This window comes from uncultured Paraglaciecola sp. (assembly GCF_937123705.1).
Lineage (GTDB): Bacteria > Pseudomonadota > Gammaproteobacteria > Enterobacterales > Alteromonadaceae > Paraglaciecola.
In genome coordinates, this window is sequence record NZ_CAKZKO010000122.1 from 1 (window position 1) to 47,458 (window position 47,458).

General features: G+C 50.9%; 50 protein-coding genes. 33 read left to right on the forward strand and 17 right to left on the reverse strand.

What is annotated here, in order from left to right; all coding sequences use genetic code 11:
• The 3 genes from Q0688_RS15340 to Q0688_RS15350 all read right to left on the reverse strand — a co-directional run.
• The coding region (locus Q0688_RS15340) for a putative immunity protein (protein WP_299078627.1) at positions 1–354 on the reverse strand (354 nt) is incomplete at its 3' end.
• Positions 355–366: 12 nt separating this feature from the next.
• Positions 367–687, reverse strand: coding sequence for a hypothetical protein (locus tag Q0688_RS15345; RefSeq protein WP_299078630.1), 321 nt, complete (start codon positions 685–687; stop codon positions 367–369).
• A 3-nt stretch (positions 688–690) separates the two neighbouring features.
• A complete protein-coding gene (locus tag Q0688_RS15350) occupies positions 691–1,044 on the reverse strand; it encodes a hypothetical protein (RefSeq protein ID WP_299078633.1) in 354 nt (117 codons plus the stop codon).
• A 694-nt stretch (positions 1,045–1,738) separates the two neighbouring features.
• Here Q0688_RS15350 and Q0688_RS15355 point away from each other — a divergent pair.
• From Q0688_RS15355 to Q0688_RS15500, 30 genes are all read left to right on the forward strand, one after another.
• Positions 1,739–2,254 carry a hypothetical protein gene (locus tag Q0688_RS15355; protein ID WP_299078636.1) on the forward strand — a complete coding sequence of 172 codons (516 nt, stop codon included), beginning with the start codon at positions 1,739–1,741 and terminating at the stop codon, positions 2,252–2,254.
• A 1-nt stretch (position 2,255) separates the two neighbouring features.
• The gene (locus Q0688_RS15360) at positions 2,256–2,606 is read left to right on the forward strand and encodes a hypothetical protein (RefSeq protein WP_299078639.1); all 351 of its coding nucleotides are present in this window, start codon (positions 2,256–2,258) and stop codon (positions 2,604–2,606) included.
• Positions 2,599–2,985, forward strand: coding sequence for a hypothetical protein (locus Q0688_RS15365; RefSeq protein ID WP_299078642.1), 387 nt, complete (start codon positions 2,599–2,601; stop codon positions 2,983–2,985). The genes Q0688_RS15360 and Q0688_RS15365 overlap by 8 nt, the downstream gene beginning before the upstream one ends.
• Before the next feature lie 346 nt (positions 2,986–3,331).
• Entirely contained in the window at positions 3,332–3,679 is a 348-nt protein-coding gene (locus Q0688_RS15370) for a hypothetical protein (RefSeq protein ID WP_299078645.1), read from the forward strand.
• 21 nt (positions 3,680–3,700) lie between these two features.
• Positions 3,701–4,285, forward strand: coding sequence for a hypothetical protein (locus tag Q0688_RS15375; RefSeq protein ID WP_299078648.1), 585 nt, complete (start codon positions 3,701–3,703; stop codon positions 4,283–4,285).
• Between the two features lie 432 nt (positions 4,286–4,717).
• Positions 4,718–5,428, forward strand: coding sequence for a terminase small subunit (locus Q0688_RS15380; RefSeq protein ID WP_299078652.1), 711 nt, complete (start codon positions 4,718–4,720; stop codon positions 5,426–5,428).
• Complete coding sequence (locus Q0688_RS15385) at positions 5,409–5,714, forward strand: DUF3850 domain-containing protein (RefSeq protein WP_299078655.1); 306 nt, start codon at positions 5,409–5,411, stop codon at positions 5,712–5,714. Before Q0688_RS15380 ends, Q0688_RS15385 begins: the two co-directional genes overlap by 20 nt.
• Before the next feature lie 198 nt (positions 5,715–5,912).
• Positions 5,913–6,227, forward strand: coding sequence for a hypothetical protein (locus Q0688_RS15390; protein WP_299078660.1), 315 nt, complete (start codon positions 5,913–5,915; stop codon positions 6,225–6,227).
• An 821-nt stretch (positions 6,228–7,048) separates the two neighbouring features.
• Positions 7,049–7,765: a hypothetical protein gene (locus tag Q0688_RS15395; RefSeq protein ID WP_299078663.1), complete on the forward strand. Its 717-nt coding sequence runs from the start codon at positions 7,049–7,051 to the stop codon at positions 7,763–7,765.
• 18 nt (positions 7,766–7,783) lie between these two features.
• A complete protein-coding gene (locus Q0688_RS15400) occupies positions 7,784–7,990 on the forward strand; it encodes a hypothetical protein (protein ID WP_299078666.1) in 207 nt (68 codons plus the stop codon).
• Positions 7,991–7,993: 3 nt separating this feature from the next.
• Complete coding sequence (locus Q0688_RS15405; protein WP_299078669.1) at positions 7,994–9,742, forward strand: portal protein; 1,749 nt, start codon at positions 7,994–7,996, stop codon at positions 9,740–9,742.
• Between the two features lie 2 nt (positions 9,743–9,744).
• On the forward strand, positions 9,745–10,002 hold the full coding sequence (locus Q0688_RS15410) for a hypothetical protein (RefSeq protein ID WP_299078672.1): 258 nt from the start codon (positions 9,745–9,747) through the stop codon (positions 10,000–10,002).
• Positions 9,999–10,844 carry a hypothetical protein gene (locus Q0688_RS15415; protein ID WP_299078675.1) on the forward strand — a complete coding sequence of 282 codons (846 nt, stop codon included), beginning with the start codon at positions 9,999–10,001 and terminating at the stop codon, positions 10,842–10,844. The genes Q0688_RS15410 and Q0688_RS15415 overlap by 4 nt, the downstream gene beginning before the upstream one ends.
• Before the next feature lie 96 nt (positions 10,845–10,940).
• On the forward strand, positions 10,941–12,005 hold the full coding sequence (locus Q0688_RS15420; protein WP_299078678.1) for a major capsid protein: 1,065 nt from the start codon (positions 10,941–10,943) through the stop codon (positions 12,003–12,005).
• 43 nt (positions 12,006–12,048) lie between these two features.
• Positions 12,049–12,474: a Bbp16 family capsid cement protein gene (locus Q0688_RS15425; protein ID WP_299078681.1), complete on the forward strand. Its 426-nt coding sequence runs from the start codon at positions 12,049–12,051 to the stop codon at positions 12,472–12,474.
• A 37-nt stretch (positions 12,475–12,511) separates the two neighbouring features.
• The gene (locus Q0688_RS15430; RefSeq protein ID WP_299078684.1) at positions 12,512–13,003 is read left to right on the forward strand and encodes a hypothetical protein; all 492 of its coding nucleotides are present in this window, start codon (positions 12,512–12,514) and stop codon (positions 13,001–13,003) included.
• A 71-nt stretch (positions 13,004–13,074) separates the two neighbouring features.
• On the forward strand, positions 13,075–13,404 hold the full coding sequence (locus tag Q0688_RS15435) for a hypothetical protein (protein WP_299078687.1): 330 nt from the start codon (positions 13,075–13,077) through the stop codon (positions 13,402–13,404).
• 3 nt (positions 13,405–13,407) lie between these two features.
• The gene (locus Q0688_RS15440) at positions 13,408–14,007 is read left to right on the forward strand and encodes a hypothetical protein (RefSeq protein ID WP_299078690.1); all 600 of its coding nucleotides are present in this window, start codon (positions 13,408–13,410) and stop codon (positions 14,005–14,007) included.
• A complete protein-coding gene (locus tag Q0688_RS15445) occupies positions 14,007–16,412 on the forward strand; it encodes a hypothetical protein (RefSeq protein ID WP_299078693.1) in 2,406 nt (801 codons plus the stop codon). The genes Q0688_RS15440 and Q0688_RS15445 overlap by 1 nt, the downstream gene beginning before the upstream one ends.
• Positions 16,405–16,869 (forward strand): hypothetical protein, encoded by a 465-nt coding sequence (locus Q0688_RS15450; RefSeq protein WP_299078696.1) that lies wholly within the window; start codon positions 16,405–16,407, stop codon positions 16,867–16,869. Before Q0688_RS15445 ends, Q0688_RS15450 begins: the two co-directional genes overlap by 8 nt.
• Positions 16,870–16,873: 4 nt before the next feature.
• Positions 16,874–17,401 (forward strand): hypothetical protein, encoded by a 528-nt coding sequence (locus Q0688_RS15455; protein WP_299078699.1) that lies wholly within the window; start codon positions 16,874–16,876, stop codon positions 17,399–17,401.
• The gene (locus tag Q0688_RS15460; RefSeq protein WP_299078702.1) at positions 17,401–20,277 is read left to right on the forward strand and encodes a transglycosylase SLT domain-containing protein; all 2,877 of its coding nucleotides are present in this window, start codon (positions 17,401–17,403) and stop codon (positions 20,275–20,277) included. The genes Q0688_RS15455 and Q0688_RS15460 overlap by 1 nt, the downstream gene beginning before the upstream one ends.
• Positions 20,270–26,569: a hypothetical protein gene (locus tag Q0688_RS15465; protein ID WP_299078705.1), complete on the forward strand. Its 6,300-nt coding sequence runs from the start codon at positions 20,270–20,272 to the stop codon at positions 26,567–26,569. Before Q0688_RS15460 ends, Q0688_RS15465 begins: the two co-directional genes overlap by 8 nt.
• A gap of 120 nt (positions 26,570–26,689) precedes the next feature.
• Positions 26,690–31,036: a hypothetical protein gene (locus Q0688_RS15470; RefSeq protein WP_299078708.1), complete on the forward strand. Its 4,347-nt coding sequence runs from the start codon at positions 26,690–26,692 to the stop codon at positions 31,034–31,036.
• Positions 31,037–31,091: 55 nt separating this feature from the next.
• Positions 31,092–31,808, forward strand: coding sequence for a TIGR02594 family protein (locus Q0688_RS15475; RefSeq protein WP_299078711.1), 717 nt, complete (start codon positions 31,092–31,094; stop codon positions 31,806–31,808).
• A gap of 364 nt (positions 31,809–32,172) precedes the next feature.
• Positions 32,173–32,457: a hypothetical protein gene (locus Q0688_RS15480; RefSeq protein ID WP_299078714.1), complete on the forward strand. Its 285-nt coding sequence runs from the start codon at positions 32,173–32,175 to the stop codon at positions 32,455–32,457.
• Entirely contained in the window at positions 32,384–32,689 is a 306-nt protein-coding gene (locus Q0688_RS15485) for a hypothetical protein (RefSeq protein ID WP_299078717.1), read from the forward strand. The genes Q0688_RS15480 and Q0688_RS15485 overlap by 74 nt, the downstream gene beginning before the upstream one ends.
• A gap of 256 nt (positions 32,690–32,945) precedes the next feature.
• Positions 32,946–33,362: a hypothetical protein gene (locus Q0688_RS15490; protein WP_299078720.1), complete on the forward strand. Its 417-nt coding sequence runs from the start codon at positions 32,946–32,948 to the stop codon at positions 33,360–33,362.
• A gap of 12 nt (positions 33,363–33,374) precedes the next feature.
• Positions 33,375–33,680, forward strand: coding sequence for a hypothetical protein (locus Q0688_RS15495; RefSeq protein ID WP_299078722.1), 306 nt, complete (start codon positions 33,375–33,377; stop codon positions 33,678–33,680).
• Positions 33,681–33,805: 125 nt separating this feature from the next.
• Positions 33,806–34,240, forward strand: coding sequence for a hypothetical protein (locus Q0688_RS15500; protein ID WP_299078725.1), 435 nt, complete (start codon positions 33,806–33,808; stop codon positions 34,238–34,240).
• Between the two features lie 397 nt (positions 34,241–34,637).
• Here the strand turns inward: Q0688_RS15500 and Q0688_RS15505 are convergent, their stop codons facing one another.
• The 4 genes from Q0688_RS15505 to Q0688_RS15520 form a co-directional block, all read right to left on the reverse strand.
• Entirely contained in the window at positions 34,638–35,564 is a 927-nt protein-coding gene (locus Q0688_RS15505) for a hypothetical protein (protein ID WP_299078728.1), read from the reverse strand.
• Positions 35,565–35,626: 62 nt separating this feature from the next.
• On the reverse strand, positions 35,627–35,953 hold the full coding sequence (locus tag Q0688_RS15510; RefSeq protein WP_299078731.1) for a hypothetical protein: 327 nt from the start codon (positions 35,951–35,953) through the stop codon (positions 35,627–35,629).
• Positions 35,954–35,992: 39 nt separating this feature from the next.
• Positions 35,993–36,946: a recombinase RecT gene (locus tag Q0688_RS15515; protein WP_299078734.1), complete on the reverse strand. Its 954-nt coding sequence runs from the start codon at positions 36,944–36,946 to the stop codon at positions 35,993–35,995.
• Complete coding sequence (locus Q0688_RS15520; RefSeq protein ID WP_299078737.1) at positions 36,936–37,760, reverse strand: PD-(D/E)XK nuclease-like domain-containing protein; 825 nt, start codon at positions 37,758–37,760, stop codon at positions 36,936–36,938. The genes Q0688_RS15515 and Q0688_RS15520 overlap by 11 nt, the downstream gene beginning before the upstream one ends.
• A gap of 92 nt (positions 37,761–37,852) precedes the next feature.
• Between Q0688_RS15520 and Q0688_RS15525 the strand changes: the two genes are divergently transcribed.
• From Q0688_RS15525 to Q0688_RS15535, 3 genes are all read left to right on the forward strand, one after another.
• Complete coding sequence (locus Q0688_RS15525) at positions 37,853–38,134, forward strand: hypothetical protein (RefSeq protein ID WP_299078740.1); 282 nt, start codon at positions 37,853–37,855, stop codon at positions 38,132–38,134.
• Entirely contained in the window at positions 38,135–39,559 is a 1,425-nt protein-coding gene (locus Q0688_RS15530) for a DEAD/DEAH box helicase (RefSeq protein WP_299078743.1), read from the forward strand. It abuts the gene before it with no gap.
• A gap of 150 nt (positions 39,560–39,709) precedes the next feature.
• Positions 39,710–40,081, forward strand: coding sequence for a VRR-NUC domain-containing protein (locus tag Q0688_RS15535; RefSeq protein ID WP_299078746.1), 372 nt, complete (start codon positions 39,710–39,712; stop codon positions 40,079–40,081).
• A 79-nt stretch (positions 40,082–40,160) separates the two neighbouring features.
• On the opposite strand, the gene Q0688_RS15540 is transcribed toward Q0688_RS15535, so the two are convergent.
• The 10 genes from Q0688_RS15540 to Q0688_RS15580 all read right to left on the reverse strand — a co-directional run.
• Entirely contained in the window at positions 40,161–42,629 is a 2,469-nt protein-coding gene (locus Q0688_RS15540; protein WP_299078749.1) for a VapE domain-containing protein, read from the reverse strand.
• 37 nt (positions 42,630–42,666) lie between these two features.
• Positions 42,667–43,575 carry a hypothetical protein gene (locus Q0688_RS15545; protein ID WP_299078752.1) on the reverse strand — a complete coding sequence of 303 codons (909 nt, stop codon included), beginning with the start codon at positions 43,573–43,575 and terminating at the stop codon, positions 42,667–42,669.
• Positions 43,572–43,790 carry a hypothetical protein gene (locus Q0688_RS15550; RefSeq protein ID WP_299078755.1) on the reverse strand — a complete coding sequence of 73 codons (219 nt, stop codon included), beginning with the start codon at positions 43,788–43,790 and terminating at the stop codon, positions 43,572–43,574. The genes Q0688_RS15545 and Q0688_RS15550 overlap by 4 nt, the downstream gene beginning before the upstream one ends.
• Positions 43,787–44,980, reverse strand: coding sequence for a DNA polymerase III subunit beta (locus Q0688_RS15555; protein ID WP_299078758.1), 1,194 nt, complete (start codon positions 44,978–44,980; stop codon positions 43,787–43,789). Before Q0688_RS15555 ends, Q0688_RS15550 begins: the two co-directional genes overlap by 4 nt.
• Before the next feature lie 225 nt (positions 44,981–45,205).
• Positions 45,206–45,343, reverse strand: a complete 138-nt coding sequence (locus tag Q0688_RS15560) for a hypothetical protein (protein WP_299078761.1) — start codon at positions 45,341–45,343, stop codon at positions 45,206–45,208.
• A gap of 194 nt (positions 45,344–45,537) precedes the next feature.
• Positions 45,538–45,729, reverse strand: a complete 192-nt coding sequence (locus Q0688_RS15565) for a hypothetical protein (protein WP_299078764.1) — start codon at positions 45,727–45,729, stop codon at positions 45,538–45,540.
• Positions 45,726–46,307, reverse strand: coding sequence for a hypothetical protein (locus Q0688_RS15570; protein WP_299078767.1), 582 nt, complete (start codon positions 46,305–46,307; stop codon positions 45,726–45,728). The genes Q0688_RS15565 and Q0688_RS15570 overlap by 4 nt, the downstream gene beginning before the upstream one ends.
• Before the next feature lie 53 nt (positions 46,308–46,360).
• Positions 46,361–46,543 (reverse strand): Lar family restriction alleviation protein, encoded by a 183-nt coding sequence (locus Q0688_RS27660; protein WP_367179803.1) that lies wholly within the window; start codon positions 46,541–46,543, stop codon positions 46,361–46,363.
• The gene (locus tag Q0688_RS15575) at positions 46,540–46,806 is read right to left on the reverse strand and encodes a hypothetical protein (protein ID WP_299078770.1); all 267 of its coding nucleotides are present in this window, start codon (positions 46,804–46,806) and stop codon (positions 46,540–46,542) included. Before Q0688_RS15575 ends, Q0688_RS27660 begins: the two co-directional genes overlap by 4 nt.
• 308 nt (positions 46,807–47,114) lie before the next feature.
• On the reverse strand, positions 47,115–47,458 hold a 344-nt coding region (locus Q0688_RS15580), incomplete at its 5' end, for a hypothetical protein (protein WP_299078773.1).

Sequence of the window (47,458 nt, forward strand, 5' to 3'; positions counted from 1 at the left end):
AGCAGCATCCCAAGCAGCATCCCTAGCAGCATCCCAAGCAGCAGCCGACACTTCGCCACGCGAATACTGGCGAGCAACTACAATTGCGTTTCTAACCCTGCCGTCTCTTGGGTAGTCTTTCTCGTAAATGTGCAAAACTCGCGCTGCACAGTCGGCCATCCAAAGGCGCAACCGGCGTTCTATATCCTTGTCTGAATTGGCGAACGCAGAAGCCACCCAAATCAAGTCACTTAGTCCAACGCCATGTTCAACGGCTTGGGCGGCGGTTATCTTCCCGCGCTTTGGTAAGCCTTCAGGAATATCACAGGGATTTAGTTTGCGAATGGCAGCGAGTGTAAAAGCTGGTGCGGTCATTAGTGCGGTCTCCTATATTAACAGTTGGTATGACCGGGTGGCCTTCATCGACCACCCGGTCTTGCTTTCGATGTCCTCGTACTGCAACGGCCAGAACCTGATCAATGGCACACCATCAAACAGCCAGACCTCTGTACCATCTGAGTAATAGTGCTTGCCCACGCGGTGGATCACCTCAGCTATCTCTATCTCTGTCAGCTCTGTGTGAGCCTTCAGCGTGGACATAATCAGCTCGTCGGTCTTGTTGGTGATGGATCTGGCCATGTTGCCGACGCATGTGGTTTGCGCTGACTGCGCCTCCCGGACGATTGAAGGTGAGATTGCTAAGGTCATGATCTACTCCGTGTCTTTGTGAAAGTCTTCTACAGCTTCCACCCAACTTTGGTAAGATCCAATCCAAGCGTCTGGGGCTTTCGGTTTGGGCTCTGGTCCCCATTGCACATGCCACGCCTCGCCGCCTACGCCCTTGATTTTAATTGCCGGTCTCTCCCCCGCGCTCGATTGGCCATCAATCGCGTCGGCCAGCGTGCGAATATCATGTGCTACATAGTGGGGATATTGCCAGCTATCTCCGTCAGTATCGTGCGCAATCTTCTTGATGTGGTTCTCTACCGTCATCAATTGGTAGGCCAGCTCGCGCTCACCTTTGGCGATTAATCTCATAAATTCTGCGTCTGTCATGCTAGGCATTTGGCTTGCTCCATTGCGAGGTTGGATTTAACAACTAGTCAACTCATATAACACGATAATTAACATATTGTCAAATGGCAATACAAATATGGATTATACTTTAGTCTTATTCTCAATCTGAGTATAACTCCAAAACAATGGTTTAAGACGTGGTTTCCAAAATCAAAACCCTATGAGTTTATGTAGGCACATTAATGGCTATTTCATAATGACGATTATGTATCTTTAAATAGGTCTCAATTTGGCTCCGTCTTTTACATATTTATGCGCGTAATTATAATGACATACAACGTATCCCTTCATAATAAGACCTGCTAATCTCTCCAAATAAGGGGATTTTTAAAACCCCTAAGAAGTTTTTCACCGTTACCTGCCCTTAAACCACACTTTTGGACATATTTCGCTCTTTTCGATTAACCTAATCCCGGTTAATGCTCAGTTAGAGTATAACTCCATATATGGACCCCCAGTCCCACACACACGCGTACAGGTTGCAGCTCCGGTAAACTGGTTGCAATTAGGTTGTGGCGTAAATAGGCAATAAAACGTCGCATCTGGGCAGTTGTCAGTATGAGGCTGTGCATGGTAGGGCTGTTGCTGTCGAGTTCGCCGTAGTGTTGGACACGCTACAGTTTATGCGTCCTTGTTATTCTATAGTGGGCTCGACAGCTCAAGCAGGCCAAAGGACACAATCATGCCAGACACAATTCCATCCACCATTGATTTCCCTGAAGACGGACCAGTCAAAACAGACGTGGCAGACTTCCCTGAAATTGACCACGCAGAAGATCACACTCCGATTGATCCAGAGATGACAAATAGATTTATAGACGCAGCACTGGTGAAGAATTTGGAAACTACCGATGAAATGGAAAAAAATTTCATAGCTGCCGCTCGGGCTGTCGATGAAAAGGAAAAGACGGACGGCACCCAGCCTTCTGATGAGGAAACCAAGCCCGGCTCGATCCTCACCGCGATGGAGAACCTCCAGAGTTTCGAGAGCGCTGTTTCAACGCAGCGCTGGTATGACCACGTAAGCGAGGCGGAAAAAACCTATGAGATGCATCGTCAACGCTTGGTAGATCTTATGGCCATGGCTCAAGAGCAACTCGACGCTGTGACCGTCAATCTCAAAGCTTGTAAATCCGCGATGCAGATCTTAGAGCCACCGGATAAAGAGGAGAGGGAACCTCGGACAAAAAGGAAGTGATATGGCTGACAACCTCGAAGAACTGATTACTGAATTGTGTTCAACGCAGCAACTTCGCGGCAAGGTAATCCAAGCTGCATCTTTGCAAAAATCTTACGATGAATGGGTGCAGGGAGGTCGCGCTGCTGAAGGACCAGATCATGAGCAACTGCATTTGGTTTTCCAATATGGCATCATCTACGCGGTGGATATGCTTGCCAAGAAAATGAAGGCTGGCCAATACTATCACGGCGACGGCTCAGAGAGCCTTGACGGTGATCTCTCCATCACAATCGACAACGTGTTTCGTGCATCTGGGCTAGCACATGAAAACGGTGACGTAATGACGATAGAGGAAATCAAGAATGCCTAAAGGTAAGGCTCAGAAATATGATCACACAGCCATAGGCGCTGCGATGCATACCAACCTTCTGGCTGAACCCATGGAGTTCAATGAGCTACTCGGTCTAATGGAGGTTGCCTCTGCCGCAGCCGTAGAGGTATCGAAGCAAGAAGGCTGGAACTGTAATCTCATCTTGCAACCGGGCGGCGTGAAGGTATCTATCGGTGCGGTCGATGAGACGCAAAAGCTCTATGCTGTCTGGGCAGATCTTCCTTGGCTAAAAATCATTCCATACCACGGCAACCTGATCGTTCATGAGATTGGCATCATTCAAAAACAGTGCTCAGAGCAAATGGAGGCTGCACGCGTGGTGCGTGCCATGGGTCTGCCGACAGAGGGGAATGCGTGATGGCTAAGCGCCCATCAAAATACAAGCGTTGCAAGAAGTGCAAAGAGCTTGTCATAGATCCAGATAACTGCGCGAACTGTGAGAACACCAATCCGCTGTCGGCAAGTCGTGTACGTCGTTACAATGAAGGTAAGCGTGGCAATCCGACACTGGATATACAGGAGGGTAACAAGGATCTATGATCAAGAAACTCTGGGGCCGGTATCTCTGCTGGTGCGACATTCACGATTGGAAATTTGCACACCACTTCATAGATGGTGAGGTTACGGTCAATTATGTAGATCGAAAATGCGCACGCTGTGGTGAGCATCAAAAACCCAAGACATACCACACTCAGGAGAATTAAATGGACACTCAACCAAACCTATCAGGCATGTCAGATTACAATGCCATGGAATACTCACGCTCAATCGCCGTTGAGGCAATCCGTAGTGGGCAGGTCTCACTCATTCTCATGGCTGCTTACGCGACATTCAACGACATGTGGCTAGTCGTAATGTTCGCAGCATTGACACTGGGTGTTGCAAACATGGCTTGCAGTCTGTCGGCAACCATGTATCTTAATCAGGCGCTCAATCAATCTCACAATCAGTCGTTATACACGGACACCAAGATATGGGGCTGGGCTTCATTGACGATGTGGGCGCTGACCTGCGCAGTCTTCGTGTTGATGTATTTGGTCCACGGTAGCTAAGAACAACCCGCGAGAGAGGAGGTGCTGGGCATCACCCGAAAAAAGGCCCAAAGAACACCAGAGCAGATCATCGGACACGATGCGATGATGCAACTCATATTTGAGGGATACGAGATTGTATCCATAAGCCAACAGGAGACGGTGATGAAGCATTTCCCAGAATACAAGAGCCACAAGACAGTACAGGCGTTCAAGATTGCAGAGATCGAAGGTAACATACTGCTACCAGATATGTTTGAAGGGGGCTTGGCTGGTTGGACGGCGGACGATGAGTACATGACAAAACACAAGCCGGAGGTCGGTGGTTATTTTGTCATGTATGAGGATGGCTACACATCATTCTCACCGGCCAAAGCGTTTGAGGAAGGTTACACGAAAGTAGAAACCGTGGACAGCACCTCAGACGAACGGACTACCAATAACACCATGCGCCATAAATACCGCGTTCTGACGGATCAAGAAAAGGCGGATATGCAGGAGCTCAAAGATCTTGGTGAGGCGTTTGTGGAGAAGTGCAACAAGATTGGGTCAAGCCGCGAGATGTCTCTGGCCATCACGAACGCAGAGCAGGCCGTCATGTGGGCGGTCAAGCACGTCACGCGGTAGACGTGACAAAGAAAGAGACAGAGATCCGCGAGGCGTTGGAGAAACTCATCGACGCAGTTAGTATTGATGTGAATGGGGTCCATGGTATGCCATTGTCTGGCAACGGTGGGCTTACCTCTGATACAACAGTGCGGATTTGCGATGAAGCGCGTTTGATGCTGTCCAGACATGACAGCGAATTGGAAAGGGAATAATTATGTTAGAGGTATTGCAGTTTTACGTATCAGGCTTTTGGGTGTGGCTGGGGATCACCATAGGTATATCGATTATAGGTAGTTCCCTCGTTGGCATTTTTCGCATCAACAGATAGAGGAGCAAACAGATGGATGAATATGATTTTGCAGATGGTGAGGCCTATGGTGAATACGGTGGCACAGATCAATATCGCGCCAAGCCTCGACCGCAGCCTACAACATAGAGGGACCTATTTAAGTGACAAAAAAAGTACCATTCGATGAGGAGGAATATGAGCCCGGCACAGATCCGGTAAAACCTCCTGAGCCATATCCATGGCACGAGCACGAGTGGACTTCTGAGGAGGTGCAATTCGCGCAAGAGTACCTGCGTACTGGTTCAGCGCTTAGGGCTCACCGCAAAGCCTTCCCGGATCTGTACGCGCAGGACGGCAATCGCAAACCATTAGGTGTTGGCGATATCCGCGCGAGTTTCACAGCACACCATGTGCGCAGAGAGCCATGGATGATTGGGTATATTGACTTCGTTCGTGCTGAAATGGTTGAGCGTATGAAATTGACGAAGGACAATGTGTTGGAGGAGGTTGCAAAGTTGGCTTTTTCCAACATGACAGACTTCGTTGTGATGCAGGAGGATGGCACGCCACAGTTTGATCTGTCCGGCCTGAGCGCTGAGCAGTACGCGGCCATCCACGAGATGACCATCGATACGTATATGGATAAGGATGATCCCGACGATCATAAGGTGGTCAAGTCCGTAAAGATCAAGCTGGTTCCAAAGATTGGCGCGCTGGAGTTGCTGGGTAAGAACCAGAAGCTCTGGACAGATGTGATTGAGGAAACTACAACGGAGGACGTTGCGGAGACTATCCGCGAACGACGCGCCGCAAGTCGAGCGCGCAGACAGCAGGCCAAAGAGGATAATCAAGATGCCGGAAACGAAGAATAACGCAAGAACGCGATACCTTAAAGCGAATGAAGACACGTTTGAGGATATTAAAAACTGCCGAAAAAACTTTATGGTAGGCCCAGATATCGGCATTCAGTGCGGTGATTATGTTGATATCAAAGTAGACCTAAACTCGTCAGCAATGGAAACTGAGGAATTGTTATACGGCGGCTCCTCATTGCACGCGATAAGGCGGGTGCAATACGTTATGGCAGGAGGGAAAGAGGGCTTAGAGCAAGGCTATTGCATCATAGGGTTGGAGCGCTTCGATGCCGGTGAAGAATGACGCCACTCTGGAGCTCACAATAAATCAACGCGCCGTCCTAACCAATGCGTCTCTTGGCTATTCGTATGAGGAGATGGCACACCTCATGGATCTGTCGATCAACAGCGTCCACTGGCATTCTCGGGAGTGTCGCGTGAAGCTCGGCGCTCTGACAATTACTGAGGCCGTGGCCATAGCAATACGAGATGGATTGATTGAGTGACTGACCGCGTTCATTGCATCGTGCCCGGCTGCGGTCGTAGTTATCCACGTAGGGACGGAGACGCAGCGGATGGCGAGATCTTGTGCGCGACGCATTGGCGCAACTCACCATCGCACTATCGATACGCTATCAAGAAATGGCGCAGGCTCTACTCAGGGCAAATGCGCAGAAAGCCAGACAATCGCAGCGAACGCGCTATTAGGCTGTACGGCAAGCGGTTCTGGCAAAATTGGGACAGGCTGCGCGCGTTCTGGGTAAAGCCAGCACAATCCGATATGGATAGGCAATTGGATGATATGGGACTTAGGTGACTGCTGAATATGCTTCTATTGATCGAATGCTCTCAGAGGATGCAGCGGATCTCTCGGATGATCCGTTGGAATGGGTGCGCTATGCATTTCCGTGGGGACAAGGCGAACTCTCAGGGCACGACGGTCCAGACACTTGGCAACGGGATTGGCTTAGTGACCTTGGCAGAGCCATACGATCCAGAGACTTTGACGGGATTAATCCTGTCATGCCGTACATGGCGTCCACAACGTCCGGTCACGGAGTAGGTAAATCTGCGCTCACTGGCATGGTGGCTGGCTTTCTTCTGTCCACCAGACCACACTCCAAAGGTCGTGTATCGGCCAACTCAATCCCACAACTCCAAACAACAACGTGGCAAGAAATAGCCAAGTGGTGCGGTCTTATGATCACGGCGCGCTGGTTCCGTATCACGTCTGGTCGTGGCGCGCTTAAGATCGTCAACAAGGTACATGATGATTGGCGCATTGACGGCATGGCGTGGGACGCAAGTCGCCCGGCTGCGTTTGCAGGTCTTCACGCGGCCAATTCATCGCCATGGTATTTGTTTGATGAGGCCTCTGAGATACCTCAGAACATACTGGAGACGGCACAGGGCGCGTTGACGGATGGAGAGCCGTTCTTTTTCATGTTCTCCAACCCGACACAGCCAACCGGGTTTTTCTATGAGAGCCATCATGGGGAAATGCGCAAGCGGTTCAAGACGTTCCAAATAGACAGCCGGACCGCTAAGATGACAAACAAAGAGTTGATTAATCAGTGGATCGAAGACAGAGGACTTGAGAGCGATTTTGTCAAGGTCCGGGTGCTAGGAGAATTTCCAATGACTGGTGATAGACAATTTATAGATGGTCATTTGGTCGATAACGCAGCAAACCCATTATTGGAACCCAGCTTCGTTGCGACAGATCCTGTTATTCTTGGTGTTGACGTGGCCAGATTTGGTGATGACGAGAGCACGATTTACATCAGGCGGGGTCGAGATTGCCGCCATCACCCGTACAAGATATTCAACAAAGTAGATACATTTCAACTCTCACTGGAGATAAAACGAATAGCTGATGACATATTGCCAGACGCAATAAACATTGATGCAGGTCCGGTTGGCTCTGGTGTGATTGATAATCTAGTTAATTGGGGTGTTCCTAATGTTCACGAAATTAACTTCGGGGGCACATCACCTAATTCAGAATATGCTGACATGGCCACATACATGATGGGCGAGGCGCGGGAGTGGTTAAAGAAAGAAGGCGCAGCGATACCAAACGATCCTGTGCTTATTCGTCAGTTGAAAGTTCGAAAATACGGTATGGTACAGGGTAGAAGGTTCACGCAGTACAAAATCGAGAGTAAAGACGACATGAAAACGGAGGCAATCAAAAAAGGCATGACAGGCGCAGGTGAAGGAAGCCCAGACAGAGCGGATGGGTTCTGCCTCACATTCGCAACTCCTGTTGGCAGACGTAGGGTGGCAACCACGCGTGCAGAAATGACTGGAGAAAGTGAAGATGACGTGATAGGGCAGGATTACGACCGATAACAATTGGAGAGATTATCCATGTGCATCCAAGGCCTTTTAGGCGGAAGTAATCCAGAAATTCCTGCACCACAACAAATCCGAACACCTCCACGGATTGTGGACACAGAGGTTAAACAGGCGCGTGACGATACGAAGCGGAAGGCACGTGCCGCGACAGGATCGGCATCAACTGTTCGCACTTCGGACAAGCCCACATCTACTGGCAAAGTATTACTCGGCCAGTAAGTCATGATAGGCGATAAACCATCCAGCTCGGATCTCCCGGCTCCTGCCCTGCTTTTTTTCCACACAAAGCGAGCGCAGTTCAATGACAAGCGCGAACAGATGTCGCAGGAGCGTAACGAGTTCCTAGAGGACTGGAAGGGTATCGGTGATCATGTACGGACAAGGCGGGGAAAACGCCTTAGTAAATCCAATCGCAAGAACACACGAAACAAAGCAATCCTGAACGAAACAGGGATATTTAATAGCCGTGTACTTGGCGCTGGCATGATGGGCGGCGTAGCATCACCATCCAGACCGTGGGTTAAACTCACCACACCAAATTCGGATCTGAACGAGATCAAGGCTGTCAAGTTGTGGCTGGATAAAGCTCAAAGAGTGTTCTATCGCATACTGGCCGGGTCGAATTATTATGGAACCCGTCATAGATCCTTTCGCGATATGGGGGACTTTGGCCAAGGCCCAATGCTGATTGATGAGGATGCAGAGGACGTTATCAACTCCTACGTAAGTCCCGCTGGTGAGTACCTGTTGGGGGTTGACCATCGCGGTAGGAGGGACACTCTGTATCGTGAAATGTCGATGACCGTCTTGCAGATCGTCACGAAGTTCGGTCGCAACGCTCCGCGTGAGGTGTTGGAGAAATATGATCGTGGAGAGTATCAGGCTCCGTTTGAGGTAATCCACGTAATCGAACCAAACATAAGGCAGATCAAAGGCCAGCTTGGTCCGCTGGGTATGCCGTTTTTGAATTTGTATTATTGCGAAGGTGTCGAGGATGGTGATGCCAACTCCATCATGCAGACGCGAGGGTATCACGAGATGCCGTTTTCCTCGCCACCATGGGAAGTGGACGGACAGCTTGACGCATACGGAGATGGCTGTGGAGCGTTGATCTTACAGGCGTCCAAGTCGCTACAGGCGTTGGAGAAGCGTAAGGGACAGATCGTTGATAAGCTGGCCGTGCCACCAACGCAGGCTCCGGCGTCTATCAAAGGCAAGAGCAAGATTGATCACGCTCCGGGCAAGAACACATGGTATCCAGATCAGGCGCAAGGGCAAGGCGGGGCTGGCCACGGGCCAATCACTCCTCTGTACAAGATCGATCCAAACTCCTTGACGGTGCTTTCCGCTGAGGAGCAAGCCATCGTTAATCGTATGGATCGTGGTTATTTCGTTGATCTGTTTTTGATGGTGTCTCGTGACGACAGAAGAAACCAAACAGCAACGGAGGTTGTAGAGAAACATGAAGAAAAACTGATTGCACTTGGCCCGGTACTTGAGAACACACACTCAGAGGGTCTGGATTACGAAGTCCGCAGGATCTTTAATATTGCAGCGCGTGGTGGGGCAATTCCTCCTCCACCAAAGGAAATGGATGGGTCACCTCTGAAGGCAGAGTACACATCGATCCTCGCCGTAGCTCAGCGTGCCATTGGCGTTGGCCAGATCGAACGGTATTCCGGGTTCCTTGGCAATCTCGCTGCGGGTGATCCTCAAGTTATGGATAAATGGGATAGAGATCAGACAGTGGACGAATACACGGATGCGCTGGGTGTACCAGCGTCCATGGTTCGTAGTGATGATGAAGTGGAACAACTGCGTAAGCAAAGGGCGCAGAAAGAACAGCAAGACGAAAGCATGAGCCAAGCCATGGTAGCCGCAGAAGGCGCAAAAGTATTGAGTGAGGCAGACACGTCTCGCGATAGCAATTTGCTCGCGGATATATTGGGTGGTAGTGTCGGCAGGGTATAGCCGTGACCACAGACGCTGAGAAACTTGAACAAGACAAGATAGACACTCGCGAAGCGTTGGCCATTGACGGTATGCGCGAAGCTCTCTCCACATTGCAGGGCCGTGCATACATCTGGACCACTCTGGAGGGTGCTGGTTTTATGCAGCGAGTGCTGCCAGAGAACTCAGATAAATACAATCATGCGCACGCAGAATTTGAGCGCCTTCTGCTGTGCGATAGAGATAATGCGCTCCTCATGATCAAGGAGAATAACTCATGAATAATCTCATTAGAAACCTGTATTCAGGTACAGCCTTGTTTGGCCCAATGATTACCTACGAGGGGGAAGACGAAAGCGGCTCAGGCGAAACAGGAGCTGGGGAGGGTGTCGGTCTGGGCGGCGAAACGTTTTCAGAGGACGGAGAAGATAAAGACGGCGAAACCAAAGATGGGGATGACGGCGAAGCGTCTGAAGCCAAGTCGGGAGAGCAGGACGGCGACGATGATGGCGACGACAAATCCGGGGATGGCGATGATGATCTGGACGAAGATTACGTGGATGATCCCGACAAGACCGAGGAGGAAAACGCTGAGGCCAGAGCGGCCCACGAAAAAGAGCGAGAGGAAAAAAAGAAAACTGCTGAGGAGGATGAGGATGCTCTGAAGGCAGAAGACTACACCATCGAAACACCGGACGGGTTCCAGCTCGATACGGAAATTGAAACGGAGTTCCGAACGTTCGCTGAGGAGCGCAAGATGTCGCAGGAGGACGTTGATACACTCGTCACCATGCAGCGGAAGATGCAGGAAAAAGCCGCCGTTGCACATGCCACTCAGATCAAAGAGTGGGGGCAGGAGCTGAAGGCTGACAAAGTGGTTGGTGGTCCGAACTACAATAAAACCATCAACGCCGGTATCAAGGTTGTCGAAGACGTTTTCGTGCCCTTCGATAAGAATTTCAAGGCCATATTAAATCAAACTGGGTTTGGTGTTTATCCTCCGTTCGTTAAGGGAATGGCACGCCTTGGAGAGATGATGAGTGAGGCTGGTATCATCACAGGGAAAGAGACACAGGCGGAACAAACACACGAGGAAATCCTGTACGGAAATAGCGAGGAATAAGCAGGGGGTCCGTTTTTGGACGTTGTAACTAGTCGTTCGCTGTTATACGGGTGCTAACAGCGAACGACGCTACAAACGCAACAAGGGACTATTCAGATGGCCACAGTCGGCAACACCTATCTTAATCTCGTGGATACAATGAAATCCACGCAGGATGGCAAAACCCACGCGGCAATCATCGAATTGCTCATGCAAAACACAGGCATCCTTGACGATGCCGTAGCGGTGGCTTGTAACAATGGTAACAAGCACAAGCACACAATCCGCACAAAACTCCCGTCAAATGCTTGGGGCGCTCTTTATCAAGGTATCCCGCAATCCAAATCTGCCAAGCAACAGGTTGAAGACACAACCGGCTTCCTCGAAGCTGCGTCTGCCGTTGATACTCGCATGGGCGAGGTTACCTCTGGCGGATTGCTCAATTCGGTTCGGTTATCTGAGGCGGCGGCCCACGCAGAGAGTATGGCTCAAGAGGCGGCAACCGGCCTATTCTATCACGACACGGCGACCACGCCGGAGAAATTCAAAGGACTTGACGCCCGTTACGGCCAGCTAGCTACCTTCGGGGAAGGCAACCAGATCGTTGATGCTGGCGGTATTGGGTCCGACAACACATCAATCTATTTTGTGACATGGGGTGAAGACACTACCCATCTCATTTATCCTGCCGGAGCGACCGCTGGTCTGAAACGTGAGGACCACGGCAAACAGCGCGCGTTGGATGCGAATGGCAATCCTTATTACATTTTTGAGGAAACATTCCGCTGGCATCTTGGTCTGGCCATTGCCGACTACCGCTACAATTCCCGGATTGCGAATATTGATGTATCCAATCTGATCGCAGATCCTACAAGCATCGACGGTGCTGGTACGAGTATCTACGATGTGATGCGTAAGGCATTCTACAAATTGCAGAGCCGCCGCGCCAATCGCGCTGGCAACAACATGAAAAACCAAGCTGGCAAAATTCGCCAACTGGCTATCTACTGCAACTCGGATGTTCTGGAAGCGCTGGATGCAGTCGGAACCAACTCGGGAGCGAATGATAATTTTGTTCGCCTCCGTCCAATGGAGATCCAAGGTGAGGAAGTCCTTACCTATCGCGGCATTCCAATCCGCGAAACGGACGCCCTTCTAAACACTGAGGCTCGCGTCGTTTAATCGGCGCGGACTTCCGCCTTTCTTCTAACGGGAACCAAAAGAAATGATCTTCGATAAAACCCTACAGTTCAGCGATGCGCAGGCGATTACAGCTACCGCTGTCTCTACCAACGTCATCGACCTTGGAGCAAATGACGCGCCTCACGGTGAAACAGCCGGACCGGCTCGCGACATTGCTGTCGGTATGGAGATCCCTCTGGCGGTTCAAGTTGTTGAAACTTTTCTCACACTCACATCGTTGGCCATCGTTTTGCAGGCGTCTGCCGCTGAAAACATGTCATCGCCGACAGAGATCACCATCGCAGATATTGCGGTAGCGGATCTTGTTGCTGGCAAAACCCTGCCGTACCCAACCTTCCCGGAAGGCGTTAGTGGTCGGTATATGCGATTGAATTATGTCGTTACTGGCTCGGACGCAACGGCTGGTAAGATCACAGCAGGAGTTGTGGCCGCAGCCAACAGCCGATAAGGCTGGAAGTGTAAACACCTCCAACTGAGAGAGAACAATGGATAAGCAAACTATCGAAGCCGCATTAGCTGGTCTTGACCCTAATAAGGATGAGGACTGGAATGACAACGGCTCACCATCTGTCGCTGCGGTTCAACGTGTAGCGCAGAACTCAGAAATTCGCGCTGCTCATATCAAAGAACATGCTCCAGATTTTGAGCGTCCGGCTCACACATCTGGCGGATCATCTGACAAGAATACGCAGGCAGCGGCTAGGGACACTCAGCCACCACAACCTCCAGAGGTTGCAGAGACCGAAGGCATGTCAGTGTTTGACCGAAAGCAAAAGGCCAAACAGGCAGAGGTTGAAGATCACCCTAATTACGTCAAGAATGTTCGGATGATGACCATCGCAAAAGGCGTATATGGCGGGGGTGTCCGCAGCACTGGTGAGGTCTTCACGTTTACCGGCATCAAAGGTTCTTGGCATCGCCCGGCGACGAAAGATGAATGCAAGGGTTATGACAAGTGGCTGAGAGATCAGCAGTAAGCTCATTCAATATATCGAGTTCACAAGGGCGGTTGGCTTAGGGCCTGCCGCCTTTTTCTTTGGAGGATCTGATGGCTAAAATGATTAACATGGCTCGCACCAAGGCGGAGCGCAAAAAAGAGGCGGACCGTTGGAAAACGGATACACCAGAAAACACGCCAGATTATCCATATGGCCTATCCATCAGTTTGGAGGAGGTTGATGTCACCAAGCTAGGACTAGAGGACTGTGAGGCGGATGACGTTCTTGAGCTTGTCAGTGAGGCCACAGTGACCACTGCAACATCACATACCATCAACGGCAAGAAGCGGAGAAGCCTGACTATTCAACTCCGAAAACTATCGGTGGCCAAACCAGAGAAAAAACTGGACTTGAGCGCGACACTCTATCCAAAGGAATAAGCCATGCAAATTGATGTAGTCCGTATCTGCAACATGGCCCTCAGAAATGTTGGCGCGAAGAACATATCATCCCTCGAACAACCCGGCAAAGAGGCGGTGACCTGTAAGGACAATTACGACATAGCGCGCCTGACTACGCTGGAAGGAGCGCTGTGGAATTTTGCGTCTGGCTGGCGTCTGGGCGTCAAGCTGGAAGTCGACCCTAAACCTCCGTGGTGTTATGTCTATTCATACCCAAATGAAGCTCTGAAGGTATTCAGGATACTGCGATCCAGTGTCCACGATCCGCTCATCCCCATGGAGGTTACGGATAGGATGGACGGAACGCCCGGCAAGATAATCCAAACCAACCAGTTGACACCAGTGTTTGAGTTCACGGTCGATAAGGAGGACGTATCGACGTTCTCATGGGAATTTATCCGCGCACTGTCATGGCAGCTATCTTCGCTCATATGTATGCCGTTGACCAAAAATGTGAAGCTGTTGGAAAAGTGCGAGAAGAATGCAGTCATGTACACTAGCATCGCAGAGGCGAGCACTATGAACGAGCAAGAGCCGGAGCCGGACGGTTACGGTTTTTACCATGATGCACGGGATCAGTAATGGCCGGAGATCGTCTAACCCTAAACTCGCTGAATGGTGGCGAGATCTCCCCAAAGGTCTCCTACAAAGAGGATCTGGCAAAAGTTCAGAACGGCGCAGAGCTGTTGGAAAATGTGTTCTGCATGGTGTATGGCGGCGGGGAAAATCGCGCTGGCTTACAATTTGTCACTGAAGTTAAAGATAGTACGGAGAAAGTTCGTCTACAAAGGTTTGAGGTAGACGGAGAGGATGCCATGCTTATTGAGGCTGGCGAGCTGTACTTCAGATACATCTATCAAGGTGGATTAATCGACAACGGAGCTGACCCAGCCGTACCAATCGAAACGGTGACCGAATACACTGCGTCGGATCTTCCGAGCTTAAGGATAGATCAGTCGAATGATGTTGCCACGGTGGTGGATGGTACGCATGTAATCAAAGAGCTCGCGAGAACCGGGGCCATCACATTCACATTTGACACGGTGACATTCGCTCCAGTGGCGCAACCTCCTGCTGGGGCTGTAACGGTTGTCACAACGCTTATTTACAACCCAAACACGGATGGGAATAACGCGGCGGCATCAAGCATTTTTGATTATGCTATCGCAACAGTAGCAGAAAGTGGCGAGGAAAGTACCCTCAGCGCTATTGGCACTTCAACAGCCAACCATCTTGGGTATGAGGCGAACTACAATACAATAAGCTGGGCCGCTGTTGTTGGGGCAGAAGAATACGCCATTTATAAAAAGGATGAAAATTCTGAATATTGGGGATATATAGGGCGCTCAACGGACACGAGCTTTAGAGATGATGGTATAGCGCCATCAACAGCAGATGGGCCACAGGCTGGTGAGAACCCATTTAACGCTACGGGGTTATATCCGGGCATCGTTACCTTCGTTCAGCAACGGAGAGTGTTTTCAAAAATCGCGGATTACAAGCAAACTATTCGCATGTCTCAAACTGGTTCGTTTCCAAACTTTGGGGTGTCAATACCAACCAAAGACGATGACGCTGTAGAGTTCACGTTGTCTGCCAGAAAGAAGCAAGATATCAATCATATTGTTCCTCTTGAGAAGGGTATGATTGTTTTCACAAAGGCAGGTGAGTGGCGGGTTATTGGCAGAACGGACAGCGTGATAACTCCATCATCAATTCTCCCGGAGCCTCAATCGTTCTGGGGTTCTGATCCAGATGTGGAGCCGCTGATTGTTGGGGAGCAATTACTATTCCTAACGAGGACGGCCCGACAATTAAGAGATATGGAGTATTCCGTTTCAATCGATCGGTACAAGTCTCTGGATCTCACGCTCATGGCGGAGCATCTGTTTAGAGGTACAGGTAGACGCGTCATCGCAATGGATTATGCGCAAGAGCCAAGCGGCTGGATTTTCTGCGTTATGGAAGATGGCACGGCCTCGGTGCTTACTTATCTCAAAGAGCATGATGTGTGGGGGTGGTCACGCATGAACACGTCCGGCAAAATTCTTGATGTTAAAGTCATTGCAGAGGGCGGGAGAGATGTACCTTATTTCCTCATCGAAAGACGGATTGGTGGCGTTACCAAGAAGTTCATAGAGTTCATGAAGGATAGGGATTTTGGGGATATCCGTGATGGATTTTTTGTTGATAGCGGTTTGACTTACGATGTACCAATTTCCGTAACAGCGCTCACAGCAACAGACCCTCCAACGTTCACTGCGGCTGGCCACGGCCTCTCCGTAGGCGATACGGTGGAGCTGGATAAAATTGTCCTTGAGGGGCAGGATTACCTCGTCAAAGGCCTGTATGACGGGCGCGCCAAGGTGTCAGAGGTTAATGGTGATATTGTCACTGTAACAACGGAGTTTGATGACCCTTGGTATCCATACCTGAGATCGGAGGAAACCGGGGAGCGTGAGTATCTCGCGGTCAGTGCTGTGGCCGGTGCCGCTTATTATGGCGATGGGTTTATCCGAAAAGGTGTCACGACAGTTTCGGGTTATGACCATCTTGAGGGCCGAGACGTTTCAGCCTTGGCGGATGGGAATGTTGTTCAGGGGCTCACGGTAACTGGAGGGGATTTGGTTTTTGATGAGCCTGTATTCCGGGTTCACGCAGGGCTGCAATATATATCACGCATCAAAACGAGGGATTGTATCAACCCAACCGTTAATGATGCCGGAGTTCTCAAAGGGCAGTCAAAAATATACGCAGAGGTTTATGAGACACGAGGTGTTGAGTGGGGTCCGAATTTCGAAGACCTTGAACCACTGGAGGACAGATCATACGAGGCATATGATGAGCCAGCCAGAACAAAAACAGAGGAGCTGGAAATTACGTTTCTCGACAACTGGGAGAGAGAGAGCAAAGTTTGCGCTCAACAGAAGTTACCGCTACCAATGACCTTGCAGAAAATAACGCAGGAGATTGAGTACGGTGGATAGCGGTATAACCGTTGAGAGACTGACACACGAGGCACTTGAATACGTAGCGGCAAATTGCAGGGAGATCGACAGGAGGGAAATACGTCTGTCTGTCGGCGTAGGTCCGTTGTTGGCCCTTGAGGTTTCGGAAGTACGGAGTGTCGCCGCGTGGTCGGGGAGTTATAATGGAGTACCGATGGTTGTCTTTGGCGTCAATTATCGCGGGCCATTGGATAGAGATGTTGGGGTGCCTTGGTTGGTTGCTACTCCAGAGCTGGAGAAGCATCAAAAAGGGTTCCTTAGAAGGTGTAAGCCTTACGTGGATCGGATGGAGTTGGTGTTTCCTCGAATGGAAAATCATGTTCTGGCCGAAAATACAACTGCGATAGGCTGGCTTAGATGGCTTGGCTTTGATATAGGCGAGGCTGTACCATACGGGATTGGACGTGCGAAGTTCCATCCGTTCACGAAAGGATAACATCGTGTGTATTGATCCCGTCACAATGGCCGCTATTGGCTCGGTTACATCTCTACTTGGCACTGGAGTAGCTGCGGCTGGCGCGGATCGACAGGCGAAATCACGCGCTGCGGCACTTGAGTACCAGCAAAAACAATCCATAATCTTGGCCGAAGATAGCCGAAAACGCGCAGCTCAAAAAGAACAGGCGCAGAGGCGTGAAACTTCTCAACTTGAAGGCCGTCAACGCGCGTTGATGGGTGGCTCCAATCTTGACCTGACGACAGGATCTCCGTTGGATATTCTTGCCGACACGGCTCAGCTTGGAGAATTGGATGCGCGTGTTATTCGTGCTGATGGGGAGCGAGAAGCGGCTGGACATTTTGCCAACGCGGACCTTCAAGGTATGGCCGCAGATAGTGCTCGTTCCGCTGGCAAGCTTGAGGTGGCTGGCATTGTTCTTGGCGGGGTTTCATCAATCGCACAGAAATGGGGGAGCTTTGGCGGCACACCAAATTCTCATGACCCATGGAATGGATTGAGGACAGCTTAATGGCCGGAGAACTCCCAACATACAATGCTGGTGGAACGCAGCTCACCAAAGCGCACAATCCAGAGCGCGCGACACCAGAGGCGTTTGGATCTCTTGAGGGTGCCGCTCTAAAAAGCCTCGGGGGACAGCTCTCGAATGCAGGGAACCGCATGGCTGCTCAGGGTTTTCAAGATATTGAGAAGCGCGAGAGAGAACAACAGGCCAGTCGCGTCATGGATGCATACACACAGGGGACTGAACAGCTTAGATCGACGCTTTATGACCCGGAGCAAGGGTTATTCAATCGTACAGGCGCGAACGCAACAGAGGTGTATGATGAAGCGGCGCAGACGGCAGATGATATCAAAGAGCGGTTGTCTGGCACATTCAAAACAGAGGAGGAGAAAAATGCCTTTGAAAGAATGTGGACACGTAAGGCAGAGACAACAAAGGACCAAGCTGCGCGACATGAATTTGCGCAGGGCCGTGCGTATGCCACGGAACAAAAAGCCTCTAGCCTTGCATCATTGCAGGCGGATGCCGTGGCCAACTATCAAGATCCTGATGCGCTTAAGGGAACACTAGACGCGGTACGTGGCATTATCCGCTCCAACCCAGATGGCATGTCAGTAGAGGGTGTTGCCAGACTTGAGCGCGAGGCGATTTCAGCTCTGCATGTCTCCGTTGCGCAACGTCTAGCTCAGGACGATCCGGGCAAGGCGCTGGAGTATTATGGCGTCATCAAAAACCAAGTGTCTGGCGCAGATCACTCCACCATTAATACGTATGTGAAGGGCGTCCAGAAAGCGCGCACAGCTCGGTCTGCCGCTAAGGAGATCATGACCACTGGCGGCATGGCCAATCTTGCTGCTGCCGTACAAGGTACAGAGAGTTCAAATGACCCTACAGCAGTGTCGCCAAAAGGTGCTCTGGGATTGATGCAGGTGATGCCGGATACTGCTCGTGAGGTAGCTGTACAACTCGGAATGAGTGGTATCGCTGGAATGAATGATAAGGAGCTGCGTGCGCATTTCCGCTCACCGCGTGGCCAGATCGATAATAAACGGATTGGTAAGTCTTACCTCAACGATCAGATGAGAACTTTTGGCGGTGACGTTGAGGCTGCGCTGGTGGCCTACAACGCAGGGCCGGGGAACGCGCGTAAGTTTCTCGACGCAGGTAGGGATTACTCGGTTCTGCCAAAGCGTGAGGAAACAGAGCCTTATGTGCGCAAAGTTCTTGGCCGTTTAACTGGGGCCAATATGGATTTTGGAGCGGGTGAGGGCTCTGCTCGGTATCAGAGCGCCATACATTCCGGTAAGCCGCTGTATAGCAAAGGTGATGCGCGTGAATTCCTCTCCAGCCGCCTTCACGCTGGCCACGGGTCTGAACACATAAAAGGCCTTGAGCCGGTGATGGCTGATCGTTTGGCTGCTATGCTTGATGCGGCTCCAGCGGCAATACGCGATGCAGTTACCGTAATGTCTGGATACAGGTCTGAAGATCGACAGGCCAAGCTGTTTGAGCGTGCCGTCAAGAAATATGGATCAGTAGCCGCAGCTCGCAAGTGGGTCGCTCCTCCGGGAAACTCTCAGCACAATCATGGTGACGCGGTGGATCTTGGGTACAAAGGCGCAGCATTCTCCAGCGCTCCAAAGGAAGTGAAAGATTGGATACACGCGAACGCAGAGAAATATGGGTTAAAATTTCCATTGGGGCACGAGCCTTGGCATATAGAGGCCGCTGAGACGCGGGGCGGTTCTCAGAGTGCTCCACAGTCTAATAGAGGTGGGAACACAGTTGTATCTGTTGCCAGCCGGGTTGCCGACGCTTCTCAAGTCTACACAGATGCAGGAGCGCCATTTTCGATGGCGAATGAAGCTCCTAATCTCCCAGACATGATTGAACAGGCGCGCGAGACGTATGCTGATAATCCACCTCTGCTGGCCGAAGTCGAGCGCCAAATCGTGAATGACTTCAAAATCACGAAGGCTCGTAAAGACGCGGATATCGATCAAAAAACGAAGGAAGCGTTTCGAGAGATTATGGCCGGTGAGCAAGTCACCAATATGGACCCGCTGAAATTGCAAGAGCTTGGTCCAGAGAACGTGTCAAAACTACTGACACTGGAGAACAAGTTTCAAAGTGAAGACGATAAAACGGACGACGCGACCTATTACAAACTGTCAAACATGACGCAGGAGGAGTTTCAGAACGTCGATCTTATGCTGCACGCTGACAACTTGAGCGGGGCAGATCTTAGGAAACTTGCTGATCGGCAAGCCGCACTCCAGAGGGGTGATGGAAAATCACGCTCAACAGATCAGACGCGCACTCAGATTATGTCCAGCGCTGAGAATATATTGGGGCTAAAACCAAACAAGAGCACGGGCGACGCTGAAAAGATGGCGAAGCTACAGCGCGCAATGAATGATCAGATCCTAACTTACATGAACGGCAACGGTGGTAAGGAGCCGGATGGCGATGCTATGCAGGGAATGATGGACCGTTTGCTGCTGGAGGGCGAGGTTCCCGGTTTTTTCAATGATCAGGAAATGAGATTGTTTGAAGTCACTCCAGAGATGGCTGACAAGTTCATGCTGGAGGGAAAATCTGCCGAAAGTTTTGAGGATATACCAGAGGATGCGCGCGTGGTTGTGGCCAGCTCGTATTCCAAGATATTCAAAGAACAGCCGGGCGAGGTTGAGGCAATCGATTTCTACAATGATGTTGTTCGCGTGTCAGTCGGCCTGCGGCCATTACCGCCTGATAATATTCGCAAGGTGATTGAACAGGGCCTGTTGTCAAGGCTCGGGCGTCGTCCTACAGAGGAGGAAGTGGCCAGCCTCTGGACACGTACAGTCATCAAAGCGAGTAGGGCCGGATCTAATGAGTGATGATATTATTGGCTCAGTTTTCTCTGAAATGGATGCGGGGAAATTCAATCTCGACACCGATCAACCGCAGCAATCGACCGCCTTACTACCAAAGCTAGATAAGCCTGAGGAGCCCGATTTCTTATCTGAGGGAATGGATGAATTTGCGTCACAGGAAAGAGCCACAACTGGCCTCTCTCAGATCAAGGCGAAAGTGTCGAACCCTGACGCGTATGGCGACAGTCGTGAGCTGGCTGATCGTTTTGGCGTCGATGTTCCTTTTGTCCAGCGTAATGAAGATCGACTAAAAGCCAAGGCTGCTGAGGAGGATCTTGCGGAGATACTCTCCAGCGATGCGGACATGGCCAAATGGTTTTCGTCCGGCGACAACCCTGCGGCAATCAAAACTGATGATCTGAGGCATTTGGGTGGCCTGCGTTGGCTGTGGGGTGCGTCACGCGATAGCTTCATGTCCGGTATGAGCACGGTCGAGCTCGCTGATCTAAGGTTTCGCCAAATCATGGGTGAACTGACAGACGCAGAAAGGATCAAGGCGGATCAACTGAGCGCTGGCCTTGGCGCACGCACCTATGGCGCTGATGGCTGGATGGATAAATCTGTTGTCGCGCTTGGTGAGCAAATACCAATTCTCGCTAATATCATGGTTGGCGGTATTGATGAGGCACTGATTGGCGCTGGCACTGGTGCCGTTGCCGCTGGGATTGCTGGCCAGCTTGGTCCTCAAGTGGCGCTCCCAGAAGAACTGGTGACGGTTCCGGGCGCGGCTATTGCTGGTGCCGGATACGGTTACACGCTTGGCCAATGGCAGGCTGGGTTCAAGCTGGAGGCTGGTCTGGCCTATGATGAGTTCCGCAGCCTGAAGGATGAAGCTGGCAACCCCATGGACGCAGACACCGCTCGTGGTGCCGCTATTGTGGCCGGTGCCGCGTCGGCTGTTTTTGAAGTGTACGGGATTAAATACCTCACCAAAATGGTGCCGGGCACGAAGGATATCATGGGCATCGTCGGCAAAGATGGCGTCAAGTGGGCATTGAAGCAACCGCCGTTGAGACACGCCTTGACGCAGTTTGCCAAAAACACCTTGAAAGCAGGTAGCGTCGAAATCTCCACAGAGGTCGCTCAGGAGGCGATTGTGATGTTTGTGGGGGAAGTTGCCAAACTACGCTCTAACGCTGAAACTGGGGGCGCAATCGAGGGAATAGGTGGCAACGAAGCCGCAGAGAGGCTTGCAGACGCGGCAATAAAGACAGCTCAGACGATGACAATCCTCGGGCCGGGGCTTGCTTCCAGTCGTATTGGTATGGATTTGAGGCGCGCAAGAGACGCTGAGCGCGATGCGGATATCATCGACAAGATCAACGAGCACGCGGAAGGCTCTGAGCTGCGCGAGAGGTTGCCGGAGAAGGCCAAAGAGGCGATTGACGAGCTCAATAAAGATGGCCGGGCAACGAGTGTATTTATCGATCCTGCTGGTATCCGGGAGCTGTTTCAGGATGATGCGGCCTTGGCGGAGTTTGTCGAGCGGAACGGATTGACTGACGAGTTTCAGGAAGCCTCCGCCATTGGGAGATCCGTTGAGGTTCCTATGGGCGTCTACTACGCCAACATTGCAGGAACTGAGGAGGGCCGGGCGCTCCAGCAACACACCAAGCTTGAACAGACTGGTATGACTTCGCAGGAAGCTGAGCAGTTCAATGATGAGTGGGCTGAGACGAGAGACGCCATACTGGAGGATTATGAGGATCAAGGCACAAACAATAGATTGAATATGGAAGGGCAGGAGCTCGTCTATGAGGACGTGAAGGCTCGCGCCATGGACGCTGGGATTGTGCCAGATCAAGCTGACCAGTACGCAAGGTTGTATGGTTCGTTTTTCTCAACCATGGCGGGTAGAACCGGCGCAGACATAATGGATCTGTATCAGCAGTATGGATTTGAGATCCGGCGCAAGTTGCCGGGTGACAGTCAATTCGTGGGCACAGATCCTCAACGACTGGCATTTGAGGCAATCAGACGCGGACAGGCTGAGGTGTTCCGTAAAGATATCCAGAAGGCTCAGGGCGCATCCGTGTTGCAGAGGATCGCTGAGCGTGGCGGTTTGCGTGATGACGGTGGAGATCTCGCTGCGGCTGGCCTTCCTGCTCGCTACATTTCAGAAGATGGTCAAGGCCCCGATGTAGCTGCGGTAGATCTATTTAGTGAGGGGTACTTCCCAGAGTTTGGCGATTACAAATCTCAGGACAGCATCGCAACGCCTCCCGGCACGAATGAGTTGATTGAGGCAATTGCTGAGGAGTTTGCTGGATCTCCACGATACAGCGCGGAAAACTCGATAGATGGTGACGCGAGATTTGACAGAATGCGCGCATTGGTTGCATTGGCCGATCAACTTGATGAACTTGGCGTTAATCCAGAAACCAATACGAATGAGGAAATAGAGGCACTACTAGAGCGCATTGGAACCACAAATGCGGACGGCGATACAGCAACTCAAGGCGAGGTAGATGGTCAATTCTTTCAAGAAACAAGAGGATCGATCCAGATATCTGAAGGTCGAACTGTCATCAATATGTTTGACAATGCGAACCTCTCAACCTTCCTGCACGAGAGCGGCCATTTCTTTCTGGAGGTCATGCGAGATCTGGCTGAGGCATCTCCATCTCCAGAGGTTGGGCCATCAACTCAATTACAGTCGGACTGGAACGCTCTGAAAGAGTATCTGGAGATTGGCGAGGATGGCGAGGTCTCTGTTGCTGCGCATGAAAAATTCGCCCGGTCGTTTGAGGCGTATCTGTTTGAGGGCAACGCTCCATCTCCTGAGCTGGTTGGGATTATGGCTCGCTTCCGTTCATGGCTGGCTTTTGTCTACAGATCCGCCAAAGCTCTGAACGCGCCAATCAATGACAAAATTCGCGGCGTGATGGATCGCATGTTGGCTACAGATGAGGAAATCTCACGCGCAGGTACGGGCGCAGATTTCCGGCCTGCGTTCCGCAGTGCTGAGGAAGCCGGTATGACGGATACCCAATGGCAGGGTTACATGCAGGCCGCAGAGAAGGCTGTTGATGCAGCCCGGCGCGATATGGACGTGCGGATGATGGCAGAGGTGTCTCGCGAGACAACTAAGGAATGGAGATCCGCAACGAAAGAGGTGCGCACTCAGGTCGATAAAGAGCTCAGAGATCTCCCGGTCTATCGCCTGATGGATTATCTGCGCACCGGCAAGAGTGATGCGGTGCCGGAGAACTTCGGACGGCAAGCGCTGGACGCTGATGCGATTGAAGATATCCTTGGCAGCGGTGGCCTCACCGCAATGCCAAAAGCCGTGCCTCCAGTCTACACGCGCAAGGGTGGTGTTCATCCTGACGTGCTGGCTGAGCTGTTCGGGTTTAAGTCTGGCCACGATATGCTCAACACGATGTCCAGCTCAGATAGTCTGAAAAAGGCAACCAAGGCAGAGACTGATCAGCGGATGCGTCGTAAATTCGGTGATCTTATGGGAGACGGCGTAGCGCGTGCGAGAGAGGCTGAGGCTGCAATTGCGAACGATGCCACGGGAGAGTTGCTTGAAGCTGAGCTCAAGGTGCTTGTGTCCAAGGGGCTAGTCGCAACGTCGATTAACCGGAAGGATGCGCAAAAGACGGCCAAGGCCGTGATTGCCAGCAAGACCATCCGCGAGGCTATAAAGCTTCCTTTATATATGGAGGCAAATCGCAAGGCTGCGAATGAGGCGGAGGTTGCCATACGTGCCGGGAAATGGGCTGAAGCAGTCGCAGCAAAAAAGCGCCAAATGCTCAACCACTATCTGGCCATGGAGGCTCGTACTGCTGAGCGCGATACTGAGAAAGCGATGCGGTATCTCAACAAGTTTACCGGGCGCAAGAGGGTCAAGGGTGTCGATCCTGAACACCTCGACCAGATCGAAGGCATGTTGGAACGGTTTGACCTTCGCACCAATGCTCCAGTGTCTCCAGAGGCGCGCATAGCGGAGGCCAGACGCAAGGCTGCGGAACCCGCTTTCAGAGAAGCGCGTGCGAATGCGACGCGTCTTGAGCAGGGTGCGAACAGATTGAGCCTGACTGAGTGGATCAATGAGCAAGAGGCGCTTGGTCACATCATAGCTATCCCGGATGCGCTGAGAGATCAGGCATTCAGAAAACCGTACAAGATGATGACGGTCGATGATCTCATGGGACTGCGTGATGCAGTTAAGAATATCGAACACCTCGGACGCACGAAAGACAAATTGCTATCCGCTAAGGCGCTGCGAGAATTTGAGGCTGTGCGTGATGAGTTGGTTACCAGTATTGAGAACAGCCAAGATGTAAAACCTGCGGACAAGACACGCAACCCAACCAAATTTGATGACTTGATCAGTCACGCCAAATCCATGGAGAGCTCGTTACTCAAGATTGAGCAAATTGTGGATTGGATGGACAGTGGAAACGTCAACGGACCGATGCGCAGATTTGTCTGGCAACCAATAGCTGATGCAGAGGTTCGCGAGAATGACTTGCGCGCTGAATACACTGGCAAGATGGGACAGATCATGGTCGGGCTGGATAAGTCTCGTCTGGCGGAGCGGATTTCAATTCCGGGTATTGCTCAATCCATGCAGAGATCTGAAATCATGGCCGTCGCTCTCAATATGGGGAACGAGAGCAATCTTGATAAGATGATGCGAGGCGAGGCGTGGACGCAAAGCACACTGGATAGCGTGGTGTCACACCTGAATGCAGAGGAGTGGCAAGCTGTTCAAAAGATCTGGGATACAGTCAATGAGCTGTGGCCAGAAATTGCAGCACTCCAGAAACGATTGAGCGGCGTTGAACCGCCAAAGGTAGAGGCTAAGACTGTTGACACACCATTTGGACAATTGGAGGGTGGCTACTATCCGTTGGTTTATGATCCTCGCAGAGCTCACGATGTTGAGGATAGAGGTGCCGCTGCGGCTGATAAGCTTTTCGAGAACACCTATTTGCGCCCTGAGACGCGCCACGGGTTTACCAATGAGAGACAGCAAGCTTACGCTCGCCCGTTGCTTTTCGATCTTGATGGTGCCGGTCGTCACATGACAGCAGTGATCCACGACTTAACTCATCGCGAAGCCATCATGGATGCTCATAAACTGCTGACGAATGCGGTCACAAGGTCTACTATAGAGGCACGTTATAGCCCTGAATTGTATAAGCAATTCGTACCATGGCTTCAATCGATCGCTCATGATGCGTACAAAGATGAGGGGCTTGGTGCGGTTGAAAGAATGTTCAAAGGTATCCGCACAAGGTCCACTATTATGGGCATGGGATTTCGGGTGTCCACTATTCTTACGCAGCTTGCCGGTTATTCATCTTCACTCGAAATGGTCAGCGCGAAATCTATGGCCGGGGCAACGAAAGATTTTCTATTGGCTCCTTTGGATACGTGGGAAACCGTCAACGCCATGTCCGGTGAAATGCGGTACAGAGCGTCTCAGGTCGATAGGGATATCAGAGAGAATTTGCGACGAGCTGCTGGGAAGACAGGCCTTGCAGATGATGCTCGTCGTTTCGCATTTGCCGGTATCGGGTTCATGGATAAGATTGTCACGGTGCCCACATGGATGGCGGCGTACAATGAACACCTCGCAGCAAATCCGGGAGACAAACAGGGCGCTATTGCCTATGGTGATAAAGTGGTGAGGCTGACACAGGGCTCTGGTGGCGCGAAGGATCTCGCAGCAGTGCAACGGAATAACGAGCTGACCAAACTTGTGACCATGTTCTATTCGTATTTCTCAGCTTACTACAATCGGCAAAGAAATTGGGGGCGAGAAGCCAAGGCCGCAGTGTCTTCGGGGGACGTTGGAGCCTTGCCGGATCTCATTGCTCGCCAAGTGTTCATGACGGTTATTCCGGCGACGATATCAGAGCTTCTCGTTGGTCGAGGGCCATCTGAGGAAGATGATGAAAGCTGGACGGAGTGGGGCTTGAGGAAATCTTTGTTCTATCCGCTCGCTGCTGTCCCTGTTGCTCGTGATGCATTTGGGGTTTTCGATAGTGGTTTTTCATATAGCTTCACCCCAGCCTCACAGGCTATTGACGCAGTTCTTATCAAGCCCGTCCAATTGTTCATGGACGCCACAAAAGGTGAGCTGGAAGCGCGCAAGGCTGTCAAGCAAACCATTCGCTCTGTGGGATACGCTACAAAGTTACCACTTGGCCAACTGGCCACAACTACCGATAATGTATGGAAAGGTATTGAAGAAGATGATTTCCAATTACGTGATCTTGTGCTATCGCGACCATACTAGGAGAGCTGCCAAATGACTGTAAATGACCGCACCCCGTTAGATGGCCCTTACACGGCGGATGGAACCAATCGATCATGGGACTTCGGTTTCCGTGTTGATAACATCTCAGACATACGCCTATTGCTACGGGCAACGGATGGCACTGAAACCATAATCAGCACAGGGTTTACCATCCCGGATGCCGATATCAAATCTAGTGATGGCGGCACAATTACGTACCCAGTATCTCCGAATAATCCAATCCTGAGCGGGGTCACTGTTTTCCCCTATCGCGACACCGGAAAAACGCAACCCAATGCTATTGGGCGTGATGGAAAATTCTTTGCGACAGTGCATGAAGATACATTCGACCGGCTTGAGATGCAGATCCAAGAAGTGGACGAGGAGGCAGGTCGTTCGTTAAAAGTTCAAAAAGGAACTTCCTTGGCCGGAGATATACCTGCGCCAGAGGCTGGTAAGGCTTTGGTAGGTAATTCAAACGCAGATGGCTATATTAACGCTTCCGTAGGAGAGGGCGACATTGCCCTTGATGTTGCTGCCGTTGAAGCCAATCGCGTACAGGTTGACACTCAGGCCGCGCAGGTAGCTGCGGATAAATTGGCTGCGGAAACCGCTGCGGCTCAGGCAGGTGGCGTCAAGACGGATGACGTTGATGCGGCTCCAGATAGCCTTGACGATAAGATTGCAGTAACCGGAAACCTTACAAAAGCAGTTGTACTGGATGGTAGTGTAAGAAAATTGTCAATGGGTGTGTCTGATGCGGCTATAAATGCGCTCATCAATGCACACAATACCAGTTCAGTAGCTGGCTACAACACAATCCAAGTCGATACACCAGTGCGCTATGGGACTTCGACAGATCTGCATTTAACGCACCTTGATATTACTATCACAGTTGCTGAAGCTGACAGCACCGTGGAGCTAGATGCGCTGCTTCAAGTAGACATGTACTACAACGCAATGTTTTATGTGAAGCGTAAACTTGGCGCAGGCGCGTCGGTTGAGGTAGGAACGCCAGCCGCAGCCGGTAATCGGGTTTCCGGCCTTTCTTCCACTGTTTACGACCAATCGCAAAATTCCATTATGGCTCCGCAGCCAATAAAACTTAAAGACACCCCCGGCGCTGCCGGTTCGTATACGTATGAAATACATTGCCGCTTCAATAGTACGACTGAGCTGGCTCTTAATAGGACTTACAACGATGTAGATACGAATGAGCATGAACGTGGCGTATCCGTGGTCACTGTGAGGGAAATTTTATCTGCGGGCCAAAAAAATCCTCAAGACGGGTTGAGTGCGTATGAGTTGTACGTTGCGGGCGGTGGGTTACTCACGCTGTCTGAGTGGTTGGCTCAATCGTATGGATCGGATGCTTGGACGCCAGTTTGGGAGGCACATGAGGACGGGGCATCTCGCATTGTTTTCAAAGTCGATGATTGGACGGGTGGAACTGGCACGAAACCGCAAACAGGTTACTATGGGCCTAACGGGACAATTGTTGCATTGCCTGCTGATGCTTTAAATTTCCGGGGTACCGAGTTCCTCGCCAATGTTGTTGCCAACGGTCTTGCTGCCGGTGCATCTCCAACAGTAGCTTTGTCAGGTACGTCGGCGAACAGAACACTTACGTTCGGTATTCCTGCTGGAGCGACAGGGGCCACGGGGGCTCAAGGTCCACAAGGTGACACTGGGGCTACAGGGGCGACAGGTGCTGACGGTGCAGATGGTTCTGATGCCACGGTAAACGCCGTTAATGTTGCCACTGCCGGTGCGTTCATGGCAAGCGGTGTTTCGGCATTCGGCGCAACACTTACAGACGACGCAGACGCAGAAGCGGCAAGGGCAACACTTAATATCTACGGGGTTTCTGTAGGTGATTACAACCCAACATTAGATGAAAGCACCGACAACACGGCAAAAGTACAGGCAGCACTTGATGCGGCGGATGGGGGTGAGGTTTTTGTTCCTGACAAATGTTACTTTGATTTATCGGCGCTGACGTTTCCCAACAACTCCGGTTCAAATGGGTATTACAGTCTCAATTATCGCGCCAACGATGATACTTCGTCACCCGGACAACCAGGAGCTAACGCCACTAACGAGCGTGTGTTGTTCATTCAAAACAACAACTCGAGTGGGTATGCCAACGAAAATCAACTTTCTTCAGGGTACTCAACCGGGCAAATTCTTGATGTTCGAAGGGATGTAAATGCCCCTAATGTTGGTGCCGGACAAGATGTCGAATTCGGTCGTGTTTCATATGTCTGGCGACAGGACGGGATCAACAGGGTTCAGCTAAAATATACTGATGCTGCTGGCGACACATCGTCCCCCGGTGCAGATGATGGTTGGACCGCCCAAATTCACGAAGCAAGATACACTTTAACGGGCATCGATCAGTCGAGTTTTTCCGCCACCCTCGCGGTCAACGATATGATCAAGGGCTCAACATCCGGCGCTCGCGGTTGGGTGAAACAGATTAATGTAGGTAGCGTGATTATCTCGTGGCTTTCGGGAACGTTTGTTGTCGGAGAAACCGTTATTCTTGAGCCTGCTGCCGAAACAACAACGGATACTATTACGGACGCCGGAACGTTGGCCTATACGTCCAGAAGCAATCGGTTAGGGTTTTCTGCCAAAGAGAGTGGCAATCTCTTCTCCAACATCCAAGGCGACAAGGCTGTTTATCCGTTTACGATGGGCGGGATATTGGGCATTCAGCAAGCCAACACCATCAACGGCGCGTTCACAAATGCTGAAATCATTATGGTCGATGATTTTGGTAATCCAACTCAACAGGCTCGAATGCAGCTTGAAGCTTCGACCGGTGATATTGTTTTCTTAAATGAAACGAGCAATTTAGAAGTTCTGCGTCTTTCGAATATTGGGGCCGGTGCAGCGGAAGCAGACTATATTCGTGCTGCAACAGAACTCCAAGCGGTGGGCGGAACGATTAGGTTCGGCACGTCAGGCGGAAGCGTCACTGACAAAACAGGCTCAGGCTCACCAGAAGGTGTTTTAACAGCGGCGGTTGGCAGCACGTATCGGAGAACTAATGGTGCGGAGGGTACAACGTTCTACACTAAAAAGTCTGGGGTGGGAAACACAGGTTGGGTAGCCCAAACCAATTGGGACATCAACCCAATGGACCACGGAGCGCTACAGGACGGCTCCACAGATAATTCTACTGAAGTTGACTTAGCATTAGCAGCACTTCCATCAGGCGGCGGTGTTGTTCGTGTCCCGAAAGATGTTCGTTTCAATATCCTTAGCTTGACGTTTCCCGAACGCTCCATTCTTAAATATTTCGGGGAAGATGATCTATCTGACACATCAATTGTCGCTTCAAACGAGGAACGGATATTTTATGCGAATGCTAATGTGGATGGCATTGTCAATGAACAACGTATTGAAGCGGCCTATCATCCGGCTCAAGTAATAAATGTACGGAAAAACATCACAGGCCACGATAGTGAACTTGGCGTAGGTCAATCAAAAGATAATCCCGCTAGGGCTTCACATAATATCTTTGATGAAGATACAGATGTTTTTCGGACACTTTACGAGACATACGCTAATCAAGTTGCGGGCTCGTCTCCGTTTTCTGGCGCATCTATTCATATTTGGGTCAAGCGATGGGCGATTGCTGGCGTAGGGACCGATCATTTCACTACCAATCCCGTTGTAGATGATATTCTGGTTGGGGATACATCAGGGGCAGTTGGACAGGTCGTTTCCATAGCTGCAACAAGTATGGTCTTGGTGTGGTTAAGTGGCTCATTCCAAGCTGGTGAAACTCTTTCAAGGGTTGGCCCTGCGGAAACCAGCTCAACAACTATTACCACGGCCACTTACAGCAGGACGCAAGGGCTACCGATTTACTTTGGCCAAAAAACTGGACGTATTGCGTTTTGTGGACTGAGGCCGGGGGAGAATTACACAGATGTTGCTGTTGGAGGTTCTTTGTCAGTTACTCCAACAAGAACAGGGGGATTTCACAATGAAGAAGTTACCGTCGATCCAATTTTTTCGTGGTTGGATGCAAATTCTCTTACGCCTAACGGTGTTGCTATCACCTATGATGTCACGCCAGCAGCAGTAAACAGGCGGCTAGAAGCGCAGAGAGTTGCTGCTGGTGTCAAAGCAACACCGATGGGTCATATTGGAGCGGCTGTTCTTCACTGTGCATTCACCAATGCGTTGGCCTTGAGTGCTTCAAACTATAATGCAGCTTCTGTCGCCCGAAATGCAACAGGCGATTATACGATTACTTTCGACAATGCAGTGGCAACAGCGGACTATGCGGTTGCACTGACGGAAGATTATCTCGACGCGGACAAAAAGGCTGTGGTCTACATTAAAACTGCGACAGTGCTTCGCATTAGAGTTTACGACACAGCAGATTTCACATCTCTGGTTGATCTCGACGGGAGCTTAAATGTCGTTTGCCTAGGCGGTGATATCTGATGACCCACTTCGATAACATCATTGACGGCCCCGTTAACTGAAAGGAAACAACAGCATGAGCATGAAAACGCAACTACTCACAGTCACGCAACAGCGCCTCGCGTACCTCGGTTACTATCGTTTGGTGGTCGATGGGCAGGAAGGTCCAGGCACATCAAACGCGGTGATCGAATTCAAGCGCAATCACGGTCTGGCACCACGGGACAAAATCGGCCCGCTGACCATGACTGCGATCTTCAGCCCGGACGCCAAGCCAGCACCCAAGCCGAAGCCGCAACCGGGGGAACCGCTATGGGCAGCAGAAGCCCGCAACCTGTTGGGCACTCGCGAGGTTCGCGGTAAGGGTAACAATCCGATCATCATGGATTGGGCGGAAGAGTTGGATCAATGGTATCCAGGCGATGACGTTCCTTGGTGTGGATTGTTCGTTGCGCACTGCATGTCAATCGGTGCGCCTGATGAAGCTCAGGAATTCAATCGCCTTGGCGCTCGTGCATGGCGCGCATTTGGTCAAGAAGTTAACCCGTGCGCTTGGTGCATTGGTGTCTTCTGGCGTACTCACAAGACAAAATCCGGTAATGGTCACGTCGCATTCATCATTGGCGAGGGTCCAGATTACTATGTGATCTTGGGTGGTAATCAATCTGATAACGTGACTATCGCAAAAATCGCCAAAAACCGCTTGCTAGAGTGTCGCGGTCCGTCCGGGTGGTCTGGTCCAGAACTTGAGCGCATGACTGTTGCGGGCGCAATGTCTCGGAATGAGGCATGATTTCGTTTGCGGCAATCAAGTCCGCTTGGCGTCCAGTGTTCGGCTGGGTATTCATTCTGTTTTTTGCTGTACTGGGTTTATCGCTAATTGCTATGCTTTGGTTGAGGTGGATCACACTTGAACAGGCTTCAAGTATCCTTGTTACGATGCTTGGTATGGGTGGCGTTGTGACAGGTACGTATGTGGCTGGTAGGTCGGTCGAAAAATACCAGAACAAGAGTAAATCTGAATATGAGGTTCATGTACCTACGGGAGTGGCGGACCCAAACGACGGTCTGGGGGACTGATGGGCGCGTTACTCGCAAGGATACTGCTGAGTAAGTCTGGCTTGATCGCCATTGGATTGATGGTCGGATTGTCCGCTATGTACACGTGGCACATCATCGATAAGACTGTGGCAGTACGAAACGCAAAGCAGGCCTTGGCCGACAAAGTGACAATTGCCACGCTGAAATCAACTGTCGAGACGCAAGGTAAATGGATCAAGGCCGCAGAGGACGCAAAGATTGCGCTCATTAAGCAGGCGGCAGTAGCCGAACAGGCTGCGGCTGAGGCGAGTTTGGAGCTGGAAGAATATGCGAACAACACTACAGTCAACGCTCAGTGTGCTGTTGATAGCAATCTCGTTAACAGGTTGCGTAACCGCTGAGAAACAGGCGTTGGACGCTGCAATAAATGCTGGTCAGTTGGCGGGTGTAGTTCTGCCTATATTGCCAGATGATTGTGCCAAGACTGCGCGGAGTGGCGTTCGCGCCGGGGAAAGGCTGGACGTTGCGTTGATTAGAACAGATCAGGCGCTCAGCAGACAGAACGCAAGAACTAGGCGTTGTGCGGCATGGTATAACAAGGTAAGAACCGACACACGGGGCGTGCCAGAGTAACGGCATAGAGATGAGGCTACAATATGGATGACCCTTTTGATGGGGGCGGTTTTTCGACCGAGCCAATAACAGGACCCGAAGCTGCAAAGCACAGGCACATGCTAAATAAACTTACCGAAAGATGGCCCGTCCTTGAAGATACATCTTCAGTTGTAGAGGGGATTGTAGTGGTTTCTCGAATGATCAGGATAGGTGGCCCTGTTGTCTTAGTTGCCGCAATCTTCGGCGCGTGGTCCAAATCTCAAGGGTGGTTCTAATGAATACATCAGCACTCACGGCGGTCGGTATAGCTGCGCTTGGTTCGTTGGGGTTTCTCGGTGGCGTCGGGTCAATTGATATCGCCAACAAGTTCACTAAGCCGCCAACTCACTACCACCTTGATCTGAAATCCCTGACGTATGAGAATGGCGAATTTCATCAGTTGGTGGTTCCTGTGGGCCGGGCTGTCATACAGGCTAACTGGTCGGCCAAGGTCTTGCGCGGAACTCATATACTTTGTGACGGCGGTAACACGGCTCCATACGAAGGAAGCCCTGTCAGTTTCACGCCGTCTGATTGGACTGGAGACAAGTGCCCGGACCTTATGGCGGGTGACGTTGCAATCGCATCGTGGGAATATAAGACTAACGAAGGATTTACCGCGTCTATCGTAGGTAAGGTCACCATAAAATAAGAGGGCAATGACATGAAAGAATTTACTAAAGACGACCACAAAGCCATGCGTCAGGCGTCACACCGATTGGTGCGCGCCGAGAACCATCTTAACGAGTTGGTCAACGACGACTACCCGGACTTGCTGGAGCGTCTTGTCGGTAGGTGTGAGAACAGCGCCGAACACATGATAGGGCACAATCTCAGGACCGCGATCAAGAATATTGAGAGTGGATTGCGGGCTATTGAAGCGGCGCACAGCCAGCTATCGAACGTCCAGTGCACCGCGCTATCCCTTACTGGCGACGACACGCCCATCATAACAGCGTCTGATCGCTGATGTTCTTACAGGCAATTGGATTTCCGGTCTGGACTTTGTTCATCGCTCTTGGTGCTCTAGTGTTCATGGGTTTCCGCCTCCCCTTCACCAAGTGGTGTTTCCGTAACCAGAATGCAGCTATTAGTTTGATTGTTACCGTCGTTTCGGTCCAGCTTATCAAGTTTTCAGGCGCACCAAACATAGAGACTTACTACTTTCTTTGTACGTTTGCACTTGCTGTGCTGACTTTCATTTATCTCGATACAATATTTAGTGGTTTTGTCGGTGCAGTTTCGTTGTTATACCTATCCAATAACTTGGATATTACAACGTACAATCAAAGTCGCCTGACGCTGGAAGCGCTTTGTGTCATAGGTATTTTACTTTGCGGCAAGGTCGGTCCAGATCGTGGTGTATTTTTGTCTGCGTGGTTCTTGCGACTATTGCAGTCACTGCGTATACGAACTGGTGGGTTGTCCCCGCACTGGTTGACTTCGCGCTTTTCATCGGTGCCATCGCAGTCGGATACATTAGAGCGAGACGAAAGCGCAACTAGATTTAACCGCGATGCACGATGGTAGCGCGCGCCCAGCTCGTTTGATCTTCCGCGTGCTCTAGGCGTTTCCAGCTCCGGTTTTGATTGCGGTCCCGGAGATCTTCTTCCCTCCAGTACATGGCCAGCCTACAGGCCAGCGCCCATACTCCGCGAACCTTTGCCCGCTTGCGCTCAAATCTCATTATCATAAAGAGGTCGTAGAGTTGAGCTCCACGTATTGCCCGGCGATTGTTGAAGGACTTCATACAGGAGTTACAGCAGAAATCCTGCGTCACTCTTTTGCGGGTGTAGGGCGAGGAACACTCTGCGCAGGCATGTTGGGTGGTGATTGTCATGGTATCGTTCCTTTGGCTTGCCAGTAACCTTGTAACTAGTCACTGGCAAGTTTCTATCACGATATATGTTTATTGGTCAAGACCTTTTTACAGCCAACCTTGATCTTCAAGATACGCTTGCACTTCCTCGTAGTTCTCTGAGATTGCCTCACCGATTTCGGTTATTCGGTAGCGCTCGTCGGCCTCCTCACGTTTCCGCGCGTTCATTAGATCCATATCAACAAGCTCCTCAATTCTAGTTGTAATGAGGTCAGATATGTAATCAGGATCTAGCGCGTCCAGCTCCCATGACTTCGATCCGTAGTTTGCCAGATAAGCTCCATGCCTGCTGTCTGTTTCCTTAGCTGGATTTGGTGGCGGGCGCTGCTCTCGAACCTGATCCATGTTAAGGGCCATTCTTTCGACGGTAACGGCAGACGGTGAGAACATATCCAGCCTATCGTTGTTATCCCTCGTCATGTCGATCCCGGAAGGGTCGTGGTCTCCAAGATGGAGAAGATAACACGATTTGCCAAGGCTTAGCTGTTCATAAAAACGCCTTCCCGCCTTGTACTGCTCGGATTGAGATGTGTAGCCACGGCACGAGAAATAGTTGACGCGCCATTTTCTGCACGGTTTGCTAATCACTCCGGCCAATGCTTCCTTTTCCACCCAGACTTCTACGTAATTTTTCTGCCCAGTCCACCATTCCTTGGAATAGTCTGAACCAATACTCCGCATGTATTCGTCCGGGTTTTCAAAACCACAATCACCACCTGCCAGATTTCTGGTTCTGTCCTCCAAAGCCTTCCAGTCTGTGAGCCCGGCCAATCGCGCGTCTGACATAAGCTTGACCAGACGTTTGTAATTGCGCTGCTCGTTTTTCATCATGCCTCGGGCTACAAATTGATAATAGAGTTGCCTAACCGTGAGACTAAAACCCTTTCCAAGATACTCATCAATGATGGAGTTGGCTTCGTTGATGGTGGCCACGCTCTTGGCGTTGAACCTCTTGTTAATAAATTGCTCTTTCATAATATTCTCCGGCTTGCGAAAACGAGCCAGCCTCTCGGCCAGCTCGTTGTTAAAATTCGAGGTTACTCAGATCCTTCTGGGTCTCCCTCCTCTCCATCATCGGCCCCTGCGGCGTCGCCAAGCATGGCGTTAGCCTCACTGACTGGAAACCGCTTATTGAGGCTCTGCGCGCGGATATTTGGCTCGTGGGACATGGCCAATAACTCAGCTATGATCTCCGGCTTTGGTTCGTCGGAACTTTCCAGCTCAAGTATTTTTTCCGCGACCGAGATCTGCCGTCTCAAATCATCTTTGGGTACTGGAATGAAACCCAAGAACTGGATAGCGTATCCAGAAACGGTTTTGGTTGCCTCCGCTTGAGCGAGAGGTAGAGTTGCTTTTGATGCCATGACTATTTGTCTCCTTTGGCTTGGTGTTGTGGACGGCGATTAAAATTCGTCGTCCGGGTTGATTTGATCGCCGTCGTCTTCGATGATTTCACCATCGATAACGTCATCGTCTTCGATGATTTCGGCTTCTTCTATCTCCTCCTCTGGCGGTGTCTCCGCTTCCTTGAGTTTCTTTGCGGCCGATTTTTTCTTGCGAGGAGCAATGTGTTTAGGGGGCTCTGGAACCTCCTCGAACGATCCATCCTTTGTTTGCTCAAAATCATACAAGACGTTCTCACGCTCAAGAACGTGGCCAAGATCTGCGTCGATAGGCAATCGCTTGGAATGCCTTTTGATAACGGTCTTCTTGCCCATCTCGGCGTAGTCAGTCGCCCACGGTCCTTTGGCAATATTCTTCTGCTTATCGTAGGTCTTGGACCTGCGCATAATCCCATCGACTTCTTCGCGCGTCATTAGCTCGTGGTGCATGGTGCCATCCGCAAGCTTTACGCTGGAGTAGAAGGCTACAATGTCGCCACGATCACCAAAGATAACCGGATGGTGTCTTATGGAAGGATTGTCTCCTGCGTGGTAGTCGAAGCGGTCTTGATCAATCTCTGCCGCATATACTGCGCCAACCTGCCAAGCGCGGATCTGACCGCTGGATCGGACGCGCTTGATAACACCGGCAACCATAGGAATGTAGGTGCAGACTTTCTTTTTCTTCCACTCGTTACCGACTTTGTAACTCTGATTGTAAACAACCAGCGCAGCCTCTCTGCCATCGATCACAAGGCCATCTGCCGCAGCCTTTTGGCACTCCAGAAAGACACTGGTATGACTGGCCTCTGCAATGTCCGGGTTTTGCAGTACGGCATTCTTGACGATTTGGATGAACTTATTCGGGTCTATGCCGGGCATCAACGTGCTGGCTATTTTGTCCTTTTGTTCATCAAACATTTCAACCAATTTCTGAGATCTTGGTTGCTTAGCGACTGCTGTTTTATTCGTCATCGTAGGTCATCTCCAATTCAGGTTTAGTCAGTTTGTAATGGTACCGACGCAGGCCAATGGGCTGGATCTCGGTCGGATACGAAGGCCACTCATCATTCTTGAATGCCTCTGCGTATTTCTTCAACGCAGCACGATAGACGGCGTATCCTTCAAGAGCGGTGTTGCGGTCCATTTCATACATGGCCACAGTTGGTGGATCACCCTTCTCGAATACGATGAAAAAGAATGTTTCGATCTCTAGCCCTGCACCCTGACGCCAAACGTCCCGGTACATGGTGTCCTGCATATGATAACCAAATTTACCAATTGAGTTATCAAACTCGTTCGGGCTGGCTGAGGCCATGTTCTTGATATCAAGACCGATATTGAGCTCAGTGCTGAGGAAGTCACCGCGACACTTGATACCGATATCAAACTCCTCATCCATCGCGTAGCAGGACTGTTCGATGAGGTGTTCGCTGTTGCGTAGCGTGCGAAGTTCGGAGAGCGTGTCAGCCAGATCCCGGATAACCAGAACGCTGTCATAATCCTTTTCAATGAGTAGAGTGGTGTTGTTGAACTCAGCAAAATCCATAGCTTCCTTCCACTGATTACCACGGCGCGTTTCCGGCCCTCTGGTGATGACACTCTCCAGCAGTTCAGGCTCCAAGATGGCGGTGTGCGCAGCGGTGCCAAAGTCAAATGCGTGACTTGGTTTGTACGGCTCGTACTTCGCGTGAAATGGCGTTTTGTTCCACAGTTTCCAAAGCTTGGATTTGGATACGGCTGTATCGTCACTATGGTATTCATCGTTTGTTTGATCCACAAAGGGCATTGGCTTGCTCCGGTTTAACTACTTGTCAATATTGCTTGCTTCGACACCAATAAGGGTGTATTGACTAGTTGTCAAGACAACGGAGAAATTAGATGATGGACGTAGACGAACTAGGTAAATTGTTTGGAGGGAAGGTGGTTCTGGCTTCATACCTGAACCTGAGCCCCTCGGCTCTTAGCCAGTGGAAGGACAGGCGCGGAGGAACTGTGCCGCAGGATCATATTTCCACAATTATGCTGGGCGCTCGTGATATTATCGACAAGGGTACTTGGGATAAAGCCAAATACGAAACTCCAGAGGAGTGGCTGGAGAAGGTGAGATCTTGCCTAGATATCCCAGTATGCCCAAAGTGTGGCCACCCTCTGGAGGGGTAAATGAAGCTCAAGCCAAGGCCATACCAAGCGCGCGTCTTGGATGACACCAGAGCCGCGCTCAGGCGCGTAAAGCGTGTCCTCATTCAGCTACCGACAGGAGGTGGAAAAACCGTAATTGCCGCCCTGATAGCTGATGGAGTTGTGAAGCGTGGAAACTCTCTATCGTTTCTGTGTCATCGCGATTTTCTGGTAGATCAAACAAGCAAAACGTTTCTCAGCAATGACATTGAACACAGCTTTGTCGCCGCTGGTCGCTGGCATAATCGGTTCGCGCCTGTGACCGTATGCATGATCCCAACCCTCACTAATAGGCTGTCCAAGGTACAGGCTCCAAAGGTCGCAATCTGGGATGAGTGCCATCACATAGGCGCTAAGACATGGGCGCGGATTATGACGGCGTGGCCAGATACCATCCACATAGGACTGACAGCAACACCAGTCCGGTTGGATGGTAAAGGTCTTGATGATTATTTTGACGAGATGGTCATAGGGCCAACAATCCGAGAGTTGATTGAGGAGGGGTCGCTTGCGGACTACCGCGCGTTTGCACCATCTGCTCCAGATCTCACTGGCGTCTCCACAAGGCGCGGTGACTACGTGAAAGGAGAGATTGATGAGGTCATGGATAGATCTGTCTTGATCGGTGATATGGTTGGGCACTACAAGAAAATAGCACCGGGCAGTTTGGCGGTGTATTTCTGCTCATCCGTCAAGCATAGCCAACACGTCGCTGCATCATTCTGCGAGAGCGGCATACCGGCACTGCACCTCGACGGCAACAGCTCGACAGCAGAGCGAATGGATGCAGCTCAACGATTTGCTCGCAGAGAAAAGCTGGTCTTGACCAATGTTGATTTGTTTGGAGAAGGATACGACCTCGCAGCTCAGGCTCAAATGGAAGTGACGATTGAGACGGTTGGACTTGCCCGGCCAACACAGTCTCTTGGCCTTTATATGCAGCAGGTTGGACGCTCACTGAGGCCAAAACCGCATCCGGCCATCATCTTGGACCACGCAGGGAACATCTCTCGCCACGGGCTAGTTGATGATGAAAGAGAATGGTCATTGCGGGGGGTGGAGAAGGATGGCTCTGGCGGGTCTACGGTTAAACAATGTGAGAATTGTTTTGCCATGTATCCGATAAGCGCCAAACTGTGCCCGGAGTGCGGTGTAGAAAAGGCTCCTGCGGATGGTGGGGGCCGCGAGGTTGAGCAAGAGGACGGAGATCTGGAGGAGATCGACGTGAAGGAACGTCGCAAGATCAAAAAGCAGGAGGAGTGGGGAGCTCGAACGGTTGATGATCTGGTACGAATAGCAAAGCAACGCGGATACAAGAGCCCTGAGCAATGGGCGGCACACATATGGACGGCACGAGAGCGGGCCATCAACAAGAGATTGGCCGGACAGATGGACTTCCTAAGATGATGGATACTCGATTAATTGAGCGGGCAGAATATTGCACAAGTCCAGATAAGAACAGCAATGGCTGGTTTGTCGATTACTGGAACGCTTACACATATGATGGTCAATTTCTAAGATTTGGCCGCAAATACCATGCAACGGAGATTGATGCAGATGACTGGAAAACCCACCGCGAACGAAATTACAGACAGTATCTTGCTCGCAAGCACTAAACGAGGAGCGCGATTATTCCGCCAAAACACCGGCATGGGCTGGGTAGGTAAGATTTTGGGTAAAACCAAGACGGCAATTACTCTTGGCAATCCGCGACCGCTACACGCTGGGTTATGCAAGGGCTCCAGCGATATCATCGGCATCACTCCCATTGTTGTCACTCAGGAGATGGTGGGAAAGACTGTCGGCCTGTTTACCGCAAGAGAGGTCAAGGCCGGGAATGACCAGCTCACGACAGAGCAGAGGAAATTTCTTGAGATGGTGAATAAGCTTGGCGGCATCGGCATGGTCGATAGATCGCTTGATGCCTAAAAGGTTGGGGCTCGCAGCGCCTAGTGGTAAGCGCCAACGAGCCCCGGTTTTGCGCAAGCCAAAGCGCAACTGTTGTCTACTATTCCTGTGACACCGCGTCAACTTCTGGTTTCAGGTATACAACTCGTCCATGACTGACGGTTTTAGTCCAGCCCTTAGAATGCAGGTGATCCCCAATCCTCTTGGCTGTGAGGTTGCTTCGACGCTCTTTTGGTATCTCAAGGTGGGCCATTACGTTATGCAGCGTGACGCGGTTCTGTGTGTCCGCAAAGTCGTTGATCATTTGAGCCCAAGGGTCCACTTCATAACGGTCCAACTGAGCTTCGTGTGCTGCCTTTTGATCCTCGCCTTCCAGCCACCAAATCTCGCCATCCTTATATCGCTTCACTGCCTCTGCCCATAGCTGGATTGCATCAGATTTAATGGCATCCAAATCTATACCGTCACACTTAACTGGCCAGAACCGGCGCGCGCCCGTGGCATCCTTGAGGTAGCCGGTTCCTGATGGGTTGACAGTCCCGGCGAATACGCAAGATCTTGGAAACTTCTCAATGATCTTGCCGTAAGGCCTGCGAAACCTGTCATCCATACGAGATACCCATGCCTTGATCTGGGATATCTCCGCTCGCCTGAACGCGTCCAGCTCCGCAATCTCCACGATGAAAGATCCTTGCAACTGAAGCGCTGCATCTTTTGAGTTTGGGTCATCGATCTGATCGGTGAATAGATCTGGAGCAACAGCATCAGACAGAACCTTAAGCGCTGTGGATTTTTTGATGCCTTGGTTCCCCTCAAGAATTATCATTGTGTCCATCTTGCAGCCCGGCTTGAAGGCTCGCGCCACAGCTCCAATCATCCATTTGCCGCCAAACGCCATATTCGCCCGCGTCTGTTCGGAGCCAAAATAATAGGTCAGCATACAGGGAATGTTACCGTTGTTGGTTTGGCCACCAAACAGACGTGGCACGCCATCCCAAGATAGGCTTTCGAGCTTCTCTGTTACAGGGTTGAATGCATTGGCTTTGGCTACAACCATAATCATACTGCCAACATCATTCCGCTTCGGAGATAGACCTGTATATTCCAACCATGCTGTGGCGCTAGAGATATCGTTATCGGTAATCATTCGAGGAACCCATTTCCCAGTATGTTCGCTTTGATCCCAGACTGGCTTGCGCATCACATAAACCTCTGTTGCAAATTCGTTCCATGCGAAAAGGCCACTAAACCTGTTATCGTATGTCATAATCAGGTTGATGTTTTGAAGGCTGGTTCCTCTTATCCCGTCTCCGTCTGCTTTGAAGATGAGGTGATTTCTCCAGTTTTCCCCGTCAATTTCGAAGTGTCTCTTTGAGGGTGCTGGTGGTTCATCTGATTGAGGGTTTGACTGGTGCTCAATGACATTGTTCTCGGGTACTGGGTCTGCCTTGCGGAGTTTGTCAGCCTTCCAAGCCTCAAATTTGTCCCGGCTCCAGTGTCTGATCCTGTCGCGAATGATGAGGGATACGCCATCGGTACCAAGCCCCTCTTTCTCCGCGTCAGCAATATCCCAACCCTTCTCCCTACTGTCTGGGGTAATGTGGACTATCTTAATCCGCTTGACGTTGGCTGCGTATAGGCGCTCCACAAGGCCGGGAACCCACTTAATAGGCCTAATTGGTTCTCCGTCTTTATCTCGCTTAACGTCGCCCATTACAGTGGACCAGCCGGGCTTGTCGTTATCTGGCCATATCAGGATGGATCGACCTGCTAGGGATTTCCAGTGGACTTTGGCAATGGCCTTTCCACCACCCATCCAAGATACCGAGACGATCTTTTTTTCTGCGAGTAATCGTTCTCCAGCGTCGGCGCACTTCTCACCCTCAACAAGAAGGACTTGGTGGTCTGGATTTTTGTGAAGTCGGTCAAGACCATATAACGGTCTGGGTTCGGGATAACTGCCATGGCTCCATCCTGTAAATTTTGCATCGTGGTTCTTCATCCACCATACACCCGGCGTTATTTTCTTGTCATCAAATTCGACGCGCAGGACGTAACCCAGTAGAAGGCCTTTTCGATCCTTATAAGGAAACACCATTGACGGTGTATATTGAACCACCTTCGGTTTGCCCGTTTCAGAATTAACTCGTTTTGGGTTAAGTATAGGCGGTGTTTTCTCGTTCGGTTTAATTGGCGACTGGTCTTCTGGGGGGCGACGGAAATCATATCCAGCGTATGGATCTACAATCTCTTTGTATGAAAGTGGCTTGGCGGTCGCTACTGTTTCGCCTGTGATAATTTCGACCGCACCCTTAAAGTCCGTGCCATACAGCTCCTGCGCGTAGTCGATCACATCTCCAGACGCGCCGCAGCCAAAGCAATGGTACTTGTAGATTGCCGATTGGTTGGATGGAAATATATGAAAGCTTGAAGTCTTCTCACCATGGAACGGACAACACGCCCAAAACTCATTTCCTGATGCCCGAAGTTTTATCCCGGAACTTGATACAAAGTCGGGCAGCGGGTACTTATCTCGGATGCCGTCAATGTCAAATTTATCATTGCTCATTATGCTGCGTTTCTGGCTTGCGTATTAACTGTTTGGATCAAAATTCGTCTTGAGAAGATTGGCTCATCCTCTCTAATGTTTCCCTCCCTTCCTTCGTCAATTTAGCTCGCAGTGTCTGGCAACGTTCATTGCCAACGCTGGATCGCGAGCGAGCAAGGGTAGCCATCCCCTTCCGTTCCATCAAGAGCAATATTCTGAATATTCTCAACTCCGGCTTATCACGGATAAGCTCTCGCGGATCGATTGACAAGATCCTTTCCACTACATTGCGAGACATTGGAATACGCCATCGCTCGGTCTGGTCTCTCGGCACGTACAATCCGCTACCAAGGCCGGAGATCCTCGCGTGATTGATTTGGGCTTGCTTCACCAGATAGCGACTAGTCACAAACCCTTCACTCCATACCGTCGCGTCTCGGCCCGTGATAGGCCACCCATGCTTACGGAAAACCTCAACGAGCTGTGCTTGCCGCTCTGACCTGCATCGCTTTGAAACGAATGTTCCATCTTCAAGGGTGTATTGTGGGTATCTCCAGTACCCAACACCGGGGATATAATGGATGCCAACTTTCTTAAGGTGAAACTTCATATTCGAGAATGGAATGGCAGCTCTCTGGAGGCCAACAAGGCTAACAATCTCATCTGCCTCAAGTGGTACAGTCTGGCTGGCCATGATGTCTTGGGCTCTCTTGGTGAAATCATCGTAGCCGGTGACGACAGGATCGAATGGGGTTCCCTCCACGTCCGGGAGTTTCACTGTGCCGGACAGGAGGACAAGGCCGCGCGCCTGTAGAGCATTGGCCATACCGTGCTTGTCCATATCCCAGATCTCGCCAAACCCCTCTCTCTCAGCGTCCATTAATAGTTTCTCCAATTCAATGGGCTGGCTGTCGAGCTCCCGGAACCTGTCGGCCATAAAATCGTAGATCACGTTATGCTTGGTCATATTTTCGCCTGTACACCCTTCAAAAAATTCACGATATAATCTCGACCCTCAACAGCCAGCAACTCAGTCACCTGAACCGCGCTGAATTGCACACTGGTATTCTTGAGCAACAGCCGCAGCTCACCGTCGAGCTGGTCGAAGGCAATCATCTCTGCCTCCTGCGTGCCAGCGTTGAATGAGTTGCGAGATCCGCCATTGTAGTTGGTCGTTGTCATTCAACCCTCATGGGCATCACAATGCGGATAGTGTTGTCGTCACCATCATCAAAGCGACATGGAGAACCAATGTCCTCCTGCCTGATTGTCAAGGTACTGCCGGTGCAGGCCTTGATTGTGTTCAACAGGTATTTCGAGTTGAAACCAATCTTGTATGTTTGCTTGGGCTCAACGTTGTTGGCGGTTATCCTCAAACTACGCCGGACTGATCCCATATCAATACTCTCCACCGATACTTCGGTATCGCCATAACTGTTAGTCTCGATTTTCACGGATCGCCCGTATCTGGTTTGGCGATTGAGGGATTTATTGAATAACATAGCTGCCTCAGCGGCCTCCAACCAAGCCTCGCGATTTGTAGTCAGTGATGTAGCAGAGGGTCCATAATCGGGTATCACGCGGTTCGTGTTCGGGTACTGGGCATCAATCAACCTGTACAGCAACCTGACACCAAGACCACTCACCTTTATATACTCAGGCCTTGCAATCGTTGACCCGGCCTTGTCTTTTTCTTCCAAGTAGTGGGTCCTGACTTTAATTGCCGTCGGCATGACTGCGGATAAAACCTTGCACGCTTTGGTTGGCATGATAGCACTCACTCTGACTGGGTGAAGACCATCCTCTTTCTCAATAATTCTGCGAGTGAGACGATGACCATCCGTGCTCTCCATGTAGCTGCTCTTTTTATCGCGCAACCAGTGAATACCGTTGAGATAATACCGTGTTTCCTCTGTGGAAACGGTGTCCAGTACGTCTCTTAAATGGCTAATAAACTCGCCATTGTCGAAGCTTTCATCTCTGTAGAGCCACGGCCTATCCAGATCGGCTTCCGGGAAATCAGAGGGAGGTAACGCTGGTAAAATACATTTCACGCCGGGCGCTGAGAGAACTAGCTGCAAGTCATTGGTAGACTGGATCATAACGGCGTCTGTTTTCATCGATGTAATGACAGCCAGCAATGGCGCAAGATTTGTGCATACATCAAACGTATCGCTGTCCCCATCTCCGATAGATAGGTCGCAATCCGTCTCCAGATACATATTCAAATCGGTGCAGGTGATTAATAGACGACCTTTTTTCAGTTTCAGTCGAACGCAAAATAATATCGGTATCGTGTTGGCTTTTTCGATGACGTGTGTGTGAGGCTTGAGCGCCTCGCGCAATACGTTGGCTTGAGCTGTTATTTGCATTCCAAATTCTCCTCTGCGATTTTTATCATGCCGCGAATTGATGGGTGCGGTGTCACCAGTAGGCCTGTCTTAATGAACGTCTGGTGAGGATGGAGATTGTGGCCAACAAGATACATGATCAATCTCTTAGCCACGCTCTCATCAAACTTCCCTCGAAACCCATTGCACCATGCGCAGGCCGCTGCGCCGTTTTCCTCACTAACTTCCCCGCCTTTCGATACGGGCTTAAGGTGTTCGTATGTGACTACACGCCATGCTGCGGCCAGCCTGCGTGTCTTCTCGGTTGTGGAAACCCTCGACAGTACGTTGTTGGCTTCCTGCAAGTCTTTCGCCATCCGTTGTTCGCAATAGTAGCATTTCCATTTCTGCTCTCGTGCCAACTCACGGGTTAGGCGCGCCCTGCGAGAACGCTGTTTACCCATCCTCTCCTTCCAGTTTGGTTGTTTCTAAAAATTCCAAAAGCATACGGGCCAGTTTCATCTTTTCATCCCCATCCGGGGCTAGACGATATCCCCAATGAATAAAACAAAGAGCGAAATACCACCTCCAACTCTCCATCAAATCAGATCCTTTTCTCTGGCCAGCCACTCTGGCATAGTGATGAATTTTCTTTGAGGGTGATCGCTGTCACTCATCTCAATTTGAGACAGCGGCAACCACGCCTTAACAGTCCATGACATATCGGTAACCAATACAGCTTTCCCTGTATTGATTTTAATATGGCACTCAACTTCGATAGTGTCAGTCACAGCAGATCCTTACCGTCATCGTGCCAGATTACCTCTGATACGGTTTCCGGGATCTTGCGGGGTTCTCGCTGTACTGACACAGGATTACGCCCCTCTGTCTTCCATCGCATACGCGCAGAGCGGAGTTTTTTCAGTGTTGATGCTGCTATTGGCAGGATGGGAGAAAGATCCGGTCCCTGCGCACAAATATCCATAGCCTGCGCCTCGTGGTACAGTGCAGCATCCTCTTGATCGTTAGTGTGACCAAGGCCACCTTTCCGCCACAGCAAACGTTTTTCGACGTTGTAGATATAATACATTTCACGCTGGTTCTCTGGGAGAGCCTCAGCAGCAGAAAACGGATCTTCGTGGAGTGATGACAGCGTGGCCAGTTCGCGCATGAACTGCTGAACAACGTTCGGTTTCCTGCGCACCTCATAACCGAGATCTAATATCAATGTTTCAAATTCTTTACGCGCGTAGGCTGCGTGCCACTCTTGCTCGTGACCAACCGCGTAGTAACCTACTGCGGCACTTCCGAAAATGTGTGGAAAGGAATAGTTAATTTTATTGTAGAAATTTTTTGCGTCATTAGTCATTGTCGTTTTCCTTTGGCTTGCTAACAGGTCTTTATATGGAGTTCAGGGTTTCGTCAAATTCGATCATTCCAGCGTTCCCACGCCTCACCCGCACTTTTTTCCTGCGGGCCTTGCGCAGAGCAGTTACCACACAAAACAAAGTGCCAGACGCAGGAGATGGATTTCTCAGACGAGAGCGTTAGATCTTTTTCATCACACCCACAGAATGGGCATGGTTGAGTTATGATCGCCATCATCTCGCCTCCCGCTGCTTGCGCTGCTCTTGGCTCAACAAGAACCTCGGCACGTAGTCCGGCACGCGGTCATCATCCACGTCCACGCGACTGGCAACCGTCTTCCACTCCTCTGGCACGCGCTGGTTCCCTGCTGGTGTGAATTTTCCCTGACAGATCCCGTTGAGAAACTCCACCATCTCCTCCCGGTTTGAGATTGAGATCTTAAGGCAATCCTTGGGTTTCATCCCAAGCCCCTTGCGGTGGGTGTCTGCGTCGTTCTTCATTTCGAAAAACTGGCTTCCTGCGCTGTAGAATATCACGGCTTGCGTTCTCCTGTTATCGTAAGATCTGATGGACAATGTTGATCAATATTTCTTTAAGGTCATCAACATTGTCTGCCTTTTTAATTGTTTCGATATACGCCTCCCGGCGCGGCGCTCGCACTCCTGCTGGCCTTGGTGTGGCATGTACCGGGTTCGCTTGGGTCCGTATCCGGTCCCTAGTGGGTGCCGTCTATGGAACGCGATATTCCATCGCTTGCGCTCAATCATCCGGTGAAGGTGCGCCTCAGCGCTAATTCGTTTTTTCATTGTCATACACTCCTTGTAGGTTCAAGAGGCCAATCTTGCGGCTCTGTATCGCTCATTCGTTGGACAAGTCGGTCGAGTTGCCACTGCTCTTCAGCATCCCTAGCAGCATCCCTAGCAGCAGCCCAAGCAGCATCCCTAGCAGCAGCCCAAGCAGCATCCCTAGCAGCATCCCAAGCAGCAGCCCAAGCAGCATCCTTAGCAGCAGCCCAAGCAGCATCCTTAGCAGCAGCCCAAGCAGCATCCCTAGCAGCAGCCCAAGCAGCATCCCTAGCAGCATCCCAAGCAGCATCCCTAGCAGCATCCCAAGCAGCAGCCGACACTTCGCCACGCGAATACTGGCGAGCAA

What these genes read in the sequence shown, in the direction of transcription:
- Q0688_RS15345 (WP_299078630.1), bottom strand. Translation starts at nt 687, where the DNA reads ATGACCTTAGCAATCTCACCTTCAATCGTCCGGGAGGCGCAGTCAGCG.
- Q0688_RS15350 (WP_299078633.1), bottom strand. Translation starts at nt 1,044, where the DNA reads ATGCCTAGCATGACAGACGCAGAATTTATGAGATTAATCGCCAAAGGT.
- Q0688_RS15355 (WP_299078636.1), top strand. Translation starts at nt 1,739, where the DNA reads ATGCCAGACACAATTCCATCCACCATTGATTTCCCTGAAGACGGACCA.
- Q0688_RS15360 (WP_299078639.1), top strand. Translation starts at nt 2,256, where the DNA reads ATGGCTGACAACCTCGAAGAACTGATTACTGAATTGTGTTCAACGCAG.
- Q0688_RS15365 (WP_299078642.1), top strand. Translation starts at nt 2,599, where the DNA reads ATGCCTAAAGGTAAGGCTCAGAAATATGATCACACAGCCATAGGCGCT.
- Q0688_RS15370 (WP_299078645.1), top strand. Translation starts at nt 3,332, where the DNA reads ATGGACACTCAACCAAACCTATCAGGCATGTCAGATTACAATGCCATG.
- Q0688_RS15385 (WP_299078655.1), top strand. Translation starts at nt 5,409, where the DNA reads ATGCCGGAAACGAAGAATAACGCAAGAACGCGATACCTTAAAGCGAAT.
- Q0688_RS15395 (WP_299078663.1), top strand. Translation starts at nt 7,049, where the DNA reads ATGACTGGTGATAGACAATTTATAGATGGTCATTTGGTCGATAACGCA.
- Q0688_RS15400 (WP_299078666.1), top strand. Translation starts at nt 7,784, where the DNA reads ATGTGCATCCAAGGCCTTTTAGGCGGAAGTAATCCAGAAATTCCTGCA.
- Q0688_RS15405 (WP_299078669.1), top strand. Translation starts at nt 7,994, where the DNA reads ATGATAGGCGATAAACCATCCAGCTCGGATCTCCCGGCTCCTGCCCTG.
- Q0688_RS15415 (WP_299078675.1), top strand. Translation starts at nt 9,999, where the DNA reads ATGAATAATCTCATTAGAAACCTGTATTCAGGTACAGCCTTGTTTGGC.
- Q0688_RS15420 (WP_299078678.1), top strand. Translation starts at nt 10,941, where the DNA reads ATGGCCACAGTCGGCAACACCTATCTTAATCTCGTGGATACAATGAAA.
- Q0688_RS15425 (WP_299078681.1), top strand. Translation starts at nt 12,049, where the DNA reads ATGATCTTCGATAAAACCCTACAGTTCAGCGATGCGCAGGCGATTACA.
- Q0688_RS15430 (WP_299078684.1), top strand. Translation starts at nt 12,512, where the DNA reads ATGGATAAGCAAACTATCGAAGCCGCATTAGCTGGTCTTGACCCTAAT.
- Q0688_RS15435 (WP_299078687.1), top strand. Translation starts at nt 13,075, where the DNA reads ATGGCTAAAATGATTAACATGGCTCGCACCAAGGCGGAGCGCAAAAAA.
- Q0688_RS15440 (WP_299078690.1), top strand. Translation starts at nt 13,408, where the DNA reads ATGCAAATTGATGTAGTCCGTATCTGCAACATGGCCCTCAGAAATGTT.
- Q0688_RS15445 (WP_299078693.1), top strand. Translation starts at nt 14,007, where the DNA reads ATGGCCGGAGATCGTCTAACCCTAAACTCGCTGAATGGTGGCGAGATC.
- Q0688_RS15460 (WP_299078702.1), top strand. Translation starts at nt 17,401, where the DNA reads ATGGCCGGAGAACTCCCAACATACAATGCTGGTGGAACGCAGCTCACC.
- Q0688_RS15465 (WP_299078705.1), top strand. Translation starts at nt 20,270, where the DNA reads ATGAGTGATGATATTATTGGCTCAGTTTTCTCTGAAATGGATGCGGGG.
- Q0688_RS15475 (WP_299078711.1), top strand. Translation starts at nt 31,092, where the DNA reads ATGAGCATGAAAACGCAACTACTCACAGTCACGCAACAGCGCCTCGCG.
- Q0688_RS15480 (WP_299078714.1), top strand. Translation starts at nt 32,173, where the DNA reads ATGTACACGTGGCACATCATCGATAAGACTGTGGCAGTACGAAACGCA.
- Q0688_RS15485 (WP_299078717.1), top strand. Translation starts at nt 32,384, where the DNA reads ATGCGAACAACACTACAGTCAACGCTCAGTGTGCTGTTGATAGCAATC.
- Q0688_RS15490 (WP_299078720.1), top strand. Translation starts at nt 32,946, where the DNA reads ATGAATACATCAGCACTCACGGCGGTCGGTATAGCTGCGCTTGGTTCG.
- Q0688_RS15495 (WP_299078722.1), top strand. Translation starts at nt 33,375, where the DNA reads ATGAAAGAATTTACTAAAGACGACCACAAAGCCATGCGTCAGGCGTCA.
- Q0688_RS15505 (WP_299078728.1), bottom strand. Translation starts at nt 35,564, where the DNA reads ATGAAAGAGCAATTTATTAACAAGAGGTTCAACGCCAAGAGCGTGGCC.
- Q0688_RS15510 (WP_299078731.1), bottom strand. Translation starts at nt 35,953, where the DNA reads ATGGCATCAAAAGCAACTCTACCTCTCGCTCAAGCGGAGGCAACCAAA.
- Q0688_RS15515 (WP_299078734.1), bottom strand. Translation starts at nt 36,946, where the DNA reads ATGACGAATAAAACAGCAGTCGCTAAGCAACCAAGATCTCAGAAATTG.
- Q0688_RS15520 (WP_299078737.1), bottom strand. Translation starts at nt 37,760, where the DNA reads ATGCCCTTTGTGGATCAAACAAACGATGAATACCATAGTGACGATACA.
- Q0688_RS15525 (WP_299078740.1), top strand. Translation starts at nt 37,853, where the DNA reads ATGATGGACGTAGACGAACTAGGTAAATTGTTTGGAGGGAAGGTGGTT.
- Q0688_RS15530 (WP_299078743.1), top strand. Translation starts at nt 38,135, where the DNA reads ATGAAGCTCAAGCCAAGGCCATACCAAGCGCGCGTCTTGGATGACACC.
- Q0688_RS15535 (WP_299078746.1), top strand. Translation starts at nt 39,710, where the DNA reads ATGACTGGAAAACCCACCGCGAACGAAATTACAGACAGTATCTTGCTC.
- Q0688_RS15540 (WP_299078749.1), bottom strand. Translation starts at nt 42,629, where the DNA reads ATGAGCAATGATAAATTTGACATTGACGGCATCCGAGATAAGTACCCG.
- Q0688_RS15545 (WP_299078752.1), bottom strand. Translation starts at nt 43,575, where the DNA reads ATGACCAAGCATAACGTGATCTACGATTTTATGGCCGACAGGTTCCGG.
- Q0688_RS15550 (WP_299078755.1), bottom strand. Translation starts at nt 43,790, where the DNA reads ATGACAACGACCAACTACAATGGCGGATCTCGCAACTCATTCAACGCT.
- Q0688_RS15555 (WP_299078758.1), bottom strand. Translation starts at nt 44,980, where the DNA reads ATGCAAATAACAGCTCAAGCCAACGTATTGCGCGAGGCGCTCAAGCCT.
- Q0688_RS15560 (WP_299078761.1), bottom strand. Translation starts at nt 45,343, where the DNA reads ATGGAAATGCTACTATTGCGAACAACGGATGGCGAAAGACTTGCAGGA.
- Q0688_RS15570 (WP_299078767.1), bottom strand. Translation starts at nt 46,307, where the DNA reads ATGACTAATGACGCAAAAAATTTCTACAATAAAATTAACTATTCCTTT.
- Q0688_RS27660 (WP_367179803.1), bottom strand. Translation starts at nt 46,543, where the DNA reads ATGATGGCGATCATAACTCAACCATGCCCATTCTGTGGGTGTGATGAA.
- Q0688_RS15575 (WP_299078770.1), bottom strand. Translation starts at nt 46,806, where the DNA reads ATGAAGAACGACGCAGACACCCACCGCAAGGGGCTTGGGATGAAACCC.